Origin of the sequence: Treponema peruense (assembly GCF_016117655.1) — a bacterium.
GTDB classification, from domain to species: domain Bacteria; phylum Spirochaetota; class Spirochaetia; order Treponematales; family Treponemataceae; genus Treponema_D; species Treponema_D peruense.
Map to the genome: position 1 here is coordinate 1,783,308 of NZ_CP064936.1, position 57,390 is coordinate 1,840,697.

The following is a 57,390-nucleotide window of genomic DNA, read 5'->3' on the forward strand; positions in this document are numbered from 1 at the left end:
TTCTGCGGTTCGCCAAGTTCAAACACGTAAAGAATGCCTATTCCATACATTGCCCTGTAATATTTTGGATTGATTTCCAGAGCCTGAATATATGCTTCTTCCGAAAGCTTTAGATAATTCATCTTTTTTGCGGCATAATCCGAAACCTGGCCTTGAGCATCGTAATCCAGTGAAGAATTTGCAAGATAACCCGCACAAATTCCTATGTAATAATAGAGGTTTGCATTATTCGGGTAATAGACTATTGCCTTGCGGAATGCGTCAAAGGCTTTTCCGTACATCTGCTGGTCAAGGTAACGGGTACCCAGTATTTTGTACCAGATACCCACCTGTGCTTCAGAAGAGACCAGATCCATTGCCCTCTGATCATATTTTGCAATTGCTTCCTGCAGTTCTTCTTTTGTAGTCGGACTTGAAACGCCTTCTTCCATCTTCTGCATTCTTTTTACAGAATTATAGGAAGGGCCGCACGAAATAACGGCAGATGCAAATATTACTGCCACAATGCAAAATATTGATTTTTTCATTCAGTTAATCCTCGCTAAGGTTGATTCCGCGTGAAAGACCGTCAAGTTTTCTGCGGTAAATGGCAGGCTGTGAAAGATCTTCGGGATCTACCTTGTATCCCGGCGGAACTTCGTGTGTTGCCTTATGCTTCAGTGATTCGTGATGCGACTGGCCTGAAACAAAACCGTCCCTGTCAAAAACATCGTCGTCACTGACTGTATCTTCATAACCACCGTCTTCAGAAACGCTCACTGTACTGAACCTCTGGTCTTCTTCTGAATCAGCATCAGACTCTGCTGCAGAAGATGATGTTCCGCCTATGATTTTCTGGAATACACCGTAATCTACAAGATTATCATCATCATCTTTTTTTGCTGTATCTTCTGCATCTTCAAAAACTTCTGTCTTGTTAAAGCCGGTTGCAATGACAGTAACAGAAACACGGCCGGCCATGTCAGGATTGTCAACAAGTCCAAGGAAAAGTTCAACATTCTGACTTGCAGAAGCCTTGATGTTATTTGAAATCTCGTCAATTTCGGGCATGGTAAGGGAATCATCGCTGGTAATGTTAATAAGAATCTTTGTAGCACCATCAATATGGCTGTTTTCAAGCATAGGATTGGAAATTGCATTCTGGGCGGCATCGATTGCACGGTTTTCACCTTCACCTGCACCGACTCCAAGAATTGCATCTCCTGCACCCTTCATAACCGAGCGTACATCATTGAAATCAAGGTTGATTTCACCCGGAATAGTGATAATTTCAGAAATTCCCCTTACACCTTCGCACAGAACGTTATCTGCAAGAAGGAATGCCTTTTTGTAAGGAAGACTTGCGGCTTTATCCTTTGATGAAACCTTAAGGCACTGCTGGTTTGGAATTACAATAAGACTGTCTACATATTTGCGCAGTTTCTTAAGACCTTCCTTTGCATTTGCCATTCTGACGGCCGCTTCGAATTCAAACGGTGTCGTTACAACGGCAATTGTAAGAATGCCAAGTTCCTGTGCAAGCTGGGCAACAATAGGTGCAGAACCTGTTCCTGTTCCGCCGCCCATTCCGGCTGTAATAATAACCATATCGGCTCCTTCAAGAAGCCCTTTTATTACTTCTGAATCTTCTTTTGCAGCCTGTTCGCCTACTACGGGGTTTCCGCCTGCACCAAGACCGCCGGTTATTGCCTGTCCTATAGGAATACGTTTTGGAGCCGGAGACATTTTCAACGCCTGCAGATCTGTATTCAAAACTATAAATTCAACATCTTTTACGCCGACTTCTATCATGCGTTTTACAGCACTTGAACCGCCACCACCGCAGCCGATAATTTTTATTACCGTCGGATTCGCCGTGAGCTGTGAATCATCTGCAGCGGCAGGTGTTTTTTCTTCCTCGATATTGTCAAAATCTATCATAAATCCTCCAAACCCAATTCTCTTTTATTAAGGCATATTACGTAAACTGTCCGTAACTGCCCTGAAAAGTTCCAAAAGTTTCTGTTCCTAAAAGAAATGCTTTATAAAATCTTTTATAAAATGATGCCCGCCGTTGTCAGAAGCGGATTTCCCGGCCTTTTTATAATAAGACTTCTTTTTGTCCTGCGAATTGTTATTGAACTGAACAAGCCCCATAACAGTTGCAAAGTCCGGTTCACGGTAACTTTTGTCTACACCGCCCATGTCAGAACAGCAGCCGATTCTTACAGAAGACGTCTTCCATACACTCTGCGCAAGTTCAACGACACCCGGCATCAAAGCACCGCCGCCTGTAAGAACGATACTTCCGCTCAGCTTGGTAAGATTAGAACGGCGCACAACCTCTTTTTTTACAAGAGTAAGTATTTCTTCCATACGAGGCGCAATTATCTGGCACAGTTCGAGCCTGTTAGTCTGCTCTGGCGGTCTTCCACCTACTCCAGGAATAATTACTTCTTCATTTTCTTCACCGCCGAATACCCAGCAGCTTCCACTTTCTACCTTTATCTTTTCTGCAACAGCATTCGGGATTCCCTTTACTATTGCAATGTCATTCGTAACAAGGTTTCCGCCTACAGGAATTGAGGCTGTAAAAACAGGCGCACCGTTGTTTATTACAATCACGTCTGTAGTTCCACCGCCAAGGTCAATCAGAATAGAACCCAGATCCATTTCGTCTGAATGAAGCGTTGACTTTGCAGCCGCAAGCGTTTTGAGCATAACATTATCCAGATTGTATCCTGCTCGGGTTATGCACTGCTGGATATTTGCAAAGGCTGTTTCCGAAGCCATAACCAGGTGAACTGACACTTCCAGTCTTACGCCCATTATTCCAATAGGGTTTTTGTAACCTGCCTGACCGTCAATTATATAATCCTGAGGAATTACGTGGATAAGTTTTTTGTCAAGCGGAATCATTATTGACTTTGCAACATCAATAACCCTTTTTTTTGCACTTTCGCCTATTTCCATGGGTCTTAAGTTTCTGCCCGAAGCGTCCACCCCTGTCTGGCCTGTGGAATTCGTGCTTTCTACCTGGGAACCGCCGATTGCCGTACAGACAGAAGTAACTTCCACACCTGCGGCACGGTCAGCTTCTTCTACAGTTTCCCTTATTGCGTTCATGGCAGCATCAATATTTACTATTACGCCGTTACGGAGTCCCTGAGAAGGCCTTTTTGCCAGACCGATAATTTCTATATTGTTGTCGGCATCAAGCTCACCTATGGCAACTCTTATGAAACATGTTCCAATGTCAAGACCAACAACTTTGTCGCCCAAAATAATCCCCCAAAACATTACTTGACTTAAGGAACAAAATTCTTAAATCAAGTTCCTGTCACACAAATTTCAATTAACGGCTGCGGAAGAACGAGTCCTGTAGGACACTGAACCGTAGCGTAAATCTATCTCGGAAACATCCGGCTCGATTGAATCGACTACATCAAGCACAACCATCATGTACTTCAAGGCCTCTTCGTTAAGAGAACGGTCTGTAAGAACCCTGACATGTTTGTGCACAGGATACAGAACAAGTTCGTAATTGCCGTATTCCTTCTGCACAACCTGAATTTCAGAAATAGCGGCAAAATACTTCTGCGACCGGCTTCTGACAGTTTCTATCTGGTCCAAAAGAACGCGGTAATTTGCAGGTATGCTCATACCTTCCCTGAATTTTTCTACAGGAAGACCCGAAACAAGCGGTATCTCATAATCGGTGTCAGATTTCTGACGGTTGCCAGTGAATAATACACCATTTTTATCAATTTGAACAGATATATAGCGGCCGCCGTTATTAATAACAGTTTTTGCTACAGGAACACGTTCTTTGACAGACACAATCACTCTGTCAGGAAAAACCTTTGAAACATCAACGCTGTCTATATAAGGAACAGAACTCAAAAGAGATGCTGCCCTTTGGGTATCAAAGCGTAGCCAGGACGATGTTTTCATACTGCCCAGAAGTTCCGTAAATTCCTGCTGGTAAGCAGACTTCAGTCCGGAAACAGTTATTGACGGTTTTGAAAAACACGGAACGAGAACCATCGATATAATAAGTTCAGCAAAAAGAAGAACGGCAAGAACAAAAACCAGAATCTTTACGAGAAAAACCTTTTTGTCTTTTTTTTCACTTTTGTCAGATCCTGAAACAGTCACAAAATCCTCAAAATCGGTAAATACTACATCACTCATTTTCTATTATTATTCCCTCCAGACTTTCTGTCATATTCTTTTTGGCAAAACTGTATTCTTCAAGTTCCTCATCCGAAGCGCAGTGCGAAGCGTTCAGTATAAAACCGCTCATCGCAAATGTCGTCAAAAGCGACGTTCCTCCGGCAGTAAAAAACGGAAGCGATATTCCTGTAGTAGGAACAGCACCGCAGACAACAGCGCAATTCAAAAGAGACTGTGCTGCAATCATTATTGTAAACGCAAATGCCGAGTACGCTGCAAATTTATTCTGGCAGGACAAAGAAATAACTGTTCCGCGCCATACAAAAAAAGCAAGAAGAACAAAATATACAGTTACTCCGGCAAGTCCCATTGCATTTGCCCACCCTGCAAAAATATAGTCACTCTGAACTTCAGGAATTGAAGCTACACGCCACATTCCGCCGCCCATTCCTGCTCCCCAGATTCCACCGGCAGTAATAGCCAGCTGTGACTTTATAAGCTGGTAATTGAGTTCACCGTTCAGAAAGTCAATGACACGGTCCAGACGGTAAACTTTTATTGTAGTAAAAAAAACTGCAAACAGAACAAGAATTATTCCCATAGGCAAAAGCCACAAAATTGAATTCCCTGTAATGATGAACATTAAAATTCCAATGCAGAAAATAAAAATGGCAGTAGACAAATCGTTCTGACCAAAAGCAATAAATGCACAGAGAGGAACAACAACAAAAAGAGGATAATTGCGGTGTTTCTTTCCGCTTTCCCTTTCATAGTCAGAAGCATGGTCAACAAAAAGATATGCCAGATAAAACACAAGTGCCGGCTTTATAAATTCAGAAGGCTGAAAAGAAATAAAACCCAGATCAACACATCTGTACGCACCGTTTCTCTCGTCCTTGAATCCCGGAATTACGGCCATAACGCAAAGAATAAAGCATGCATAAAAAACAACAACCGAAATTTTCTTTATAAAATTAACCGGAAGAAATGCCATTGCACAAAAAGCAACAAATGCCACACACGAATACTTAAGCTGATCGTAAAAAAAGCCCAGGCTGTTTGCGTCACTTCTGATTCTGAGCGCGGCTTCCTGCGTACTTACATAAAGCGTAACCATTCCCAGAGACCACAAAAGCAGAACAGCAACAAAGAAAAGAGGATCACTTTTTCTGAATCTTACGGCAGGTTTGTCTGCAAAAAGCGTATAGTTAGTCATGGGAATTTTCTCCCAGAATATGCGCAACTGCACGTTCAAGCCCCATTCCGCGAGAACCCTTTACAAGAACAACAGCACCTTCACCCATAGAAGAGCAGACTTTTTCTGCAGCCTGTTCCATAACAGAATCACTCTTTCCTGCAAAGTATGCAAGTTCGCATTTACAGTGCGATTCAAGTGCAGCATTGTAAGCATTCTGCATCTCATCGCCAGTAAACACTACAAGGGAACATCCGGCCCCGGCGGCAAGAAGACCTGTTTTTCTGTGTTCAGAAGCAGAAGCCTCTCCAAGTTCAAGCATATCTCCCAGAACCAAGCATTTTCCCTGCGGGCATGGAACAGAAGAAATAAATTCAATTGCCCTTTCCATGGAGTCGGGATTTGCATTGTAACAATCCTGGACAACAGTATACCGTCCGTGGAGCACCTGGCTTCTTCCGAACATAGGCTTTAAATTATTTAGGCCGGAACAAATTTCTTCTGCAGAAAGTCCCAGGAATTTTGCAAGTTCAACGGCAGCAAGCGCGTCCAGAAAATTGTACTTTCCAGGAAGCGGAATAAGTGCTTTTTTGCCGCATACAGAAATTTCGGTTCCTTCAAGACCTTTGTCTTTTACAAGCTGCACATCTGCATCTACGCCTTCCCCGTACAGAACAACGTTTCCGTCAACGCGCTCCTTTAAAAATGAAGCAAAATCATCTCCTGCCGGAATAAAAGCTGTTCCGATTCCTTGAAAATAATCAAAAATCTTTGACTTTTCTGCAGCAATATTTTCCCGTGAACCAAGAATTCCTATGTGTGCCGTACCGATATTTGTAATAACAGCAAAACGCGGTTTAAGAACAGAGGCAATTTCACCGATTTCGTTAACGCGGTTCATTCCCATCTCAAAAATACCAACCTGATGTTCCTTTCTGATTGCAAATACAGAAAGAGGAAGGCCTGTTTCGCTGTTAAAGTTACCCCTGTTTGTAACAACACTGTACTTCTGTGACAGAATTGCGGCAGCTATCTCTTTTGTAGTAGTTTTACCGCTAGAACCCGTTACTCCGATCTTGATCAAAGAAGGAAACTTGTCTACATAAGCCGCAGCAGTTTTCTGCAAAGCCGTCAAAGTATTCTGTACAGCAATAAAAATAACCGCCGGATTTTTTGAATGAATGTCTACAAAATAATCACTGTCTTTTTCAAAATTGTCAAAGGCAATAAAAACAACAGAAACACCTGCGGCCACTGCCTGGGGAATAAATTTATGTCCGTCCTGATTTTCACCAATAAGAGGAACAAAAAGAGAATTTTTTGTTACAAGCCTGCTGTCTGTCTGCACAGAATCAAAAAAGAATTCCCCGTCCCCAAGAACATGCACACCGCCTGTTGCAGAAAGAACATTTTCAAGAGAAAGAAGGCTTTGTTTGTTTTCAGTTTTACCGCTTGTACCGCTCATTTTTTATTCCTCATTTCTACCCTGACAATTTCATTTGATTCGGCTTTTCTCATGCCGAGTTCATTTTCTGCAACCTTTTCAATTCTGTCAGAGCTTGAGAGAACTCCAATCTCGGTAATAAGCTTTTTATTCTGCTCCACAAATTCAGACTGCTTTTCTTCGAGTTCAAGAACAGAATCTTCCTGTTCCTTGAATTTTTTGGACTGAACTGCATTCAATATCAAAAGACCCGGAATACTGAGCGCAAGCAAAAAAAGTCCCATGGTCTTGAAAATAGAACTTATGCCCTGTTTCATAATGCTTCAACTCCTCTAAGCCTGTCCTGTCCGGCATCACATATTTTTCTTACAACCCTGAGTTTTGCACTTCTGGAAGGGGAATTTTCCTGAACTTCCGTTTCTGTAGGTGCAAGCGGTTTTTTTTGTCAAAAGTTCCGCACAGGGATGGCCGCCGCAAGTACAGACAGGTCTTTCCGGCGGGCAGACACAAACTTTCGCCAGATTTCTGAAGTAATTCTTTACAATTCTGTCTTCTATCGAATGAAAAGTAATTACGCCAAGTTTTCCGCCCGGAGCAAGAACATTGAATGCATCGTGAACAGCTTCGACAAGCCTTCGAAGTTCGCCGTTAACATAAATTCTTATTGCCTGGAACGTTCTTGTCGCAGGATGAATATTTCCGTGCCTGTAATTCTGCGGAACAGCATTATATATAATATCGGCAAGAGTCTTTGTCGACGTAATACGGAACTGAGTTCTTGCAGCAACAATAGCCGAAGCAATCCTGCGTGAATATTTTTCGTCGGAATAGAGATAAATCATATCTGCAAGTTTTTTTTCATCCATTCCGTTTACAACATCCTCTGCACTTTCCCCTGCAGAAGGATTAAGCCTCATGTCAAGTTCTTCGTCATGCCGGAATGAAAAACCGCGCCCGCTGCGTTCGTAATGAAAAACGCTTATTCCAAGATCAAAAAGAATAAGATTGGGTTTTCTCATGTCAGCAGGATAATTTCTGTAAAAATCATTGAACCATCCGTTAAAGAACTGCATTCTTTCACCGAAAGGTTCAAGGCGTTCGCGGGCCCTGGACTGAATCACAGGATCCGCGTCAACACCAAGAATATGTAATGCCGGAAACTTTGTCAGAAAATTAAAGGAATGTCCCCCTTCGCCAAGCGTTGAATCGATCATGAACGCATCTTTCTCAAACGGCTCGCCCGCAGGAGAAAGCATTTCGAGACATTCATTCAATAAAACAGGCGTATGGACAATCTCCATTTTCTGAAACCCCGCAAAACTTCATTAAAATCACAGTAGAATTCCGCTCATACTTTCTGCGGCCTGCTGGAACGAACTTTCAGTCTTTTCGAGATAATCGCGGTAACTGGCAGAATCCCACAATTCCATGTATTTGTTTATACCAAGAATTGTGCATTCTCCGGAAAGACCTGCGTATTCCCTAAGACTTTGGGGTATAGAAAGGCGACCCGAACGGTCAAATTCCAATTTTTGCGCTGGAGCAATAAACCTGCGCAGAACAAGACGTTTTTGATCATTAAACAAAGAAGCGGAACCAAGTATCTTTTCGTTCAAAGAAGCCCACTCCTCCATCGTAAAAAGCATGAGACAGTGATCAAGACCCTGCGTTACCATGAGAACTTCCTGCTGCAAAACAGAACGCAACTTGGCCGGAAAAAGAATTCTTCCCTTTTCATCAAGCGTATTGCAATATTCACCGATAAGCATTTCCATGCCACTACTCACCACTTTTACCCACTATTTCCCACTTACCAACCATTTTATCAACTTTTTTTATAATGTCAATGCGGAAAAATGCCGATACTTATAATTTTGTTAATCTGATATTGATTTTTTCAAATAAAAACTTTAAAAATGTATAGGAAAGTTCCGGCAGAACAGTCCCGCCTTGATTTTCAAAAAATATTCTGCAGTAAAATAATGATAAACACACTAAACGAAACACACCTTCACAAAACATTAAAAAGAATCTATGCAAACAAAACAGAAGGAAGTGTTATGGAACAGCCGGCAGAAGGATACATTGCAGACATAATAAGACCAGACGGCGAAATAATTGAAATCCAGACCGGAAGCCTTTCATCCCTTTTGCCCAAGATAACAAAATATCTGGCCGCAAAAAGAAATGTAACCGTTGTATATCCTCTTGCCGCAAAAAAATATATAGAAACAAAAAAAGACGGCTGTCTTGTTTCCAGAAGAAAAAGCCCTGTTTCAAAAAATATTTACAGTATATTCAAAGAGCTGACCGGCCTCACCTCAGTTCTGCTCGATCCAAAGTTTACACTCATTGTACATGAGTCAACAATTACAGAAGAAAGGGAACAGACTGAATTATGCGTCCAGTCAAAAAACAACAGGCGCCGATTCAGAAAAAACTGGTTAAAAACCGGAAAACGACTCGAAGACACAGGAACAGAACATATTTTTAACGGCACCCGAAGTTACCTGAATCTCATTCCAAAAGATCTGCCGCAAATGTTTTGTGTCAAAGACCTTCTTTTGTGCGCAAAGAAAAATATTCCGGGAATAAAAGAAAATGAAATAAGACTTTTTGTCTGGGTCTGTATAAAAACCGGCTTAATTGAATTTATAGAAAAAAACGGCCGCCATAAAATATACAGAATAAAAAGCGGCCTTCAGAAATAAAATTACTTCGGAACAGAATAAATTCAAAAACAAAAAACCCGGCTCAAAAAGTGAAACCACCTTAAGAACCGGGTTGTAAGACAAAAAGGTCTTGTTACCAGTTGTCCATCATATCGTCTTCATCACGATTCTGAATATCATACAAGTCAGTAACCGCGCGTATGTCATCCAGGTACATATAGAAAGAACCCTTTGCTTCCATAGGATTGCAGTCTACTCTGAATCCTACAATGCGAAGACCGGGTTTGTCTCCATGGTAAACACTCTGCTGGATAATTCCGTGCTCTCCGTCCGGTGAAGGTGGAATTGCTGTAGTAAGTTTCTTCCATCCGCTGAACTCAAGTGAACCCATCCAGATTTCAAAATTGTTTCCGTTGTAATCCTGAACCAAAAGCCACATCTGGTGACCCATATTGCGTCCGCAAACCCAGACAGAAACAGTCTTTGTTACTCCTTCAATAGGAATAGGACGTGCTGCAGTAATATAGAAAGAATTAACACCACGGCGGAAGAATTCTGTCTTTACACCAAAAACTTTTGTATCTTCCATTTCCTGATTGTCTGCATCTTCAAGAGGTTCCTTTGCAAGCGGACTTCCGTCAAAAAGGCGGCCGGAAATAACACCGTAATCGGGTGAAATATGAACATTCCACGAACCTTCCCTTTCAAAACGGTCAACACTTACTTCTCTAAGAGCCTGCTTGGCACTGTCGTTACCGATATTTGAAGCATCAGGCTCAGAAAGAGAATCTGTCTGTGCAAAAACTGAAGCTCCGGACAAAATCAAAGCGGCCATAACCGCAAAATGCAATTTTTTCATAATTATTTACCGTCCTTATTTTGCAGCGTCAGTGCTGACTGTCTCTGTACTGTCGGAATCACCAAAGTCGGCATCCTTAAGCTCATATCCATCGTAAATGTTTGACAGGGTATTTGTAGTATACTTCAACTGATCAAAGTAAATTACATAATCATCTACAGCTTCATCTGCATCTGTGCGTACTCTGAATCCTACAAAAGTAAGGTTTCTGCGGCCTGAGCGGATTCTTGAATGCTGGCGGATATATCCCGGAACATTTACAACAACATTGCGCCATCCCTGGAATGCAAGGTTTCCTGCCTTGATTGTATGAACGCGACCATCTGCATCGCGAAGAAGAATTTCAAGATTATAGTTATAGTTGGCACCCCATACCCAGAAATCAATCTGCGTAACTGTACCAATAAAAGGAATCTCGGTTATTTCATCATTTGACTTGGGAAATACTTCAAACCAGTTGTCTCCCTTTCTGTCAAACTTTATCTTTAAACCAAGAACCTGCGGTGTAACACCTTCCTTCTGGTACGGACGGAGGGAATTGGGAATTCCATCGAACATCTTTACAAGAGGATATCCTTCCGTTACAAAGCGGCTTGTCTGAACTCCCCATGTCCAGTTATAGGTCTGACCGCCACAAAGATATTCCTGAGCACCTTCGGTGTCAAAATTATCAATTACAATTGTCTCCACAGCCTTGGCACTTGGCTGGGCAACAACCGGCACGCATAACGCAAGCGCAAAAATCAGGCTACCGAAAATAACTACGCCCTTTTTCATTCAAATCTCCTTGAATCATGCCTTCCATATCTTAGTTGCGGAAAACACCTTATTTACATATCGTCAGATAATATTAATCTCTTTAGCGGAAAATTCCGTCAAAAAGTATTATCAGTATTTCCCTTCATTATATTTGCACACGACTTCTTTGTCAAACGATTTGAAGGCCGGCAGGATTTTTTTTTGTCTTGAATTTTAACTTTAAATAGACTATTCTTAACACAACGCATATTAAGGGACGTTCCGTAAATTTCGGAATACCCTATTCTAATTCAACAGGAGAAATATATGTTCAGTTACAAAGACATCGGACTTGTAAACACAAAACATTTGTTCGAAATGGCAATGAAGGGACACTATGCTGTTCCGGCTTACAACTTCAACAACATGGAGCAGATGCAGGCTATCATCCAGGCTTGCGTAGAGACAAAGTCACCTGTAATTCTTCAGGTTTCAAAGGGTGCACGCGCCTATGCAGACAAGTACATCCTTCGCAACATGGCACGCGGAGCTGTAGAGTATGCCCATGAACTCGGTGCAGATATTCCTATTGTACTTCACCTTGACCACGGTCCAAACTTTGAAGTTGCAAAAGACTGTATCGACAACGGATTCTCATCAGTAATGATTGACGGTTCTGCACTTCCATACGATGAAAACGTTGCTGTTACAAAGAAGGTTGTTGACTATGCACACCAGTTCGACGTAACAGTAGAAGGTGAACTCGGAGTTCTCGCAGGTGTTGAGGATGACGTTGCTGCAGCAGAAAGCCACTACACAAAGCCCGAAGAAGTTCAGGACTTCGTATCAAAGACAGGAGTAGATTCACTCGCAATTTCTATCGGAACATCACACGGAAGATGCAAGTTCACACCGGAACAGTGCACACGCAATGCCGATGGAGTTCTTGTTCCACCGCCACTTGCATTTGACGTTCTTGAAGGCGTAGAGAAGAAGCTCCCAGGATTCCCGATTGTTCTTCACGGATCTTCATCTGTTCCGATTGAATACGTAAGAATCATCGAGCAGTTCGGTGGAAAAATTCCTGATTCTGTAGGAATTCCTGAAGAACAGCTCCGCAAGGCTGCACAGTCTGCAGTATGCAAGATCAACATCGACTCTGACGGACGCCTTGCAATGACAGCAGCTATCCGCAAGTTCTTTGCAGAAAACCCAAGTAAATTCGACCCTCGCGAATACCTTGGACCTGCACGTGAGGAACTCAAGAAGATGTACATGCACAAGAATATTGAAGTTCTTGGTTCTGCAGGACATGCTTTTGACAAATAGTCTTCTATAGTAAATAAACAAGACTGACAAAGAAGCTGGATATCCGCCGGAATTACACCGGGTATTCAGCTTCTTTTACTTTATACATATCTGCAAAGTTATATTCCTTCAGTTATTGAATCACGGCGTAGATATATGCTAGACTTACCGTATGTATGCATTTCTTTTTCTTGCCGTGCCTGCTTTTCTGGCATGGTTCTGTTTAACAGACAAAAAATATCAGTTCAAATCCTATATTCCGGCTCTTATCACAGGTTTTCTGCTTGGTGCGGTAATATGCTGCGTAAAGGAATTCCTTATTTTTTCTCCTGATGCGGCAAATTCAGGACCGGCATCAGAATTCCTTTGTATTTTTATTGAAGAAAACCTTATACCGCTTCTGCTACTGAGTGCTGTGGGCCTTCTTTTTTCAAAAGATACTGCAGAATACAAAATTCATGCTGCACTTCCATATTTTGCCAGCGCATATTCAACAATGGTGCCCTATTTTTCTGTATCCTGCAGCGAAACAGAGTCTTTGTTCATGCTCATTATGTCACCGCTGTTAACACTCTTTTCGGTGATTCTGATTTGCGTACTGATAAAAAAAGCTTATCTTTCATTCACAAAAAAACAGACGGTTAAATTCATTCTGTTCTGTGCTGCAGTTCTTGCGGCAATGGCAGTTCCGGGAGCAATAAGAACAATGTGGATGTTCAGGGTAAGCGCATTAATTTACATTCCGCTGGCCTGTATTTTTATTGTTTTGTCATTTATCTTCTATATATTGAACCTGAATGATGAAAAAAAGAGTGAACGGCAGCCTATTTTTATGAGTATGTAGAAGAATTCAATTATCTTCACTTAATCGAACGTATTTTAAGGAAGAATTTTCTGCAGCTAATTGAATTCACTCTAGACAAAGAACAGTAAATTCTGTTATTATTAATTCTATGCTATACAAATATTTTGCATACAAGAGCTATATCAGCTCAGGGAGGATCGTTGGCAGACAATAAAGGTATGCGCGTAAACGAACAGATACGCGTACGTGAGATCAGACTCATTGATGATGAAGGTGAACAGAAGGGAATTGTCCCTACAATAGAAGCCCTCAGAATGGCAAAGGAGCGCGAGCTCGACCTTGTAGAAGTTTCGCCTAACGCAAATCCGCCGGTTTGCAAGATAATGGATTTCGGAAAGTATCGGTTCGAACAGGAGAAAAAACTCCGTGACTCCAAGAAGAATCAAAAAGTACTTAAGATTAAGGAAATTCGTATGCAGCCAAAAATCGGCTCAGGCGACCTTGATACGAAAGCCAAGCATGCCCAGGAATTTCTTGACGAGGGCGCAAAGGTAAAAGTAACAATCCGTTTCCGCGGACGTGAACTTGCCCACACAGAACTCGGCTTTGATGTCCTGAAAGAGGTTGAAAAACGGCTTACCGAAGGCTCGTATGTTATTGAAAAGCCTGCCGCAATGGACGGAAGATTTATGTCAATGACACTAAGCTCAAAAGCCAAAAAGTAGAGGTAATTGTTATGCCTAAGATGAAAACAAAGAAAGCGTCAGCAAAGCGCTTCTCCTTAACTGGTACGGGAAAAGTAAAGTACAAGAAAATGAATCTTCGTCATATTTTGACAAAGAGATCGCCAAAAAGAAAGATGCATCTTCGCCATGCAGGAATTCTCTCTGAGGATTCAGCAGCAAGAATCCGCAAACAGCAGCTTCCATACGGCTGATTTATCTTTGGAATTGACAGGAGTAAAAGATGTCTAGAGCAATAGATGGAACAAAACGCAAGAACCGCCGTGTAAAGCTTCTTAAGCTTGCAAAGGGTTTTAAGGGTGACAGAAAGTCCAACTACAAGGCAGCAAAAGACGCAGTTGTAAAGGCACTTGACCATTCATATTCAGGACGCCGCAACAAGAAGCGTGATTACCGCAGACTTTGGATTGCACGTATTAACGCTGCTGTCCGCGCAGAAGGAATCACTTACAGCCGCTTTATTGACGGTCTTTCAAAAGCCGGTGTAACTCTTAACCGCAAGGCATTGAGCAACATGGCTATTGAAGATACAACTGCTTTCAAGGCTGTTGTCGAAGTAGCCAAAAACGCACTTAAGGCATAATTATGATTTCACTCGATCAGGTTTTATTGCTTCAGGAAAAAGTTGAGACCGCTGTAGAAAAGATTGATGCCCTCAAGGTTCAGGTTTCACAGCTGACGGAAGAAAACGATGCTCTGCGCACAAAGTGTACTGAGCTCACAAAAGCGCTTTCTGACAAATCGGAGTTGGTCACAAGTTTGGAATCTGCACAGAGCCAGATCGAGGAAGGAATTCTTAAAGCACTGAACCGCCTTTCTGCGGTAGAGAATTCTGTTCTCTCACAGGAGGACGGTTCAATGCAAAACAATACAGCAGAAGAAAATACTGCTGTTCCCCCTGCACAGCCTTCTTCTGAAGAAAATCAGGCAGAAGAGCAGAATACAAATATTCAGGAAAATAATCAGGAAGAAAATGTTGCAGACACAACAACAGCAGAAGTTGCTGTAACAGAAGAAGAACCTGCACAGGAAACTTCAGAACAGTCTGAACTGGCTTCCAAAGAACAGAATCAAAAATCCCAGCAGACAGCTGAGGAACTCAACGGACAGTTCGATATTTTTTAACAGCCGGAGGTTTTGATGGGAAAACTCCAGATCAAAATTTTAGGTACGGCTTTTTCGGCTCAGGCAAATGAAGATGATGAATATCTTCAGAAACTTTTGAACTATTACAGGGAAATAACTGACACAATCAAAAAATCAGGCAAACTTTCTGATCCTCTCAAGATAAGCATTCTTGCAGGAATATCACTTGTTGACGAGCTTTACAAAGAAAAGCAGCTTAATGCCAGACTCAATTCAGAAAATCCACAAAAAGAAAAAAACGACAGTGAAGTTATGCGGCTTACAGAAGAAATGATCAATAAAATAACGGAAGCTGTTGAATGAAAGGAAGAATTTTTGTAGATGCAGATTCCTGTCCAAAAAAAATAAAATCTATTATTCAAAAGGCGGCCGTAAAAAACAGCATGGAACTGTTTTTTGTTGCCAACAGAAACATCCCCTTCACCACCCAGAATCCCCTTTTTTTTATGCAGATTTGCGACGGACACAAAGATGCTGCTGACGACTGGATTTTTGAACAGTCAACAAAAGACGACCTGATTATTACAAGGGACATTCTTTTTGCAAAAAGACTTGTTCAGAGCGGCAAACGTGCAATAAATGACAGGGGAACAAGGTTTGATTCAAAAAATATTGAAGAAATGCTTGAACAAAGGGAATTAAGCATGCAGATGCAGTCTTTGGGATTGCACGGCGGCGGTTCTTTTTCTACATTCGGCGAAAAGGAAACAAATGCTTTTTGCAAATGCTTTGAAAGTTCTCTTAAAGAAATTGCAGACCTTTCTGTAAACTGAACTGCTGTTTTCTGAAAGGAAACACCGGAACGATTCCTGTTTTTTTTAATTGATTGAACGGTTTATATCTTCAAGGCGGTCTTTTATCTGCATAAAAGCATCGACCAGTTCGGGATCAAACTGCCGCTCCCTTTGAGACTCAATTTCTTCAAATGTTTCTGTCATTCCCCACGCATCTTTATAGCATCTTTTATTGCGAAGAGCATCGTAAACGTCAGCGAGGGCAACAATTCTTGCAGAAAGAGGTATTTCTTTTCCTTTCAGAGCCTGCTCTATTTCGTGCGGCATTTCTGTTTCAGGAATATATTCACGGTAGTCATAGTTTCCAGGATACCCCCTGTTACCACCGTCCCATCTGTCGTGGTGATGAAGACAAACGTCGCAGGCCATCTGGTCAACATCATTTTCTACCGGAGTAAAAATCTGCGCGCCTACACATGTGTGGCCTTTCATTATATCGCGTTCTCTTTCGTCAAGAAGCCCCTGTTTTTTGAGAATTCCGTCGGGTACTGCAACTTTTCCTATATCATGGCAGCGTGCAGCCAGCTTAAGGTTGTCGCGGAATTTATTGCGCTCTTTTTCAGGAATATTTTTGTTTGCGGCATAACGGTCATAAATTTCAAGCGCAAAACACGAAACCCTTTCTACATGGGCACCAGTTTCTTTTGGATCACGGAATCCTGCCATTTTTACAAGACGGTCAATTCCCTGACGTGTAAGATATGCGTATTCATAAATTGTACCGATTTTTCCGGCAAACTGTGAAAGATAGAATTCAGCATCGGAGTCAAAGGGTATTACTTCGCCTTTTTCATTCTGTGCATTTATTATCTGAAGTACACCAAGAACTGTTCCGTTTGTCATTAAAAGCGGAACAGCAAGCATGGACTTTGTTCTGTAACCGTTTTTAAGATCAAGGGCATTGTTAAAACTGAACGACCGTTTTTCCAGATGATCGCTGTCCATGTATTCGGACATATTGTAGACATCGGCAACATTAACGGTGCGTCGGGATTTCAAACAGTAACCTGCTATTGTAGAAAAGTCGGGTTTAACGGACTTCATTTCATAGGGAAGTTTTTCACCTTTCGGGAGTCTTTTTTGAATGGTATCATTCTGGCTGTAACGTATACGCAGGATTTCTTCGTTTTTATCATACTCATAAATTGAACCCGCATCAGCATTTACAATCTCGCGGGCACCGGAAAGAATATTTTCAAGAAGAACATCTATGTCCTTTATTTCTTTGAGACGGTTTTCTATTTGAGTAATAAGTTGCTGCGTATTAGTATCGTCCATTTTACTTCCCGACAAAATACAAATCCTAAACATTCAATTCAGGCTGAATTAAATTTATTATAATCAAAATAATATAAATTTACAAGCAACAATTATTGCACTTTCAGCACTGGCCGCCGTTTTCTGTTTGCGCGAAAGGTTTGTGTATAAGCGAAAAATACAAGGGCCCATACCCGCCCGAAGTATCGGGAAGAACATGCAGTCCGTTTTCTGTACTTTCTGCACTGTCAAATACAGATTCTACAGAACAGGAAGCTGGAAGTTTAATGCTGAATTTTGCGCGGGAAAGATTTTCTGTCATGATACTCCGGATTGTTTCCCGTGTACAAATCCGGGCTTCGGGATTCTTTTTCAAAAGACGCTGGATTGTTCCGTCATTTTCTTTTGGAGCAAGCGCGCAGGTTGCATAAAGGATAAACCCTCCCGGCGCAAGCATTTTCCATGCAGATGAAAGAAGAGCCCACTGTTCCATGGAAAGAGTTTTTATTCTTGCAGGAGACCATTCGCAAAGGTAGCGCGGGTCTGCAAGAACATGTCTTTCGCTTGAACACGGTGCATCAAGAAGAATGCTGTCATAGCATTCAGTTTCGCGGCGGCATCTTACGGCTGCATCACCGCAAAAAGTACGGACTCTTTGCAGAACAGAATCTTCGAGGGATTCTGCAAGAACCGAATCAAGACGTTTCTTTCTTGGTGCCGAGCGTTCGTTTGAAAAAAGAGAGGCTTCTTCATTCATGCAGCCGGCCAGGACAAGAGATTTTCCGCCGGGAGCTGCACACATGTCAAAATTCCTGGACGAAGACGAACACGGAAGACAAAGAGCGGCGCATAAACTTGCAGGATCAAGAAAATATTCTTTTTTTGAAGGATAACATATTCCTGCGCGAAGGGATTCTGCGGAAAGCGCATTTTTAAGAGTATTCCACCGCGGACCATACACTTCTGTATAATATGCGTCGAATCCGGCGGCACCCCTGTTTTCTGAATTTTTATTTTTTTTCATTCAAATCTCCGTTAAGGAATAACTGTCTGTAAAGTTCATCGCCTTCTTTTTTGGCAGAATAAAAGTCCCGGACTGACTGTTCAGAATCAACTGCCTGTGCAGAAACAATTTTACCATTCTGCCTTTTGAGTATTCCCTTTGACAGTTTGAATTCAATAATTTTGCGCTGTGATTTTTTAAGACTTTCGGAAAAAGACTTGTCTGCGTGCGCATAGGAAAGAAGAATTGAAACTACATCCGCAAACTTTTTTTCACTCAGCATAATTACGTCTACTCCGGCGCGAACGGCCATCAGCACAGCTTTTTCAGGAGGGAAACCATTGTCGGCTAGGGCTTTCATAAAAATATCATCACTTATTATAAGGCCGCCGTAACCAAGCTGTTTCTGAAGGACTTCACGTGTCCAGTATTCACTCAGACAAGCAGGCGTTTTGGAATCTGCAACTTTTGTTACCGCATGTGACATAAGAACAGCAGACGGGCTGCTTTCCAGAGCAAAAGCAAACGGAACAATAAAATTTTCTTTCAGTTCTTTTAAGGACAGTTCAATAAAAGGAAGTCCTGTATGGGGATCTGTATTTGTATTTCCCGGAAAATGTTTCAATACGGAACCGACTCCGTTTTTTTCATAAGCACTTATTGCAACAAAGGAATAAACGCACGCATTTGCAACGGAACCAAAACTTCTTGTACCAAGAAAATCTTTATTGGACTCAACAGAAGGCTCGGCAACAGGAGCAAGATTCATCGTAATACCAAGCGCACGAAGCTGGCGTGCCTGGGCTGAATAAATTTCTGCGGCAGATGACGGACTTACCCTTGCAGCAAGGCGGCTTTCTGACGGTAGCGGACTTGTAATATCACGCAGTCTGTTTACAAGGCCGCCTTCCTGGTCTATGGCAATATAAGGCACGGGCTTGTTGTTTTTTTTGCAGTAAGATGCAACCGATGAAGTATAGGAAATAATTTGTTCTGCAGAAGGAGCGATATTAAATGAAAACAAAATGCATCCGCCCGGAACAAGCGGGCTTTCGTCTATTTCTTCTACCGCAGAGTAGCTGGAATTGCCTTCTATATTGACAAGAAACATCTGGGCTGCGGCATCGGCTTCGGAAAGAGACGCAAGATAATTGTCTATGTCGTCGGCAGCAGCATTTGAAAGAAAAAGAACGGCAACTGCAAAGAAACATTTTAAAATTCCGGATTTATTTACCATTACTGAATTATAAAAAAAATAGCATAATTTTACAACAACTGCACTTGTATGCGTTAACAGGCGTTAATGTACACAAGTGACCGTAAATGTAATTAGCCCTCATTGAAAACAAAGCTCATTTGATATAGAATTCAATTATGAAAAGAATATCAATAGTTACCGGTGCTTCAAGCGGAATGGGAACATGTTTTGCAAAGCAGCTCGCCATGGAAAGTGCATGCTTTACAGAAAAATCACTTTTACTTTTGTCAGGAGCAACAAAAAGCGGAATCAGAGAGGCAGAAAAACTCAGGCAGCAGGCATCTGACGAAATATGGATTATTGCCAGACGCCAAGAAAGGCTTCTTGAAGTTGCAAAGGAAATTGACATACAGGCAGAAAAATTCAATTCGGAAAGCAGAGCCGTACGGTCGGGACTCTGCAATAACCTTTACCCCGAAATCAAAGTATTTGCAGTTGATCTTTGCGGAAGGGACGGCGCCATTAAAGTAAACGAACTTCTGAAAAACGAAGAACTTAACGACAAAGATCTGCGCATAAATGTTCTTGTAAACAACGCAGGATTCGGAACATACGGAGAGTTTGCAAAAACAGACACAGTTCGCGAAATGGACATGGTAGACACAGACTGCACTTCCCTTACCGGCCTTACAGGATTTGCACTCCCGTACATGGAAAGGGGATCAAGAATAATAAATACAGCAAGCCTGGCTTCTTTTCTTCCGCTGGGAAATTTTGCAGTTTACGGAGCATGCAAGGCATTTGTACTAAGCCTTACTGTTGCACTTGCAGCAGAACTTAAGGACAAGGGAATAAAAGTGACGGCACTCTGCCCCGGTCCCGTAAGTACGGAATTTGCTGACATTGCTTCAAAAGGTGCAAGAAAAGAAGTGCGCCACGGTGTTTCCCCCGAAAAAACAGTCGAACACGCAATACGCTGTTCCAGAAAAGGAAAGCTTTATTCAATGTGGACATTCAAGTGGAAATTCAAGGCAGCAGCCAGCCGTTTTGTGGGCAGGTATTTTGGCGCGCGCATGACCTACTTATTCTGCAAAAGGCCTTCAAATTGACTTTTGTAAAGCATAAGTATATACTGTAGAACAAAATAAGGACGCCGGCTGTACGCAGCAGATACTGTCTGTGCACTCTAAAGAAAATCGTCCTGTCAGATTTTTGGAGAACGATAATGAAACCGACACACACAGAAGAAAGAGCACCAAGCAAAAGTGCCCTTTTTACAGATTTTTACGAACTTACAATGGCCCAGGGCTACTGGCTTCAGAATATGAACCAGCAGGTTGTCTTTGACATGTTTTTCAGAAGGCAGCCCTTTAACGGTGGATTCAGTATTTTTGCAGGAATAGAAACACTTATAGATTCGCTTACGGAATTTTCTTTCAGCGACGACGACATAGAGTATCTTTCGCAGCAGGGAATTTTTGAAAAAGGATTTCTGGATTATCTGAGGGACTTTCACTTCAGCGGCGACTTGTATTCCTTTGAAGAAGGTTCGGTTATTTTCCCTCAGGAACCGCTTGTAAGAATACATGCAAATCTTATTGAAGCGCAGATTATTGAAGGACTTGTGCTTAACCACTGCAACTTCCAGAGTCTTATTGCAACAAAAACTGCAAGAGTATGGCTGGCAAGCAAACAAGGAAACATAATGGAATTCGGTCTCAGAAGAGCACAGGGACCTGACGGTGCAATGAGCGCAACAAGGGCTTCTTATATTGGTGGCGCTGCAGGAACAAGCAATACCCTTGCAGGAAAACTTTACGGAATTCCTGTTATGGGAACAATGGCCCATTCGTGGATTATGTCTTTCCCGTCAGAACTTGAAGCTTTTGAAGCATACGCAAAAATTTATCCTGACAAAACAGTCTTTCTGATTGACACTTATGATACCCTTAAAAGCGGAATCAAAAATGCAATAAAAGCCGGGGCAAAACTTGTTGAACAGGGCTACAACTTTGGTGTACGCCTTGACTCAGGAGACATATCTTATCTTACCCAGGAAGTAAGAAAGGAACTGGACAACGCCGGTTTCCCACAGGCATTTATTTCTGTTTCAAATGAACTTACCGAAGAAATCATAGAAACACTTGTCCAGCAGAATGCACCTATAGCAAGCTGGGGTGTCGGAACGCACATGGTAACCGGCGGCGATGAGTCCAGTTTTACAGGCGTATACAAACTTGCGGCAAGACATGACCAGAAAACCGACGAAATGATTCCTGCAATGAAATTCAGTGACAATCCGGCAAAGAACACAAACCCGGGAATAAAAAATGTATGGCGCCTTTACGACGAAAACGGAATGGCACGCGCAGACATTCTTGCACTTGAAGGCGAAACCGTTGAAAGCGGCAAAGAATACCGTTACTATCACCCAATGGTAGACTACAGACAGTTTTCTTTCACGGCTGCTTCTGTAAAACCCATGCTTACAAAAAAGATTGCCGATGGTAAAAGAATCAAAGAAAGGCTTCCCGATGCGGAACAGCTTCAGCTTGCAAGAAAAAGAATGCGCCAGGAAACAGCGACACTCGATCCTTCCTACAAGAGAATTCTTAATCCCCATATATACAAGGTCTCAATGACAGAAAAGCTCAAGGATCTGAAGCTTTCCTTCATTAAGGCAAATATAAAATAATTTTTAGTAAAAAAGGGCTGTCATAAGTGGCAACCCTTTTTTTATGGAAGCGGAAAATTACTTAATGCATTGAATAGTCAGAAAAAAGATCCGGAGGTATTTCATAGCGGTTTGTTTCCCCGAGTGTAACATTAAGTCTGTAATGCTTCATTTTATACCTGTCGATTCTGAAAATGAGATCTGTTTCTTTAAGAAAAATCTGTCTTAAATCATGGATATACGTATACAGATTTTTTCGAACGTTATCATTGTATGTGTTCCAGAGATGCATGCATATGTCTTCTTCAGAAACAACCTGTTCAATGTTCGCATATAAATATTCAAACAGCTTAAAGCGTGAAGGCATGATAAAATGCTTTTTCCTGAATTTTTCCGGGTCAAAGGCAACATAAGTTCCTTCAGCCGTCAGATATTTTTTTGCAGGACAAACAACAGAAACATAAGGCCCGATTTCTTCTGTCATAAGGGCACCCTGTATAATATCAAGGATATTTTTGATGTTGTCCAAAGCATCTTCCTTTAAAAGTGCAGAAAGATAGTGTCTGTTTTTTACAATCCAGTATGCTACGCGGTTTTCTGGCTGAGGATACGGATCGTTATAAATTACAAGCGGAACAGGCCTTGCCCTTTTTGCCATATACATATACGGATTGTATAAGTCCATCTGAAAAAAACGGCAGTCCATAAGCACAAGTTCAACTTCATCGGGAGGAGCAAGATTAAGTGCGATGTCAAGTTCTGTCGGTTCCGTAAACAAAACAACTTTACTTGAAGGCGTTTCTATGCAGGCGGCAATTTTTTTAAAAACACCGATCTGATCATGTTTCGTAAGCAGGTAAACTGACATTTTATTTTTTCCGAAGGCTGCTGTTTATAAACAATTCATCCTGATACCAGTCCACAAGCAGACTGAAATATTCATCTTCGTAACCTTCACTTACCGCAAGTATTTTGTAAACGGTTCCGGTTCGTAAAGAAGAAGTGTCCAGTTTTTCAAGCGGAATCCATTTTGCCCCGGACTGAACCATAAACTTTGTCTTTGAAGTAATATTTTCTGAAGTTTCAGAATCAAAGGCAACAGTATGTATCTTGAGTTTGCGGCTGGCGTTTTTAAGAAAGTCCAGCTTTATGTCACAGTTTTCGCTGGCAACAGTAAGCGCCCCCCACCAGACATAAGGTCCTTCAGCAATTTTTATTCTGTATTCACCGGGTCTAAGGAAAACAGCGCGCGTTTTGTATTCAATATTTTTTTTAGATGCGGAACTGTCTTTTGACGCAGTAAAAATTCTTCTTGTGCCTGAAACTTCAGGAATGTCCTTGTTGTCATTTACAAAAAAGAATGCCCTTGCAGGAAGGTCGGCATCAACACTAGCGGTCGACGGCATTTCCATAGTAAGAGTAATACTTCTGAACCACGGGCTTAAAATTGTTCTGTGGAATATTCCGTTGTTCCACGCAAGAACCGAACCGCTTATAAAAAGAGCTGCTGCCGAAAGAATAAGAAATGCCCTGAGTGCAGGACGCTTTTTCTTCTGATACTGCGGAAGTTCAAACGGATGGGACGCAATTACAGCCTGTGCAAGTGAAATACGGACTGAATGCGTATCGTAATGCTTTAAGTACCGTCTTATGCGCACAATTACCGGATCTATTGTCTGAAATCGTCTCGCGGGATTGGGCTTCATCATTTTTTTAATCAGGAAACGCACTATATGCGGAAGAGTTTTATCGAGTTTTGCAGGCGGAATATAGTCTCCTTTTTTGATTTTTGCAATACTCTGCGCACTCATATCTCCTGAAAAAGGCTTTGTTCCGGTTACCATTTCATAAAGCATAACGCCCATAGAATAAATATCTGCACGCTGGTCTACCGAACTTGAATCATCGAGCTGTTCCGGCGACATATACGCAGGTGTTCCCAAAGTTGTTCCGGCCATAGTAATTGCTGTTCCTGATTCTGCTGCTGTAGTTGCAGAAGAGGCTGATGGTCCGGTTTCGTCAGCAACAGTTACAGATTCTTTTTCACCGCCTGCTATGCCAAAATCTGCAAGTTTGACTTCTGCACGCCTTGAAATAAGAATATTGCCAGGCTTAATGTCACGGTGTACAATTCCTTTTGCATGTGCATGCTTTAGTCCGTAACAGGCATCCAGGAAAATAAGAAGTGCAAGTTGCGGCGGAAGGGACACCTGCTTTGCAATAAGCTTGTCCAGAGACATTCCGTCTACAAATTCAAGGACGATGTAGTCAGAGCGGCCTTCTGTAAAATAATCAAACATGCGCACAACATAAGGGCTTGACAAGTCCAGAAGAATCTGTGCCTCACGCTTGAATCTTTCGCGTATTGTTCCGCCTTTGTTTTTAAGGGTGAGTTTTTTAATGATAACCTGCCGTTTTAATGAAGGATGAACAGCTTTGTAAACAGTTCCCATTCCACCTACGGCAACGACCGACAAAATTTTATACTTTCCGATAGACTCAGGCTGAACAGCCATAACTCCTCCTATAAATGTTCATTCGCAACGAAGTGAGAATGTACAGTTAATAAAAAAGTTTGCAACGCAAACTTTAAGGTAAAAAAGCCGACGACATTCCGGCGGATTTTTTATACTCCTCCTATAAATGTTCATGAGTAAATCTTCAGATTTAGGAATGAACATTTACGTACATTCGCAACGAAGTAAGAATGTACAGTTAATAAAAAAGTTTGCAACGCAAACTTTAAGTTAAAAAAGCCGACGCCATTTTGGCGGATTTTTTATACTCACTCCTATAAATGTCCTTATTTAGACGCTAACTATATCTTCCTGCGGATTGAATTTATTCTGCGGACTGCAAAGTGCCACATTCATTTCATACGGATTGTGAATCTGAACATAGGAACCGTTTTGCCTCAGGGAAAATTTTCCGCGGACGGGACGGTGCCCTCCTATCCAGACTGAACCCGAAGTTTCTGCACCAGGATTAACGGATTCAAAAGTAGAAACTACACTTCCCTCAAGGGCCGAACCGTTTGGTGTCCAGGTAAGCCCTTCTATGACTGAGGAATTTTTTCTGCAGTTGATTATTTCGCTGCGGGTAAACGCACTGACAGGCTCGGCATGGCTTAATGCAAAGTTTTTGAATACAGCACAAAGCGGCAGTGTCTTTTCAAAACAGTCTATCAGATGAAGTACCGCGTCCCCGAACATATACTGCATAAAACTGCGGGTAATCTCGCCTTCCAAAGAGAATTTTCTGAACGGATAGTTCCCGTTGCCAAATTCATTCATGATGTTTTCATGATTGCCCTTAAGAAAATGGAAGTTTTCAGGAAATGCTTTTTTAAGTTCAACTACAATGCCCATAGTAGAAACATTTCTGTGCATTTCGTCGCACATGGCAGAACCGCAGAAGTTTCCGTGTTCCCACTCTTCATAGCATTTTTTCCATCTTTCTGAAGCATCATCTGTTTCTGAATGAATGCCGTCACCAAGACAGACTATTTTCAAAAGCCCTTCCCCCAAGGCTTCAAGCACATTCATTCCTGAAGGAACAAAGCGAATTACCGATGAATCTGATGAAAGAAGATCCAGTAAAAATTTATACCTTCCGTGCAGATCGGGAACTACAATAACAGGAACATCACTGCCCGTAAAGTCCAGAAGCCCGCCCGGGGTACCGTCATCTGCAGCTGGTCTGTAAAGGGAACTTTCGGATTCAAGAACAGAAACTGCTGTATCCATTGACTCAATGAGTTCAGTCTCTGACGGAAAGTTGCCGGTGCACAGTGAGGAAAAAAAATCGTATGTTAAACCTGATGATACGGGCATGTTACCCCATTATTAAATTGGAAGAACCTATTGTAAGCTTGTCACCGGGATTGAGCCTTACGTACTTGTCGGAAGGAATCCTGCGACCGTTAAGGAAGGTACCGTTTGTACTGTTTTCATCTTTAAGGAAATATGCATCCCTTATTTTCTGAATAACGCAGTGATGGCGGCTTGCAAGCTTACTGTCAATCACAATATTGTTGTCGGTTTCACGGCCGATAGTAATTTTTGCCACCAGCTGGATTCTTTTTTTATTGAACACAAGGTAGGAAACCTGCTGTGATTCCGCGATTCTGTCCAAATGCTGTCCCAAAGGACTTGTATTTACTATTGTTGTATCAGACATAATAAAAGTATATCCCAGTATTTTTCAAAAGTCCATTAAAATAGTGAAGGCTCCAAAAACTTAAGTTATCAAAGCCCGCACTATTTTGCAAATGCTGTCAGACAAGGGCAATTCCGCGCATTTCTTCTATATTATGGTAACCGTGGGATTGCATAAACGCTTCAAGTCCCGCAATTATTTCAAGCATGGCGCGCGGGTTGGAGAATGTTGCCGTTCCAACCTGAACAGCTGTTGCCCCTGCCATGATAAATTCCACTGCGTCTTTCCAGTTTGAAATTCCGCCTATACCCACAATCGGTACCTGTTTTTCACGCGGTAGTTTTTTTACTGCAAGAGCCACATCGTATACCATGCGCAGAGCAATGGGCTTTATTGCAGGACCGCACATACCGGCTCTGATGTTGTCAAACACGGGGCGGCCAGTTTCTATATCTATTGCAGTCGCCTGAATTGTATTTATAAGGCTCAGTGCATCGGCTCCGGCTTCTATACACGAAAGGGCAACCCCTGTAAGGTCGGGTGCATTGGGCGACAGTTTTACCATAAGCGGCTTTTTTGTAACCGCACGCACGGCAGACACGCATGAAGCAGCCGCAGTACAGTCCATTCCCCATGCCATTCCGCCGGCCTTTACATTTGGGCAGCTTATGTTGAGTTCAATCATGGGAACATCTGTTGCGTCCAGAAGTGCCGCGCCCTTTACGTAAGAGTCCAAATCCGAGCCCGCCATATTGGCAATTGAAACACAGTCCAGTTTCATCATTTCGGGAAGTTCATGTTCAATAAAATGCGGGATTCCTGGGTTTTCAAGACCTATGGAATTTATGTCTCCGGACGCAACTTCTATTATGCGCTCACCGGAATTTCCTTTACGCGGTTCAAGTGTACAGCCTTTTGAAGAGATTCCGCCAAGAAGATTTACGTCAAAAAAACCGCGGTAATTCTGACCAAAGCCGAATGTTCCAGAAGCGGCAATTACAGGATTCTTGAACTTAACGCCAGCGACACAAACCGAAAGATCGGGCTTTAATCCTTCTGCAAGCGGTTTTCTTCTTTCTGATGAAGGCTTTTTGAAAATAACAATTGAAGAGTCAAAGACAGGGCCGTCCTTGCAAACGCGCCTGTTCCCGTCCTTTGTTTCTATTGTACAGCCAAGACAGGCACCTGCACCGCACAGCATTTTGCGCTCAAGGCTCAGATAACAGCGTACGCCTGCTTCTTCTGCAACTTTCTGTACATAGGCAAGCATAGGGGTCGGGCCACATGCAAAAAGACATTTGTACCCTGCTGCCCTTATTTTATCTGCATCCAGTGCCGAAGGAAGCATTCCTTTTATTCCGGCCGAACCGTCATCGGTTGTAATATAAGTATTTGCAGCCCTTACATTTTCAAGACCGTAGACTCCGCTTTTGAAGCTTGCATAAAAATCATACGAACCTTCAGCAAGAGATGATGCAAAGTTGGCAACAGGAGCAACGCCTATTCCGCCTCCAATAACGGCAATCTGCGGTTTTTGTGAAGGGGCTGCTTCAATTTCTTTTGGAAGTTCAAATTTATTTCCGAGCGGACCAATAAGACCTGCTTTTTCTCCCGGCAGAAGATGGCAAAGTTCACGTGTTCCTTCACCTTTCTGAAGAATAAGGAATTTTACAAGCACTGTGCGGCTGCCGTCACTTTTTGTTTCTTTTACTTCGCTTTTGTAAACGCTTATGGGGCGGTAAAACTGCACCGAACTTACGGCAGAACGCAAAAGATAAAACTGCCCCGGAACCGCCGTAAGCTGCTGCGCGCGTTCAAGAACAATTTCTGTTTCAAGAAGAAATACATTGTCCTGTCCTGCTACAGCACTGCATTCCGTGACTGTTCCGTTTCCAAAAAAAAGGAGCCCCCTGCCCTTTTCATCAATTTCTGCTATATCCATATTATTCTCCTTTCAAAAGCCGGAAGAAACCGGTGTTTTCTTAAGCTGACCGACATTTTTGAATGCGTATTTTACAAGAAGCTTTACGGTTTTCATAACCGCTTCCCTTGTTTCTGAATCTACCTTTGTTGCGGCCTTAAGCAGTTTGAACAGATTTTCACCGAAGTTTTCGGTAAACTCAGAATTTGTCCTGACATCAACATTTTTAAGAAGCCCGAACAGAGTCTGGACGAAAAGTTCGCGCTGTGTCTGCGTAAGTGCATTGAACCAGCCGTTGACTGTCTGCGAAATATAGACGCTTTCTTCGTCAAGGCCGACCAATTCTACAAAATGTGCGCCAAGAATGTGCCATGTAAAGGGATCGTGCTGTCTTATTCCCCGGCCGTCAGAATCTACTGTAATATAGCCGTCTGCATGTGAAAAAAGCATTCCTACAATAGAAAGCTGCGGAACATAGGCATGAAGTCTGTCTTTTATTGCAGCAAATTCAGCGCGTTCAAAAAATTCTTTCTTAAAGCCTGGGCCGTCATTTGCATAGACTGCACTTATGCGCGACTGTATCTTTTTTGGAATATTCACCGCAGAATAAAGAGCCAGATTTGCCCCCTTGCTGTGACCGCCAACCATAATTGTTCCGCGCAGATACTGTGCAGCTTCGCCAAGATAAGCCAGTGCATCAGATTGTGACGGAACCGTGTCCATGAACGCAAGGTTAAAATCTTCCTTCCAGCCCACGATATTGTCGTCAGTTCCCCTGAACGCAACAAAATTGAGATTTTTTCCGCGCGTAAAGGTAACCGCCGAAAACTGTTCTTCGCGTTCAAGTTCGACTTTGTTTATAAAACCGCACAAACCTATTTCCCCAAAGCGCTCCGACTCTCCTGCAAGCTGAAGAAGCTGTACGGTGTCTGGATTAATAAGTGCACCAACGTCGCTTCTTGTTTCGTAATCATCTGCCCTTGCAAAGTCATACGCAGCCTGCCTGAGTGTAATCTTCCGGGAAAAGTCTGATGGAACAATTCCGTCAAAGTTCAGATAGCTAAGCTGGCACAGAATAAGGGCATCAACTTCACCGAACGGAATTTTGTCCATTCCCACATCGCCGCGCCATTTAATATAGTCAGTCATATTTGCCATAACTAAAATATAGCACAAAACCGGCATATTGTGGTAGAATACGCAGGCAAATAAGCATACTAAAAAACTTTTTTGGGGGAAATAATGAAAATTCAACCTTTGGCACAGACACTTTCCATGAACGAGTATCCGGGACGCGGAATCATCGCTGGAAAATCTGCAGACTCAAAAAAAGCCGTTGCAGCTTACTGGATTATGGGACGCAGCGAAAACAGCCGCAACAGGGTTTTTATTGAAGAAAACGACGGAATACGCACACAGGCCTTTGACCCGTCAAAACTTGTTGACCCCAGCCTGATTATTTACGCACCGGTAAGGGTTCTGGGAAACAATACAATTGTAACAAACGGCGACCAGACAGATACAGTATACGACGGAATGAAAAGCGGACTAACCTTCGAGCAGTCACTGCGTTCAAGAAAGTTCGAGCCCGATGCACCAAACTTTACACCAAGAATTTCGGCCTGCCTTAACGTAAGCGGCGGAAACTTTGCACTGGACATGTCTATACTCAAAAGCGACTGCGGAATCGAATCTTCCTGCCAGAGATACACATTCAGCTATGAAAACCCCAGGGCCGGAGTGGGACGCTATATCCACACATACATGGGAAACGCAAACCCGCTGCCAAGTTTTGAAGGCGAGCCCGAACTTGTTGAACTCAATGGTGATATAGAAGAAATTACCTCAACAATCTGGAACTCACTCAACGAAGAAAACAAAGTTTCCCTTTTTGTAAGAACAATCGACATAGAAACCGGTAAAACCGAAACAAGAATTGTAAATAAAAACAAATAAATACTTGACATCTAATTAAAACTGCAATAATATCATTATTGTAATGATTACAAATTAAGGAGTTTAATTATGAAGAAATGGGTTTGCAAAGTTTGCGGTTATGTACATACAGGAGACAACGCTCCGGAAGTATGTCCCCAGTGTCATGCAAAAAATGCTTTTGTAGAGCAGAAAGAATCAAAGGGATTTGCCTGTGAGCACCAGGTCGGATCAGCAAAGGGACTCGATGCAGAAGTAGTACAGGGTCTTGTAGACAATTTTAACGGTGAATGTTCAGAAGTCGGAATGTATCTAGCAATGTCACGCCAGGCAGACCGCGAAGGTTACCCCGAAATTGCAGAAGCATACAAGCGCTATGCCTTTGAAGAAGCAGAACATGCATCAAAGTTTGCAGAACTTCTTGGAGACGTTCTTACAGATTCAACAAAGAAGAACCTTCAGATGAGAGCAGATGCAGAAGCCGGTGCATGTGAAGGAAAACTCATGCTTGCAAAACGCGCAAAGGAACTCGGATACGATGCTATTCACGACACTGTTCATGAAATGGCAAAGGATGAAGCCCGCCACGGAGCAGGATTCAAGGGACTTCTCGCACGTTACTTCAACTAAAAAAAGGCGGTATAAATTGTCGGACGACTTAATCTATGCAAAAAAACTCGAAGAACACGGAATAAGACCGTCCGTACAGAGAACTGCCATATACAGGTATATTTCGGAGAACAAAGTACATCCTACTGCAGATACAGTATACATGGCTTTGTCCCCGGAATATCCTACCCTTTCAAAAACTACGGTCTACAATACGTTGCATCTGTTCAGCCAGAAAAATCTTGTGCGCAATGTCATGATAGAAAGTGACGAAATACGCTATGATGCAGACACTTCGGACCATATTCACTTCAAATGCACAAAATGTCAGAAAGTTTTTGATATATTCAACAAAGATTTTTTTACACAGATTGAAGAAAACAAAATCCAGACTGTTCCCGCAGGATTTACGGTAAAAAAAATTGAATTCAACGTCTGGGGAATATGCACAGAATGCGGTTCGGACTGTAAAAACTGATTTTCAGCCAGCTTCAGTGTGTTTCCTTAAGCTTTTCAAGCATACGCACAAAGGCTGAATCTGCTTTTTTCATTTCCTTTGAGCCGCGGGTTATGTTGCACAGTGACATTCCGTATTTGCGTGCAATTTCACGTTGCGTTGTTCCGGCATCAAGTTCCTTTACAAGATTCCACCTGTTTGAAAAATCCCTGAGTTCAGCCCTGGTAAAAAGACATTCAAAAAAATCAAAAATAAGCTGACTGTCGTCTGTCTTTGCAAGAAGCTGACAAATCTCCATGATTGAATCAGGATAACGGTTTTCTTCGTCCATTGGAACCTCGTTTTTATTTGCAGATACTATATAATAATACAAATATTACAAAATGTACACTATTCTTTCGTGCGGCCTTGTTGTATCGACAAAACGCATTAAAATATGGTAGAATACAAAATAACAATCTTAATAACAGAAAACAGTTTCTAAAAAAACGAAAAAGAGGGCGTAATGAAGCTTAAAAAACTTATTTCATATACATTTGTAATGCTCGCTTCTTTTTGTGCATTTACGGCAGAAGGCTATTTTATAGGAGACGGTGGTGCCGGAAAACGTGTCCTTGTTTACACTTCAGAGCTTGAAAACGGACTTTCTGACTCAAGCGATGCCTGGATTGCGGCAAAAGTTAAGCGCGACATTATAAACGATCTTGTAACATATTCAAATCTTACCGTAATCAATTCCGACGAGCGCAGTACAATCAGAAAAATCCAGAAAGAATACGAAAGTTCTGAATACTCAACGGACAATCCTGTTCAGCTGGGAAAATCTGTTCAGGCAAAATCGTACATTACGCTTACAACTACAAGACTTGAACAAAAGGGACAGGATTACTACGGAATTTCTGCCACAATCTATAATATAGAAACAAGACAGGCAGAAGGCGGCTTTACACTCAAGCCAAGTTTTTCCCAGGCAGATTTTGTTACAAAAGCCCACGGAACAGTGTCAGCAGAACTTCTTGAACAGATGGGCGTAAAACTTACATCTGCAGGAAAGCGCCTTATATGTACAGGAAGTTTTGATGAAGCCGTATCAGGTGACATCTCGGACGCAGAAGAAAATCTTTCTGCAATAAATGCTGAACTCGAAAAACTTTCAAAAAAACAGTCAGAACTGTCGGTACAGTCGCTTACAAGCCTTGAAGAACAGGCACACAAGACAAGAATAGAAACACAGAAAGCCCTTCTTCTGCAGCAGAAAAAGAATGAAGAAGACAAAATCCAGAGAATGAAGGCCGATGAAGCAAAAAAACAGGAAGAAGATGCCATAAACAAGAAGCGAAATGCAGAAAAACGCGACTCAATTCTTTCTCTTTCCTCGCAGATAGAAAAAAAGGCTCAGGCCATACGCGACAAAAAGACAGAAGCCTTGAATGCCGCCCAGAGAATAGTAATTATTGAAGGTGAAAAGCTTGCACTTCTTGAAAACGAAAACACAATTGCAGCAAGCATAGAAGACTACAATTCAAAACTTAAAGCAGAATGTGAAGCACAGATGAAAGCCAGGCGCGAAAGAAAAACGCCGACAGCAGAAAAAAATCCTGACGGAACACTCAACGAAAGAGGCCTCATGTCCCTTGAAAATGACATTCTTGAAATAAAGGCAAAATACGAAGACCTTGAAGCAAAAAACGAAAGTGACATCAGGGAAAAAACAAACGAAGCCCAGAAACAGCTCAGAAAAAAAATAACGGCAGATATAGATGATCTCGAGTCCAAAAAATATACGATTACTTCAATCGCAGAACAGGGACTGTACTTGCGAATAGGAAATTACGACGGAAACATAGGAAAAGAAGGCTGGAAATACGGTCTTGCATTCAGCTTTGACGGGCAGACTGTCTATGAAACAGAAGATTTGCTTTCATATCAGGATCTTACCGGCAAAACTGTTCCCGGATACCCCAAACTTGGTTCCAAAAACCGTGAACAGAATCTAAAACTTTACAACCAGTATCTGGACACCGTAGAAAACTATGACAGTTTCTTCAGAATGAACGTTCCTTTTGTAGAAGCGGTGCTTACCTATTCTGTACGTACACAAAGTTACAAAAACCCCTCTTCCTATGTTCTTGTTATTGAAAAAATTGAATTCCGCAACGTCAGTACAGGAAAAAAAATAAAGACAGTAATGCCTTTAATACACTGCCCTTACCAGTATACACCTTCTGTAGATATAGACTGGCGAACAGAATCAGTGCAGAAGTCTGACTACGAAGAAATGCTCAAACAGAACCGCCTTAAAAAACAGGCCGAACTTGATGCTCAGAAAAAAGAAGAGCAGAAGCAGAAAAAAGAGCAGAAAAAAGAAGAGCAGGAGCAGAAAAAAGAACAGAAAAAAGAAGAGCAGGAGCAGAAAAAAGAACAGAAAAAAAAGGCAAAATCTGCATCTTCCAAAAGCAGTAAACAGGATCCCCGTGACACAATATGTTCTTTGCTATATGAATTTATTCCGGGTGCAGTAAACTTTTACGCAAATGACAAATCTGCCTATATTACAGTCGGTTACACGGCAACACTCGGTCTTTCTGACAATATGTTTATAGGCGGAAACCTTGAAGCCGGATGTGGTGGAACAGCTTTTTTCTCGGTTCCACAAAGCGATGATTATTACTATGACAGTTCGTATTATGAAACAGATGATACCGCAGAACCTGTTTTAACATGCAGCGGAATTCTGGGAGCATCTTATAACATTGCAAAGTATTTAAGGGCAAGCGTCTACGGTGAAGGCGGATACATATTAAACGAACTCGGCGGCGGAGTCGGGGCAAGCCTTGAGCTTTACATTCCAAAGAAATTCGGTATAATGGTTTCTTCGTCTGTTCTGTATAACGATACAAACAAATTTATGCTCAAGTATTCAGCAGGAATAGAACTCTGTTTCTAAAGAGAGTCTTCAAGAAGCCCGTTTACCGGATTTTTAGAGATATTCTAAAGCACAAGTGTTCCTGAACATTCCACTTCTCTTCCGGAACGTATGCTGTCTTCAAGAACCGAGTCTATTCTGACATTTACTTCGGTTCCGGGAGCAGGAATAAAACCTTTTGAAGGCACCAGACACTCTACATGAAGAAAATTTTCTGTAACAGCATTTACGCGCACAAAGTTTGCGGCAGAAGGAGAAGACAGTCTTAAAGAGCGGCTGTTTTCTACAATTGCAGGAAGAATTTTTCCCTTGAATGAAGAAATATATGCGGTTTTGCCTTCCACAGCCTTTTCAAACAGCCATTTTACTCTTTCGCCTTTAATGCGCTCGGGAATCTGCGGTTTCATTGAATAAGCCTTTGTTCCGGGTCTTGCAGAAAAAGGAAATGCATGTATCCACGAAAACTGTGCCGCGCTGCAGAGAGACTGTGTAAGCGCAAAGTCTTCTCCTGTTTCTGAAGGAAAGCCCGCAATAATGTCGCAGGAAATAAACGGATTGTTCTTTGCCTTTCTTAATAGTTCTACCGCTTTCAATACTGAATCTCTGTCGTAGGGACGGCTCATAAGATTGAGTATTCTGTCGCTTCCTGACTGTATGCTAAGATGAAATGAGGGCTGTACCCTGTCAGAAGAAAGAATACTGCAAAGCGCGGGTGTAATATGCTGCGGATAAAAGCTTGAAACACGGAATTTTATGGAAGATGTTTCTTTAAGCAAAAGTTCCAGAAGTGAGCCAAAAGAAAGTTTTGTTCCGTTAAAGTCGCCAGCATACTGGCTTAAGTTTACTCCTGTAAAAACAGCTTCCCTAACACCGGTGTCTTCCATTGTTTTAATGCGTTCAAGAACAGTCTGTGCGTCAAGGGAAACGGATGTTCCGCGTGCAAGATGTATTCTGCAGAATGTGCACGAATTGTTGCAGCCGTCCTGTATTTTTATTGAAGCACGGCTGTGTTTTTCAAAAACCGGTGTGTAAAGTACAAAAGCATCTTTTTTTTCTGAAGAAGATGCTTTTATTATGGAATCAATCTTTGCCAGAGAAAGCCGGCCGTCAGTACCGGACGCAGACCCGGCAGCCATTGCAAGTGCAATATCTTTAAGTACAGACTTTTTTTGTCCGGGAAGAATGCATATTCGTTCAGGGCATATCTGCGTTATGGCGTTTCCTTCAAGTTCTGCATAGCAGCCGGTAACAATAACCACGGCCGCCGGGCATTTGTCAAGAACAAGACGGATTATTCTGCGGGCTTTCTGTTCTGCTTTGCCTGTTACTGTACAGGTATTTATTACGGCAAGCGCAACACTGCTGTCGGGAAGGGAACGGGCTGTACAGGATTCCATGTCGGTAACAAATCCGGCATTGCAGAAAGCACGAGCCGCCCCCTCTGACTCATCCTGATTGAGCCTGCATCCAAGAGTTTCAAAATGTACTTTAAGGGTTGCTTTCATTACTGAATTTTTGACTGGCACCTGGCTTTTCCGCGGGTAGCATCATACTGAGTCGGATTAAGGGACAAAGCCTGGTTGTAGGCAGAAAGTGCACTTTTCCAGTTTCCTGTCATTTCACGGGAATATCCGAGTCTGGCCCACCAGTAATCCCTTAACGGTTCTGTGCGGACTGCAGTCGTAAAGGCAATATCTGCATGTTCGTAACGGGCCTGTCTTATATAGATTTCGCCCATATAAAAGTAAACTCTTCCCACGCGGCTTCCGTTTTCTGGAACATTGGCTATGTAGCGCTGGAACATATTAAGGGCTTCGTTGTTTTTGCCAAGATAATATTTTGCTTCACCCAAAACTTCAATAAGCCTTACATCGTAGGAATTTATCTTGCGTGCTTCAATGGCCCTCTGTTCTGCTTCGTTGTACTGCCTGTTTGCAACAAGAGCCCAGCAGAGTACGCTGTAAGAATCCATATTGCTGGGGTTTGCATTTATTTCATCTTCGCAGACTTTGATTGATTCCTTATAGTTGCCTTCATTATAGAGCTTGAGCGCGTCAGGCTTGGAATTCTGTGAAAATGCAGAAACGGATGCAAATGCAATAAAAACGAGCGGAATACATCTTTTTAAAACAGAATTCATTTTAAAACCCCGCCGTCATGGAGCATTTTCCGGTAAATCTAGAACCCGGTTCAAGTACAACCTGACTTGAAGATATATCGCCAAAAACAGAACCTGTTGAAGAAACATAGACAACTTTTTTGCCTGAAATATTTCCTTTGACCCTGCCTCTGACCAAAACCCTTTCTGCACTAATATCTGCGTTGACTTCTGCAGCGGTGTCTATAAGCAGATCACTTGTAGCTTCGATATTGCCGTTCACTTTTCCTTTAATCATAAAAGGCTTGGCAAAGCGGATTGTTCCGGTAAATGAAATATCGGAAGCCATTACTGTATCAAAATCTTCCTCATCTGTCTCAAAAGGAGTCGAATCTTTTATTTCAAACATGGTTCTATTTTAATTGGAATTATAAATGTAGTCAATAAAGGCAACCTCTAAAGGCTGTCTCAAAAAAAACTGCAATTTTCAGAGACTCCCTTAAATGTTAATAACGTTTGCCTTGTAGGAACAGCGTTCTACTTCTGCGGAATATTCTGAAGGTGTTTTTCCCGTATACTGCTTGAACTCATGTATAAAATGCGCCTGGTCGTAATACCTGTAGTCTGATGCAAGTTTTGAAAAGGACGAAACATTACCTTTGTTCATTTCACTTACCACAAACTGAATTCTGACTATTCCGCAGAACTGCTTGGCACTCATTCCGGAGTGGTTTTCAAAAATGTGGTTTATATAACGCGCAGAATATCCTGTAAGAACTTCAAGTTCGCTTATTTTGAGCATTCCTTTTTTTGCAACAATAAGACGGATTATCTGTCTGTAAAGCTGGTGCTGCGAACTGACTTTTTTGTTTCTGTAGTGCCTGTATGCTTCCATAAAAGTACACATTCTTGTAGTGAATGTAGTCTGTTCAGTCATTTTCTCTATAAGAAGGCGCATATCCGAAAAGTCAGAAAGAAGCAGCTCTTTGCCGGCCATGTCCTTTACATCAAGATCTTCAAAACACGGGTTTTCGCCGGGCTGGAACCTTATGCCAAAATAGTCGGCACCGCTTTTTATTGTAAAGACACCCTGCTCCACGGTCTGTCCAAGAACATACGCATTTATATTCCCGCGGTCGTAGCAGAAAATTATATTGCTGCAGCCGTCTGCCAAAAACGGAACAGAAACTGTTTTGTCACTGCCACTGAAACTGTAGAAATGTGAAATTCCGCAGGAAGCTATAACGCGCTGATAAAATTTTTTTGTTTCAAAAACGAGAAAAGGCTGAATTGTTTTGATGTGAAAAATGTCGTCTTCCATGAGCGTAACCCCTTGATATGAAATTTGGCAAAAAAAAAGACGCGAACGGTTTAAACCATTCACGTCTTCGTATTGAGATTATTCTGCCTTAAAAACGACTTTTTGTCAATCAGTTCCGGTAGAATTATGTCCCGGCAGAATTTGGTTTTGAATTACAGACGCATTAAATGACGCTCTTGAACCTGTCGTATCTGAGCGGTGAAATATCTGCAGGACAACTGCCAGTTGCAATAAGTTCTGCAATATTGTAGGCAGCCGCAGGACCTATTCCAAAGCCGTGACCGCTGAAACCGCACTCGATGTAAAGTCCCGGAACTTCGTCACATTTGCTTACAGTCGCAACAACGTCCGAACTGTGGTCTTCGTAGCCGCTCCAGGTTCTTACGATTTTTGCATTTGACAGAAGCGGGAAGTATCCCATTATTCCGCGGCTGCAGCATGAAGCAAAGTCTCCCGTAGAAAAAGGATAGTCATTGTTGATTACGACAGGATCATCTTCAAAGCCGTCGTGCCCTCCGAACACAAACGAACCGTGTTTGGTCTGGTGTCCGTAAAAGTCTGCAGCGGCTGTTCCGAGCATCTGTTCAAACATCTGTGGTTCTGCTTCGGTAACAAGACACTGCAGAACTCTTTTTCTCATAGGAATATTTATTCCGACGGTTCCAAGTATTTCATTGCTTTCAAATCCAGCGGCGACGACAACTGAAGGTGCATAGAATTTCTGTTCGGGAGTTTCGACACCGCACACTTTGCCCTTTTCTGTAATTATTTTTTTTACAGGACAGCCGGTTACAAAATCTGCACCAAGAGCGCGGGCAGCCTTGTAGTAACCGAGCGTTGTTGTAAGCGGGTTTGCATGGCCGTCTGTTGGACACCAGCTTGCTCCTATTACTGCATCTGAAAGATATGGATTTATTTTTTTGACTTCTTCTGCAGTAAGCATCTGAACGTCTACACCGCATTTTATTGCATTGTCTGCAAGTGTCTTTAATTTTTCCATATGGGCAGGCGTTTTTCCAAGACGAAGATTTCCCTTCTGCTTGTATTCTGTGTCTACTCCCAGTTCTTCGGAAAGATGCGGCCAGATGTTTTTTACACCCCAGACCATAAGCGGAAGTTCCTTTGGATCTCGCCCGCTTTGTCTTACTCCGCCGCCGTTCCGTGACGAGCCGCCGTTTCCAATATATTCAGATGCTTCCAGAACAATTACTGAAAGTCCTTTTTTTGCAAGATAATATGCGGTTGCATTTCCAACAATTCCCGCACCAATAACAATAGCATCAGCAGTTGTAAGCATATATTCTCCTATAAATGTTCATGAGTAAATCTTCAGATTTAGGAATGTACAGTTGATAAGAAAGTTCGCAATGCGAACTTTGAGTTAAAAAAGCCGACGGCATTTCGGCGGATTTTTTATACTCCTCCTATAAAAAAGTTACCTGCACTCGTTGCCAAGAACAGACATTTCTGTGGGTCTTACAGGTCCGCGGCTGGTCGCAGGAACAATAACTGCGGGACTCACTTTCTGTTCGGCTGCAACAATTCCCTTTACAAGACGGGAACATGTCTGTCCCTGACAGAGTCCCATTCCGCATCTGAGATAACGGCGGATTTCGGGCATGGTAAACATTCCGTCATGAACAGCACGCCTTATTTCACCTTTTGTAATTTCTTCGCAGCGGCATATTATCATATCGTCATCAGGGCCCGAAACAAACGGTCCTATATCTCGATTTCTGTCATTCATAGTTTCACCTCAATTTTTTTTACAGCTGTATCTGATTTTCAATTCTTCTTGAAAAAGCGTGCACTCATAGCATAGTCCACAGGAACCTTCATTGTAAGAAGATTTGTGTGGTCAAATGCAGGGCTTGTCCTGACGCTTACAACTTCTGCATCACATACGGGTTTTCCGCTTCTGTCCAAAGCCGTTCCTTTGTCTCCGGCGACAGGAAGAGGCAGGAACTCGTACGGAAGTGTTACACTTGCGAATCCGCTTTCAAAACTTTCGTTTACCAAAAATATTGCCTGACCCGAACATGAAGCTACGCACAAACCGCAGCCTGTACACGGGGAAGGATTTTCTACCTGCGGAAGAGCCGTAATGCACGAACCTATTTTTATGCAGTGTTTGGCACAGGCGTCCTGACACGGATTGCACGGAATATTCTGCGTACATTCTATTACAGGATGAATTCCTTTCTGAACAGTAACTCCGGGGAAGCGCCCGATTTCATCTGCAGCAACAAATCCTTTTGTAAGAAGATTCATTGAAACAGGAATTCCTTCATCAGTTTTTTCTATAAGTTTTCCCTTGTTTCCGGGAGCAAACATTCCCTGTCTCAAAGAATCAAGATCTGCAGCAAAGTCAGATTCTGATTTTTTCATTGAATCTTCATCTGTGTATCCAAGACGGAATGCAGCACGGAGTCCTGCCATGCGTCCCTTGATCATAGCAGAACTTGCTTCTTCAATTCCTGAAACATCACCTGCAGCAAAAATACACGGAACAGAAGTTTCACCGTATTCATCCACAATCGGAACCTGACCGCCGCGGCGCGGATTGTCTTCCATCTTTACTCCTGCCATTTTCAAAAGCTGACTCATCGGAGAAAGACCGACTGCAACACAAATTGTATCTACATCAAAATGCTTTTCTGTTCCGGGAATAATTTTAAAATGTTCGTCGACCTGTCCAATAACAACACCAGTTACACAGTCTGTTCCTTCTGCCTTTTTGATTGTGTGCGAAAGATAAAACGGAACTCCTGTACGCGCAACCTTTGCTGCATGGACTCCATAACCGCCGATTCTTGGAGCCGCATCTACAAGGGCAACAACTTCACATCCGGCCTGAAGAAGCTGGAAGCTTACAACAAGACCTACGTTTCCGCTTCCGAGCATAAGTACTTTTGATCCGGGCTTAACGCCGTGAAGGTTCATCATAGTCTGGGCAGCACCGGCTCCAATTACTCCAGGAAGTGTCCATCCGTCAAACGGAACCATATTCTCTGAAGCTCCGGTTGCGATTATTATGCTGTCACCCCTGTAATGGCAGATTTGTCCGTCGTGGTTTACCGTAACTTCATTATTAAGATACATTCCGGTTACGGTAGAATCGAGCTGAACTTTTACTCCTGCATCAGATGCTTCCTTAAGAAGCTGTTCACCGATTTTGAATCCGCGTATTTTTGCCTTGTGTTCCTTGCTTCCGAAGAATTTATGTATCTGCTTGAAAAGCTGTCCACCGGGTCTGTGGTTTTCATCAAATACAATTACAGACATTCCGCGGCCGGCTGCTTCTATTGCGGCAGAAAGACCTGCTGGTCCTGCACCGACTACAATAAGATTATATCTTTCCATATCAATTCACCTACCAGTTTTTTTTATCAGAAGCTCCGTACTGGGTCTGAACTTTCATTCCGGCCTTAAGCGGAGTCACGCAGGTTCTTGTATTGGGTTTACCGTCTACAATCATAACGCAGTCTGTACATCTTCCAATGGCACAGAAAATTCCGCGCGGAAGATGGAACCTTGATGTATAGCGGTGTACCAAAACACCGTCTGCCCTTAACGCAGCTGCAATAGGTTCGCCTTCATAGCCCTGCATTTCTTTTCCGTCAAGCGTAAAAGTAACGAGAGCGCCCTTCTCTGGTTTTCCTAAAATTGGATGCTCTGTAATTCTTTCCATATGTAACCTCTGTTCAAAACCGGTAACTGCCGGATGTTGAAAATAATTTACAGCAAGCAGATATTTTTATATTGTAAAAAAAAGAACTTTGAAATAATTTTCACAGCATTGTTTTTTTTGTAAAAATCGGAATTGACTTTTTTTTATACCGGAATATGATTTTATAAAAAGGTAAAGGTGCCAAAAGTGTATGCAAAACATGCGCTTAGGGCACCTTTATTTTTTATTTTTTTTGGAGGAATAAAATGGGATTCGAATCAGAATATCCGAAAGTAGATTTTCTTTATTTAAGTGAAAAGGATATGATTGCAGCCGGTGTCGAAAATATGGGTGCATGCATTGACACCATGGAAGAACTTTTTTCTTTAATAGGAAAAGGTGATTACAGAATGGGAGGAGCCAACGGAAACGAGCACGGACTAAAAATGAGTTTTCCAGAAAAAAGCGACATTCCCGGTTTTCCTGTAAACGGACCCGACTACCGCTTTATGGCAATGCCCGCTTATGTAGGCGGATCCTTCAAAATGTGCGGCGTAAAATGTTACGGTTCAAACCAGACAAACCGCGGCAAAGGACTGCCCCGCTCGGTTCTTATGCTTACACTCATGGACTATGAAACAGGAGCACCGCGCGCCTACATGTCTGCAAACCTTTTGAGTTCAATGAGAACAGGTGCTGTTCCTGGACTCGGTGTAAGATATCTTTCTGTAAAGGAACCCGAAGTTGCTTCAATAATAGGCCCCGGTGTTATGGGAAGAACTGCGATCATGGCAATTACCGCAGAAAAGCCTTCTGTAAAAACAGTTAAAATCAAAGGACGCGGAAAAAAGGGAATTGAAGATTTTATTTCTTTCTGCAAGGAAAGATGTCCTTCAATAACATCCTTTGAAGTCTGTGACACAATTGAAGACGCTGCAAAAGATTCTGACATAATTTATTTTGGAACAACCAATGCGGCAAAGTTTGAAGACAATCCTTACCTTAACGCTTCATGGATAAAACCCGGTGCACTTGTAATAAGCACAAGCGCACTTCTTATGGATGAAGAATTTCTTTCTGATACATCAAAATGCAAACTCGTAAGTGATGACTACAAAATGTATGAAGGCTGGGGAAAAGGAAAGGAAGCACCGACACAAAAAACTGTTTCTACACTTATAGGAATGGCCTTTTATGATGCAGTCGCTGCAGGAAAAATAAAGGAAAGTGATGTAACTGATATAGGCGATATTGTAAACAAAGTAAAGGCAGGACGAGACAATGAAAACCAGATTATAGTTTATGCTGTCGGCGGAATGCCAACAGAAGATGTAGCCTGGGGATGCAGAATGCTTGAAAATGCAAAAAAGAACGATATAGGAACAAAGCTCACCCTCTGGGACAAACCTGAATGGGTATGATAATAAAGTAGAGGCTGTCTTAGAAGTTATCCAACACTTCATAAGAACAGCCCCTTTTTAAGGAAATTGTTTTATTCAAATTTAATCATTTTAATTCCAGGCCAATCGTTATTATTCCAAAATTCAGGTTCATAAGTTGTTGTACCATCTTCGTTTGTTACTTCAACTAGATTAGTACCAGAAGTCCATAAATATGCATACGGTGTTTCTGGAAGTTCTGAACAGAAGTAAAGTCTTATAAAACCTTCAGCAGGTTTTTCAGTTGGATTGTCTGTTCTTTCAGAAACAACAGATTGATATTTAAGATTTCCGTATTCATCATATCCATACGAATCCCCGAATTTAAAGCAATAAACTGATTTATCTGTTAATTCAAAATAGGCGTCATTAGATTGTATTCCATTATTATTATTGAATATATATTTTAATCCTGTAGCACCTTCTGGTAAAAGTGATCTATCTACATCAATGTAATACCAAGGGTTAGTATAAGTTACATCAACTTTGCAATCATCTGTTAGAGAAAACTTTGCGACAACAGATTCAGATTTTGGATTTTTGAAATACAGTTTATCTTCTCCATCTTCATTTTGACTTTGAATAAGCAAACTACCATCATTTGGCATTTTAAATTCTATTGGGTAAAGGTTTAAACTGCTCCAAGGATCGTAGACTTTAGGAAGATTTGTATCTGCATACAGTAAAACAAAATATACTTCACCATTACCAGGAATAGTTATTGAATCTAATTTTTCTGTTACAGTCCATTTATCATTTATATGACCTGCAAAATACAAAGAAGTAGAAGGATACTTACTTAAATATTCTTCTTTTGTAGTTTTAGTAGTTTGTATGTTTTCAATTGTAAGATTACATTTTTTATTTGGTAAAAATGAAATATATGGAATTCTAAAAGTTTCTTCCTTGATCTGAAATGAATGAACAAAGAAATCAATTTTTGTTTTTTCTCCAGCTTTAAGAGTTATTTTATCTGAACCAGTACTATCTGTTATATTATTACCAACATGTGTCCATATACCTAATTCACCTTCTGCAAGATCTACATCACTTGTTATTTCAAAGTTTATTTCATAACTTTCTCCGCAGTCTAATTCATTTTTGCTTAAAATAATATCTGAACCACGTTGAAATTTGTCTTTAACGTCTTTGGTAAATTCAAATTTTGCTCCATTTGAAGTACCGGTAGCTGACATATTTTCCAAATCATCTTCATTATTAGCCCAACAGGCTACAGGTAAAGCATCTTCATCTATAGGGTTAATTTTGAAGTTTTTTGCATAAACAACTTCAGCACATCCTATTGCCACTAAAAATTCGCCTTTTATCCAGCCTTTATTTCCAATTGTTCCAGTTTCTACTGTATATGTTTTATATTCTGTTCCGAGTTTAAAATATTTACCACTAGCAGGAGATGTTGACTTAGAATCTTTTGCACTTAAAAAAACAAGACTTTCTTTGTTTGATTTAAGATCCACACTTATCTGATAATTTTTGTTACTTTCTACCGGAAGTTTTTCTTTTGTATATATACATTTATTCCATACATTATTATTAAAAGCTTCTGCGTTTGTATTTTTAATTACAAATTCATTATCACTTTTTTCAACAGTAACTTTTTCTTTATCTGAAGATTCAAAATCTAATTTTGAATAGAAAATATTTTTTTCAAGTTCTTCTTTTTCTGCGTCTGTAAGTGTTGCATCTTTTATTTCACTTGTATCGGCTGCGCTGCCGTCTTCGTTTTTAAGGTTTGCTTTAATTATGCTGTCTGCTGAATTGATTTTAACAGTTGCAGTAATTGAAATTGTTGCGCTTGAAGATTCTTGTGCAGCAATTTTTTCTATTACGACATTTCCGGCAAGTTCAAGTTTTGTTACACCTGGATTAATAATCACATTTTCAAATGAACTGCCTGTTTCTGCGTCAAGTTTACAATCGGCAAAAATCAAAGTGTTTTTTACAGAAGTTGTGTCATTGTTTTTAAGAACAATTCTTACATCTTTTTTTTGAACTATAAGTTTTAAAACTGTAGTATTTTCTATATGGATTGAATTTGCTCCACCGCCATTTACATTGATTATATCAATTTCATTACAATTAACTACTGAAAAATCTCCGTCGCCAACTTCTGCTGCAACATTAATGTTTGAAATATTCTTCATTTTTTCAAACTTAACACCTGTTGCTTTTACAGTAAAAGTTGCGTTCTTTAAATCTCCATTTTTAATCGTAAGAGCTTTGTCAATTGTGTAAGAACCATTGTCCGTTACAGAAAGTTTTTCGCTTTCCAAATCGATTGTAGTTCCTGGTTCTGCAGATTGAAGTCTGCTTTGTAAGGTTACGGTTTGATTCTGAGGGGGTGTGTTTTGATTGTTATCAGAATCGGAAGGGTTGTTTTGGCAGGAAGCTAAAAGAGCTGCTGTCAACGCAATAAATAAAAATTTTTTCATTTTTTTATATCTCCGTTAATAAAGTTAATTAATCTTACCCCCCCCCACTTCACTTTGTCAATATTTTTATTTACATTTACAAAAGTTATTTTTTCAGAAATATTTTTTTCAATAAAAAAGGGGCTGTCTCAAAAGTACGAGAATGTAATGGGGATTATTGATGCTTGGTTATGATTTTAAGCAAATTGCAAGACTGAGCTAAGAAACCAACGAACAGGGAAAAGTCGATTTCTGAAAAAAAGGATTTTGAAATGAAAAAAAAGGCTGTCCTTTTGAAGTGTTGGATAACTTCTAAGACAGCCCCACTTTATTTGCAAGTTTCAGTTTGCTAAAACTTGTACAAATTAAGAACTTGTGCAGGTAAATTAAAAAATAATTCATCTTCGATAACATCGATTCCGGCTCCCTTGATCCATTTTTCATCAAGGGCACGAACCAGTGCTTTTTCGTCAACGACAGAACCTCGTGCAGTATTAATCAGAAACACATTTAAGGCTGCCTGAAGATTGCATTACTTCTTCGGTAACCTGATCATATTCAACCACGAGTCCGTCATAATTTTTTACACATTCATACAGGGGTTTGTCGCGGCCTTTTATTTCTTTAAGTTCAAGTCCGCTTACACCCCATTTCAAAAATAGCGAATTCTCATAGTCAAGATTGTATCAATATTGTAGTAGAGAACTTTCTCCATACTTAGTCCACATTGGCTTCGATGCTTTCACCGGTAACAGTACGCTCCGGAATATCTATATCGGGGAACTTTTCGTGGAGAGCCTGCTCAATGATTTTTACGCAACCGTCTATTCCAAGGCGTGCACTGTTGAGTGTAAGATCGTAGTTTACAGGATTTGTCCAGTAGTTTCCGCCGGTATAATAGCTGTAGTATTCTGCGCGGTATTTGTCTGTTTCTGTAATTGAAATATCTGCTGTTTCGGCAGTAACGCCCATCTTTGCCATAATTCTGGGACGGCAGAAACTTCTTGGTGCTTCAATATAAATGCTGAATGTGCGTTCTGAATCTTTAAGAATCCAGTCGGCGGCTTTTCCTACAATTACGCAGCTTTCTGTTTTTGAAAGTTCCATGATAATCTGTTTTTCATATTCAAAAAGCTGGTCATCAGAAACAAACTTTCTGTGTTCGGGTTCGGGGTTTTTACGGCGCGGAAGACCTGAAAGAAGTGCAGAAAGTCCTTTTTTCTTGCTGTGAAGCCTTTCGTTGACTTCTTCAAAAAGCTGTCTGTCTATTCCGCTCATCTGTGAAGCAAGTGTGAGAATTCTGTTTTCGTAACAATGAATACCCAAATCTTTGGCAACACGGCTTGCAATTTCTTTTCCGCCGGAACCGAATCCGCGGGCAACTGTAATTGTATAATTTTCCATTTTATTCCTCCATTAGTAAATTAATTTTTGCGGTCCAAATCATTAATGTATCTTCCCAAAAATTCACGCATTCTGGCGGTTTTTGGATTTTTGAATATAACATCAGGAGTGTCGTTTTCTACAATGAATCCGTTGTCCATAAAAATTGTACGCGTAGAAACGTCACGGGCAAAAGCCATTTCGTGGGTAACAATCATCATTGTAAGACCTTCCTTTGCAAGTTCCTTCATTACGTTAAGAACTTCGCCGACCATCTCGGGGTCAAGTGCAGATGTAGGTTCATCGAACAAAAGCATTTCGGGCTGCATCGTAAGTGCACGCGCAATTGCAACACGCTGTTTTTGTCCGCCGGAAAGCTGTGCCGGATGTGCATTGATATAAGGTGCCATTCCTACATGACGCAGATATTTTATTGCAAGAAATTCTGCTTCATCTTTTTTCATCTTAAGAACTTTTGTTGTTCCTGCCATGCAGTTCTGCAGAACAGTCATGTTGTTGAACAGGTTGAATGACTGGAAAACCATTCCAACCTTCGTGCGGAATTTATTGAGTTCCTTTGAATTGGAACCGACTTCTTTACCGTCAAAAATTATTTTTCCTGCAGTCTTTGTTTCAAGACCGTTTATGCATCTGAGCATTGTAGACTTTCCCGAACCGGACGAGCCTATTACGCAGACAACTTCGCCTCTGTTGACGCAAAAATCAAGATCCTTAAGTACCTCATGAGAACCAAAGTTCTTTACAAGATGCTCTACCTTTAACAGCGGCTCCTTTTCCATATATTCCTCCAAAATACAATCGTAAAACTTGTGCCGCCTATTCAGCGCTGTCGCCCATGTACTGGACTGCAAGCTCATAGTCTTTCTGCTCAAACGCTTTCTTTTCTACAGACTTTAGTATCTTTGTGAACACCGAGCAGATAATGAAATAGAAAATTGCACAGATTATATAAGACTCAAAGTATCTGTAATAAATTCCCGCGGCACTCTTTGTTGCAAAGTACAGTTCGTAAACACCAATGACGTTCAATACTGATGTCATCTTTAAGTTGGTCAAAAACTGGTTTACCATTTCGGGAACTATATTTCTGAAAGCCTGGGGTAGAATTACGCAGAACATTGTCTTTGTGTGACTCATGCCCAGTGCAAAACCGCCTTCAAGCTGGCCCTTGTCTATTGAAATGATTCCGCCGCGGACAGTTTCTGCCATGTATGCGCCGGTATTCATCATGAGTACGATAAGCGATGCCAGAAACGGAGAAATATCTATTCCGGAATTTTTAAGGCCGTAATAAAAAACCATAGCCTGAACCATCATAGGAGTTCCGCGGAATACAGCAACAAAAGCCGAGCACAGGGGCTTAAGAACCCTGAACACAATTTTTCTTCCTATTCCGTCTCCTTTGGCAATAGGGGTTGCCTGAACAAGACCAATGGCAAATCCTAAAATGTATCCCAATATAGTTCCTAAAATGGCAATCTCAAGGGTAAGAACTGTTCCTTTCAAAAAATAGTTCCAGTAGTTCTTGAATATGTACCATAGCCAGTAAAGCAAACCTTGATTGTTCATAGTAAAATCCTAAGCTGTTAAATAATTTGCACTCCAGGGTCTTAGGGCGGTAAGCCCTAGGAGATGGGGGTGTGGAGGCAACGAAGTGCCGACCAGGGGGAAGGCTTTCCCCATCCCCCTTATTCTGAACATCAGTTACTGAGAGGCTGTGTCTCAATAGCGATTTTCATGTATTTGTCCATTGATTCCTGGTTCCAGCCGATTGCCTTCATTGCTGCCTTGAGTGCATCTACGGCTACTTTGTTTCCGTCAAGTACAGAAGGTGTACAGGTGTCTGAAGCATCGGGCGGTGTTACAAAGTCGTGGCCTTCTTCGAGGTTTACAATCACAACGTTGGGGTTTGAAAGGCATCCTGAATAAGCTGTAGGCCAGTCCATAACACCGCAGTCAACATCACCCATTGCAACTTTCATTATTACTTCGGTACATGTGTCGGGGTAAGGAAGAATTACAGGTTCCGGTACCTGGTTGATGTAAGCCGGCCAGTTTGTGTTAATCTGAGTTGTAAACTTGAGTCCCTTGAACTGCTCGAGTTTTGTGTATGAAGCATAGGGGCTGTCCTTTTTTACGACGATTACGTTAAAGCGGTTGTAGTAAGGATCAATGTAATCAAGGAACTTGTCGCGCTCTTCTGAATAAATGCTTCCTGATTCTACAAGATCATAGTCACCGGCCTTGAGTCCCATCCAGATTGATGCCCAGTCGTTTTTGTGTACTTCGAGTTCGAGTCCCATTTCATCTGCAAGCAGCTGTGAGAAGATTATGTCAAATCCGAATGTATAGTCAGGTGAACCGTAAATTTGTGCAGCGGTATATTCAGGATGACCCGGAACAGTTTTTGAAGGCTGTGTCCAGTTGAACGGAGCATAGGCACATTCGATTCCTACACGAAGCTTTCCTTTTACTGCCTTTGCAAATTCTGCATATTCGGGTTTTCCGGTATAGACGAATTCAGGTTCGGCTTTTTTCTTGCTGCATCCGGTAAACATTCCGCCCAATGCTGCAACTGCTGCAAAAACTGCGGCTGCCCTTAAAATAGATTTTTTCATAGGTTCCTCCAGGTTGAATTAAAAAAAAAAGACGCAGAACCTTTCCTGAACCGAAAAGATTCTGCGTCTTCGCAATGAGAAACTTATACCCTTTTTATGCCTTAATGTCAATAAAATAGAACATATATCTTTTTCTGACTTCCGTTTTTTACAAATCGGCGGAACAGCGGCAGATGCGGAACTGAAGACGAGAAACAGCGCGCACGGAACAGACACAAAAAGCAGGGTTCTGTTCTATTGTAAAAAATGCAATATATATGTAGAATATAATGCAGTGAACGTATTTTACCAATTTTTAACATTCAGAAAAAATGCAACATTTGCCACCTTTGCCGCTGTCTGTGCCCTTCTGTTTTCATGCGCCTCTTCCCCAGACAAACAGAAAACGGCAGATTCTGTTCCCGAAGGACTTACGGTTCTGCAGGCGGCAGGTGAACAGGAAGTGCAAACTCTTACACTTGCCTTTGCCGGTGACATAATGGCACACAAGCATAATGTTCGCGGAAACTTCAGTGAAATTTACAAAGACATTGAGCCTCTGCTAAAAAAAAGCGATCTTGCATTTGTAAATCTTGAAACTACTGTTGACGATTCAAAGGAATATTCGAGCTACCCGAATTTTAATGTAAAGCACGCCTACCCCGACGCGGCAATTTCTGCGGGGTTCAATGTATTCAGCCTTGCAAACAACCACACGAATGATTACGGGCTTGACGGAATGCGTGCCACAAAAAAATACTTTGAAAAACAAAGCGCCCTGTACGCAGACTCTGAACGCAAAGTTTATTCGGCCGGAATAAAAGATTCAAAGAACGCACCTCTTACATTCGCGCTCATTGACGCGGCAGGCTGGAAAGTCCTTTACTGTGCTGTGACGGAAGTTCTAAACAGAAACGATTTTTCTTCTTACATAGATTATGTAAGGCCTTCTGAAAAACAGCGCAGATTGTTTCTTGAAGAACTCAAAATGCTGCGGCAGAAAAATGAATGCGACCTTTTTGTTTTAAGCCTTCACACTGCCGAAGAAGAATATGTTCCTGGAGTTTCGGACATGCAGAAAAAATTCTATACAGACATACTTAACGCCGGTGTAGATATAATAAATGCAAACCATCCGCATATTGCAAAAGAATGGAATGTATATGCAGATGAAAACGGAACGGCAAGAAAAATTGTTTTCTTTTCGCAGGGAAACACAATCAGCGGCCAGAGACGGGAGCCTGACTTCAGCAACCCTTCCTGCAGCAGGGATTATACAGGCGATGCATTTATAACAAATGTTGTGGTTTCAAAAGATTCGCGCGGAATTGTAATTGAACAGGTGGATCCGGTTCTTATTACGACATACATTACACCTTCATGGCACTTTGTAATAAAAGTTCTTGACGATGAATTTATTGAAGAGCTTAAACTTAAAAAACAAAAAACATGGGCGAACTATCTTGGAGAAAGAAAAAAACTAATGGAAAAAATTAAAGGAAATATTATATGGCAATAAACTACAAAAATCTGCCGGTGTACGCGCAGAAACAGAAAATTCTTGACACACTCAAAACAAATCAGGTTATAGTTGTTCAAAGCCCTACAGGAAGCGGAAAAACCACACAGCTTCCGGTTATTCTTCATGAAGCGGGTTACTCACAAAACGGAATGATTGCCGTAACCCAGCCAAGAAGAATTGCGGCCCTGAGCGTAAGCGAATTCATTGCAAAGCAGCTCAAGACAAAATTCCCGGGCCTTGTCGGATACAAAATGCGTTTCGAAGACAAGACAGATGCAACGACAAAAATCAAAATCATGACAGACGGAATTCTTCTTCAGGAAATGAAACTGGACCCGTGGATGAGTAAGTATTCTGTCATTATGGTTGACGAAGCACACGAACGCAGCCTTAACATTGATTTTGTTTTGGGACTTCTAAAAAGAATTCTTGCAGTCAGAAAAGATTTCAAGGTAATTGTCAGTTCGGCAACGATGAACGCAGAATCTTTCAGCGAATATTTTGGCGGCTGTCCGATTGTTACAATAGAGACGCAGGTCTTTCCGGTCACGATGGTTTATGACCCGCCGGCTGTACACGCGTCTACTGCAAGTGATGTTGCATGTGAAGCCCTTCTTGCAAAAATTGAGCAGACGATTGACCGCGTTCTTGACAACAAGGACAACGGTGACATACTCGTATTCCTTCCGGGAGAAAAAATTATCAAGGACTGTATGCAGCGGCTTTCAAACGCACAGTTCAGAAACAGAATTCATATTGTTCCGCTTTACGGAAGGCTTCCCAAAGAAGAACAGGAAAAAGTTTTTGACAGCGCACCTTTTGGAAAAAAGAAAGTTGTTCTGAGCACAAACATTGCAGAAACTTCGGTCACAATAAACGGCATCACGACAGTAATTGACTCGGGTCTTGCAAAACTCAATTTCTACAGTCCCAAAACATTTACGTCAAGCCTTATAGAAACACCGGTAAGCAAAGCCAGCTGCAACCAGCGTCGCGGAAGAGCCGGAAGGACGTGCGAAGGAACATGTTACAGGCTTTACCCCAGAAAAGATTTTGACACAAGACAAAACTACACGACAGAAGAAATATACCGCACAGACTTAAGCGAAGTTGTTTTGAGAATGTCAGAACTCGGAATAACTGACTTTGAAAAATTTGACTTTATTTCACCTCCGGCACACGAAGGACTTGTAGGAGCAGTAAACACGCTTACAATGCTTAAAGCAATAGAAAGCGACGGTTCACTAAGCAAAATAGGAAAGCTCATGGTAGAGTTCCCGCTCGAACCAAGAGTCAGCAGAATTATTGTAGAAAGCATTATGCGCTACCCCGACATTCTGGAAGAGTCACTTATCGCTGCTTCATTTTTAAGCGCGCAGTCACCGTTTGCACTTCCTGTAGGAGAAGAAATGGATGCACGCAGGGCACACCACGAGTTCAGGGACATACAGGGCGACTTTGTAACATACGTGAAACTGTTCCGCACATACATGTCAATGAACAACAAAGAACGATTCTGCAAAAACAATTACCTTGACGAACGCGTAATGGCCGAGATTCTAAACATAAAAACCCAGCTTGAACAGATTGTTTCAGAACGCCTGCAGCTGCCGATAACAGGAGGCGGCAGCATGGACAATTACCTGTGCTGCATTGCGTCAGGAATGATTCAGTTTGTGTGCGTAAGGGAAGGACGCGAAAATTACAGAAGTCTTACAGCAGACCATATTTCAATCCACCCCGGTTCTTCTATGTTCAGAACGAATCCTCTTTACATTGTAGCAGGTGAAATTGTCAAAACAAGCAGAATGTTTGCAATGAGTGTTTCACCGCTTACAAAAAATCTTCTTGCTCAGATTGATCCGAATCTTGAACAGAGCCTCCTTAAAGTGCGCGGAAAGTCAGGAAGAAGCCTTACCGGAAACCTTGAATATTCAGGAAAGAATTTCAGGGATGCAAAAGAAAAGGTCGGCCGCAGTGACTCGCGTCTTGCAAAGAAAGAAAAATCAAAGTCAAAATCAGAAGATGAAGTTTCATTCGGCGGAATGGATTTCAGAATCCAGAAACAGAAGGGCAAAAAAACTGTACAGCTTCCGTTCACCCAGCTTAAAGCTGCAGTTGCGGCAGAACACAATGAAAGTATTCTTGCGAACATCGGCGCAATGAAAGGTTCAATTGTCATGGAAAAAGGCTACAGGCTTTTGTCCGGCGAAAAACTGGAACTCATTATAAAAGCCGTCAAAACGCTCAACCTTATGCCTCTTGCAGAAGACAAGTGGCAGCGCAAAATGAATATAAACATAAACGAGCCTGACGGACTTGAAACTCTGGTCGGAATGTCGTCATGTATAATGCGCGTAACGGTTGCAAAAAATTCCACAAAAGAATACGGCTTTATCTGTCTATTTACAGACGGCAACGGAACATACTGGTTCAAGGTTTCACGCGGTTTTACAACTGCGCTTAACGAAAATCTTTCATCACTTGAAAAACTCATTGATGACTGCAAAGACTCAAATCTCAGTTCAGCGCAGAAAGAAAAGATAAATATAATTTACCGCGTGCTTAACGGCATGTACGAATAGACATTTACTTTGCTGCTTCAGAAACAGAAGCAGAAACTGTTTCTGTTTCTGAAGCCTGTTCAACTACACTCCCAGATTCAACTGCAGCAGAAGTTTCAGATTCAGAGGCAACATTGTCTACAGAAACAGAATTGTCTGCGGACACATCATTATCTGCGGGCGCTGTTTCTTTTTCTGTAGCGGGAGCGGCATTCACATCAGATGATGTTTTGCTTCTGGCAGAAATATTTTCATCAGCATGGGACACTGCGTCTACAGGTTTGGAAGCAGACTGTTCCAGAATGCGTTTTGCTTTTTTTGCATTTGCATTTTTCTTTTTTACACCAAACTGGTAAGTCTTTTTATTTTCTGCAGAAGGCTCTTCCTTTTCTTCTGCATCGGCTGCAATAAGTTCTACAGAAGCACGGTTGCCTTCATACCTTCCCTTTGCCCAGATATCAAGCCCAGTTCCCTGTGTTGCAACATCTTCGCTTGCAATGTATTCGGAACAAATTTCTTCGAATTCAGGACGACCGTATTTTGCAAATTCTTTTCCCAAAGCATAGCGCAGTTTTTTTGTAACATCGCTTTTGAGGCTTTCGCGCGCAAGTTCAATTACAGCATCTGTTCCAGCATGATTGAATTCCAATAGATTTGCAGCAACGGTTACCTTTGTTGTGTCACCGATTTTTTTATCCTTAAGAACTTCAACAAGATATTCATTTCCCTCTTTTGTGTTCAACCGTGCAATTTCTTTGTAGCATTTGTCCTTGACTGCCTTCTGTTCATTTTTGTCGCGGCAGCGGTAAATAAGATAAGGAACAGCTTCTTTCATATCTCTTTTTCCGGCAGACTCAACGGCTTCGAGGCGTACTTTGTACTGTGAGTCGCGCAGAGCCTGCATGACAAGTGCGTCGGCTTTTGAATCATGAAAATAAGACATTCCCTTAAGAACATAAACCCTGAAGTTGGGGTCATCAGATTCGAATAGATCAAGAAGAATATCTTCGGACTCACTCTTTTCCATTGCACCGATTGCTTCGGCCGCATACATTCTCACAAAAGAGTTTTCATCTTCGTCCTGCGCAATTTCTGAAAGTTTATCCCAGGTTTCTACAGCCTTGATTTTTCCAAGAACACGCATGAGGGACTGCCTTTGTGCTACAGTCAGATCATCGCGGTCAATGTATGAAGAAAGAAACAAAGCCTCTTCCCTTCCGCCAAGATCTCCGAGTGCAGAAAGTGCTCCGTTAAAATACCTTTCCTCTTCTTTGTCCACAAGGTCAACCAAACCCGGAACAGCTTCTATACAACCGGCAGCGGCAACATATTTAAAGCATGCATCCACAGTATCTTTTTTTTCATCATAGGGGTCGTTGATTACTGCAACAGCATAGTCAGCAAGACACGGATCCTTTAGCTTTGTAAAATAAGCAAGAATCTTGTTTCTTATTGAAGGACTTTTTGTAGACTGAAACAAATCATAAATCGGATCAACAAACCTTAAGTCATCATTTTTTGTAAGTTCGTCCAAAAGTGTTGCAATATCTTCTTCAAGACCGTACCTGAATGTATCGCTGCATTCCTTTACATAAGAGTCACTCTCATCTGCCTGGGCCAAAAATGATTCTGACTTTACAGAAGGACGCTTTGGTTCAGGGTATATTTTTTCTATCTTGTACTTGAATTCCGCATCTTCTTTCTTCGGCTGAACAGTCTGTTCTGTCACATCAGAAGCTGTTCTTTCAATCTGTTCAAAAGAAGAATCTACTGTCTGTTCTGAAGGTGTCGCAGGAAGTTCCTGCGCATACACGTGCACTGCGGAAACAACAAAAATCAAAATAAAAAAAATATTTTTCATAGGCGTTAAATATTTCCTGAATGGAATTTTTCAAGGAAAGACTTTCTGTATTCCTCAAACCTGTCATTGTTTATTGCATCCCTTATTTCAAGCATCATATTGCGAAGGAAATAAAGGTTGTGATAGCTTGCCAGCATAGAAGAAAGAATTTCCTGCTCGCGGAAAATATGTCTCAGGTAAGCGCGCGAATATGTTCTGCAGACCTTGCAGTTGCATTCAGGATCGAGCGGACCAAAATCCCTTTCAAAGCGTTTCTGTTTTATAGAAACCATTCCGTGCCTTGAAAAATAAAGTCCGTGCCGCGCAATTCTTGTAGGCTGAACACAGTCAAACATATCAATTCCGTCGGCAACAGCTTCAAGAATATATTCAGGCGTTCCTATTCCCATGACATATCTTGGCTTTGAACGCGTTACAAACTGAACAGTGTGACGCAGTTTTTCTGCAAAAACATCTGCCGGTTCCCCTACACTCAGGCCTCCGATAGCAAGACCGGGAGTATCCAGTGCGCTCACAAATTCTGCACTTTCTTTGCGAAGGTCATCAAAAAAATTTCCCTGAACAATAGGAAAAAGAATTCCTTTATATCCTTTTTCACGCTGAATCTTCCATTCATTTATTGCACGCAGGGCCCAGTCAGATGTAATTTTAAGCGCACGTTCTGCTTCTGCACGGTCCACGCCGAATCCTGTACAGACATCGAGCTGCATCTGGATATCGCTGTTCAAAAGCGCCTGTGTCTGAACAACATTTTCGGGAGTAAAAAAATGCTTGCTGCCGTCAATGTCGCTTCTGAATTCAATTCCGCCAGAACGTATTTTTCTTAGATTGGAAAGAGAAAAAACCTGGAAGCCGCCCGAGTCTGTCAAAAAATTTTTATTCCATTTTGTAAACCCGTGAAGTCCGCCTGCCTCATTTACAATATCTGCACCGGGTCTCAGGTACATATGGTAAGTGTTTGCAAGAATAATTTCAAAACCAATTTCGTCAAGGTCATCCTTTGAAACTGCCTTGACAGTTCCCTTTGTTCCGACAGGCATAAAGACAGGAGTCTGAACATCACCGTGAGCAAGATGAATAACACCTGTTCTTGCAAGTGAACCGGAACATTCGTGATGAACTTCAAAAAAATTTTCTATCATAAAAACATCCACAAAAAAAATTATAAATCAAATCAACAAAAAAAACAAATTAAGTTTTTGCATACTTAAGAAGAACGCAGCTTATAAAAATAAACATAATGACAGGAAACCATGAACCAAAAATTGGCGGAACAGCCTGAAACTTTGCCATAAGCATGGTAACCATTTGCGTTACATAAAAAAGAACAACAGCAGTAATACTAAGGGCAAGACTAATCAGAAGAACATTTTTTCTGGTTTTTCCGCTGAGCCCGACTGCAAGGAAAACAACAATAAAAACAACAAACGGAAAAGAATATTTTTTGTAATATTCTGACTTTGCCTCTGCACTCGGAAGGCCTGCACGTTCCAAGTGTTCAATATAGGCACGTGCCTCGCGGGTATTTACTTCTTCTACAGAAACCGTATTGTTTCTGAAAGTTTCGGGCGGTTCCGTGAGCAAAAGAAGATGTTCGGCCCTGAGCGGAACAACAGACACTTCTTCGCCCGAAAGTGCATATTCAACAGCACCGTTCAGCTTCCATTTATTATTCAACCATTCTGCATTGTCTGCATAAATTACAGACTCAAAAGTTTTGTCTTCTGTCCTGAACAAAATGTAAACCGAATACAGTTTCTGCAGTTTGTTGTCAAAATAATCAGCCTTATAAACAACACGCCCTTCACAGGCCATTATTACAATCTTGTCATTGTTCAAAGATTTTTCCTTGTGAAGAACCTGCTGCTGAATCTGCTGTTTTTTTGCATAAGTCGGAACAACAATATTGTCTTCAAAGAAAAAAAGTCCGAAGCTCATAAAAACTGCAACCAGAAGAAGAGGTGCAGTAAATTTAAACAAAGAAATTCCTGAAGCAAAAATTGCAAGTAGTTCATTCTTTGCATAAAAATCACTCAGCATATAAGCCGTGGCAAAAAGCATTGCAATAGGAACAGAAAACCATATTGTTTTTGGAATATACAAAAGCATTATTTCTGCAACCTGCTGCGACGTAACATTTTTGGAAATATAATTCCAAAGATTCATAAACAAATCTGTAAGAGAAAGAATAAGAATAAAAAATAAAAGAGCACCAAGAAAAATTCCGAAAAATCTCTTGAGCATGTATCCGACAATTTTCATTTTTTCCGGAGCCTCAGGTAAAGAAGAATTCCAATCAATCCGATAAAAAAGTTTGGTCCCCACATCATCCAGAATCCGTTCCATCCGCTTCTAAGCCCGAACATCTGTCCAAGAATAGTTGCAGCCCAGTACAAAACAGAAATTATAATTCCAAAAATAAGTCCGAGTGTCTGCCCGTCTTTTCTTCCAAAAACAAGGGCCAGTGGAAAAGCCAGCAGTGCAA

Annotated in this window: 57 protein-coding genes and 1 pseudogene (2 of these 58 running past the window's edge); 18 read left to right on the top strand and 40 right to left on the bottom strand. The window is 41.6% G+C overall.

Annotation, left to right across the window (positions count from 1 at the left end; all coding sequences use genetic code 11):
• The 9 genes and pseudogenes from IWA51_RS08220 to mraZ form a co-directional block, all read right to left on the bottom strand.
• Positions 1-527 carry the 5' portion of a tetratricopeptide repeat protein gene (locus tag IWA51_RS08220; protein WP_198442069.1) on the bottom strand. 211 nt of this gene lie to the left of the window's left edge, so the window shows 527 of its 738 coding nt (coding positions 1-527); its start codon is at positions 525-527; its stop codon lies beyond the left edge, outside the window.
• A gap of 4 nt (positions 528-531) precedes the next feature.
• Positions 532-1,920, bottom strand: coding sequence for a cell division protein FtsZ (ftsZ, locus tag IWA51_RS08225; RefSeq protein WP_177528972.1), 1,389 nt, complete (start codon positions 1,918-1,920; stop codon positions 532-534).
• Positions 1,921-2,007: 87 nt separating this feature from the next.
• Entirely contained in the window at positions 2,008-3,261 is a 1,254-nt protein-coding gene (gene ftsA, locus IWA51_RS08230; protein ID WP_177528973.1) for a cell division protein FtsA, read from the bottom strand.
• Positions 3,262-3,330: 69 nt separating this feature from the next.
• Positions 3,331-4,173, bottom strand: a complete 843-nt coding sequence (locus IWA51_RS08235; protein WP_198442070.1) for a cell division protein FtsQ/DivIB — start codon at positions 4,171-4,173, stop codon at positions 3,331-3,333.
• On the bottom strand, positions 4,166-5,371 hold the full coding sequence (locus IWA51_RS08240) for an FtsW/RodA/SpoVE family cell cycle protein (protein ID WP_177528975.1): 1,206 nt from the start codon (positions 5,369-5,371) through the stop codon (positions 4,166-4,168). The genes IWA51_RS08235 and IWA51_RS08240 overlap by 8 nt, the downstream gene beginning before the upstream one ends.
• The gene (locus tag IWA51_RS08245) at positions 5,364-6,815 is read right to left on the bottom strand and encodes a UDP-N-acetylmuramoyl-tripeptide--D-alanyl-D-alanine ligase (RefSeq protein ID WP_198442071.1); all 1,452 of its coding nucleotides are present in this window, start codon (positions 6,813-6,815) and stop codon (positions 5,364-5,366) included. Before IWA51_RS08245 ends, IWA51_RS08240 begins: the two co-directional genes overlap by 8 nt.
• Complete coding sequence (locus IWA51_RS08250) at positions 6,812-7,111, bottom strand: cell division protein FtsL (protein WP_177528977.1); 300 nt, start codon at positions 7,109-7,111, stop codon at positions 6,812-6,814. The genes IWA51_RS08245 and IWA51_RS08250 overlap by 4 nt, the downstream gene beginning before the upstream one ends.
• Positions 7,108-8,095: pseudogene (gene rsmH, locus IWA51_RS08255) on the bottom strand (16S rRNA (cytosine(1402)-N(4))-methyltransferase RsmH). The gene IWA51_RS08250 and the pseudogene rsmH overlap by 4 nt, the downstream one beginning before the upstream one ends.
• 30 nt (positions 8,096-8,125) lie before the next feature.
• A complete protein-coding gene (gene mraZ / locus IWA51_RS08260) occupies positions 8,126-8,569 on the bottom strand; it encodes a division/cell wall cluster transcriptional repressor MraZ (protein WP_177528979.1) in 444 nt (147 codons plus the stop codon).
• Between the two features lie 207 nt (positions 8,570-8,776).
• Between mraZ and IWA51_RS08265 the strand changes: the two genes are divergently transcribed.
• Positions 8,777-9,505 carry a DUF8091 domain-containing protein gene (locus IWA51_RS08265; protein WP_198442072.1) on the top strand — a complete coding sequence of 243 codons (729 nt, stop codon included), beginning with the start codon at positions 8,777-8,779 and terminating at the stop codon, positions 9,503-9,505.
• A 94-nt stretch (positions 9,506-9,599) separates the two neighbouring features.
• Here IWA51_RS08265 and IWA51_RS08270 read toward each other — a convergent pair whose 3' ends face one another.
• Positions 9,600-10,325 (bottom strand): flagellar filament outer layer protein FlaA, encoded by a 726-nt coding sequence (locus tag IWA51_RS08270; RefSeq protein WP_198442073.1) that lies wholly within the window; start codon positions 10,323-10,325, stop codon positions 9,600-9,602.
• 15 nt (positions 10,326-10,340) lie between these two features.
• Positions 10,341-11,102 (bottom strand): flagellar filament outer layer protein FlaA, encoded by a 762-nt coding sequence (locus tag IWA51_RS08275; protein WP_198442074.1) that lies wholly within the window; start codon positions 11,100-11,102, stop codon positions 10,341-10,343.
• A gap of 288 nt (positions 11,103-11,390) precedes the next feature.
• Between IWA51_RS08275 and IWA51_RS08280 the strand changes: the two genes are divergently transcribed.
• The 8 genes from IWA51_RS08280 (at position 11,391) to IWA51_RS08315 (ending at position 15,838) form a co-directional block, all read left to right on the top strand.
• Positions 11,391-12,392: a class II fructose-bisphosphate aldolase gene (locus IWA51_RS08280; protein WP_177528983.1), complete on the top strand. Its 1,002-nt coding sequence runs from the start codon at positions 11,391-11,393 to the stop codon at positions 12,390-12,392.
• A 151-nt stretch (positions 12,393-12,543) separates the two neighbouring features.
• Positions 12,544-13,215, top strand: coding sequence for a hypothetical protein (locus IWA51_RS08285; protein ID WP_177528984.1), 672 nt, complete (start codon positions 12,544-12,546; stop codon positions 13,213-13,215).
• A gap of 161 nt (positions 13,216-13,376) precedes the next feature.
• The gene (gene infC, locus IWA51_RS08290) at positions 13,377-13,901 is read left to right on the top strand and encodes a translation initiation factor IF-3 (protein ID WP_177528985.1); all 525 of its coding nucleotides are present in this window, start codon (positions 13,377-13,379) and stop codon (positions 13,899-13,901) included.
• Positions 13,902-13,912: 11 nt separating this feature from the next.
• Positions 13,913-14,113 carry a 50S ribosomal protein L35 gene (gene rpmI / locus IWA51_RS08295; protein ID WP_177528986.1) on the top strand — a complete coding sequence of 67 codons (201 nt, stop codon included), beginning with the start codon at positions 13,913-13,915 and terminating at the stop codon, positions 14,111-14,113.
• Positions 14,114-14,142: 29 nt separating this feature from the next.
• The gene (rplT, locus tag IWA51_RS08300; protein ID WP_177528987.1) at positions 14,143-14,502 is read left to right on the top strand and encodes a 50S ribosomal protein L20; all 360 of its coding nucleotides are present in this window, start codon (positions 14,143-14,145) and stop codon (positions 14,500-14,502) included.
• A gap of 2 nt (positions 14,503-14,504) precedes the next feature.
• Positions 14,505-15,044, top strand: coding sequence for a cell division protein ZapB (zapB, locus tag IWA51_RS08305; RefSeq protein ID WP_198442075.1), 540 nt, complete (start codon positions 14,505-14,507; stop codon positions 15,042-15,044).
• Between the two features lie 15 nt (positions 15,045-15,059).
• Entirely contained in the window at positions 15,060-15,368 is a 309-nt protein-coding gene (zapA, locus tag IWA51_RS08310; protein ID WP_177528989.1) for a cell division protein ZapA, read from the top strand.
• Positions 15,365-15,838, top strand: coding sequence for a DUF188 domain-containing protein (locus IWA51_RS08315; RefSeq protein WP_198442076.1), 474 nt, complete (start codon positions 15,365-15,367; stop codon positions 15,836-15,838). The genes zapA and IWA51_RS08315 overlap by 4 nt, the downstream gene beginning before the upstream one ends.
• A 45-nt stretch (positions 15,839-15,883) precedes the next feature.
• On the opposite strand, the gene IWA51_RS08320 is transcribed toward IWA51_RS08315, so the two are convergent.
• From IWA51_RS08320 to IWA51_RS08330, 3 genes are all read right to left on the bottom strand, one after another.
• Entirely contained in the window at positions 15,884-17,137 is a 1,254-nt protein-coding gene (locus IWA51_RS08320; RefSeq protein ID WP_198442077.1) for an HD domain-containing phosphohydrolase, read from the bottom strand.
• Between the two features lie 103 nt (positions 17,138-17,240).
• Positions 17,241-18,140 carry an RsmB/NOP family class I SAM-dependent RNA methyltransferase gene (locus IWA51_RS08325; protein ID WP_198442078.1) on the bottom strand — a complete coding sequence of 300 codons (900 nt, stop codon included), beginning with the start codon at positions 18,138-18,140 and terminating at the stop codon, positions 17,241-17,243.
• Positions 18,127-19,356, bottom strand: a complete 1,230-nt coding sequence (locus tag IWA51_RS08330) for a glycoside hydrolase family 3 N-terminal domain-containing protein (protein ID WP_198442079.1) — start codon at positions 19,354-19,356, stop codon at positions 18,127-18,129. The genes IWA51_RS08325 and IWA51_RS08330 overlap by 14 nt, the downstream gene beginning before the upstream one ends.
• Positions 19,357-19,493: 137 nt before the next feature.
• Between IWA51_RS08330 and IWA51_RS08335 the strand changes: the two genes are divergently transcribed.
• Together IWA51_RS08335 and IWA51_RS08340 are read left to right on the top strand one after the other, a co-directional pair.
• On the top strand, positions 19,494-20,426 hold the full coding sequence (locus IWA51_RS08335) for an SDR family NAD(P)-dependent oxidoreductase (RefSeq protein WP_198442080.1): 933 nt from the start codon (positions 19,494-19,496) through the stop codon (positions 20,424-20,426).
• Positions 20,427-20,542: 116 nt separating this feature from the next.
• Positions 20,543-22,012, top strand: a complete 1,470-nt coding sequence (locus IWA51_RS08340) for a nicotinate phosphoribosyltransferase (RefSeq protein ID WP_177528995.1) — start codon at positions 20,543-20,545, stop codon at positions 22,010-22,012.
• Positions 22,013-22,073: 61 nt separating this feature from the next.
• Here the strand turns inward: IWA51_RS08340 and IWA51_RS08345 are convergent, their stop codons facing one another.
• From IWA51_RS08345 to IWA51_RS08370, 6 genes are all read right to left on the bottom strand, one after another.
• Complete coding sequence (locus IWA51_RS08345; RefSeq protein ID WP_177528996.1) at positions 22,074-22,859, bottom strand: helix-turn-helix domain-containing protein; 786 nt, start codon at positions 22,857-22,859, stop codon at positions 22,074-22,076.
• 1 nt (position 22,860) lies between these two features.
• A complete protein-coding gene (locus tag IWA51_RS08350; protein WP_177528997.1) occupies positions 22,861-24,507 on the bottom strand; it encodes a serine/threonine protein kinase in 1,647 nt (548 codons plus the stop codon).
• Positions 24,508-24,798: 291 nt separating this feature from the next.
• Positions 24,799-25,824: a metallophosphoesterase family protein gene (locus IWA51_RS08355; protein ID WP_198442081.1), complete on the bottom strand. Its 1,026-nt coding sequence runs from the start codon at positions 25,822-25,824 to the stop codon at positions 24,799-24,801.
• 1 nt (position 25,825) lies between these two features.
• A complete protein-coding gene (locus tag IWA51_RS08360) occupies positions 25,826-26,170 on the bottom strand; it encodes an FHA domain-containing protein (protein ID WP_177528100.1) in 345 nt (114 codons plus the stop codon).
• Positions 26,171-26,267: 97 nt separating this feature from the next.
• Positions 26,268-28,091 carry a dihydroorotate dehydrogenase gene (locus IWA51_RS08365; RefSeq protein ID WP_198442082.1) on the bottom strand — a complete coding sequence of 608 codons (1,824 nt, stop codon included), beginning with the start codon at positions 28,089-28,091 and terminating at the stop codon, positions 26,268-26,270.
• A gap of 12 nt (positions 28,092-28,103) precedes the next feature.
• Positions 28,104-29,228: a DUF2974 domain-containing protein gene (locus IWA51_RS08370; RefSeq protein WP_177528102.1), complete on the bottom strand. Its 1,125-nt coding sequence runs from the start codon at positions 29,226-29,228 to the stop codon at positions 28,104-28,106.
• An 84-nt stretch (positions 29,229-29,312) separates the two neighbouring features.
• Here IWA51_RS08370 and IWA51_RS08375 point away from each other — a divergent pair, with 84 nt between their 5' ends.
• The 3 genes from IWA51_RS08375 to IWA51_RS08385 all read left to right on the top strand — a co-directional run bounded on the left by IWA51_RS08375 (position 29,313) and on the right by IWA51_RS08385 (position 31,092).
• The gene (locus tag IWA51_RS08375) at positions 29,313-30,026 is read left to right on the top strand and encodes an IMP cyclohydrolase (RefSeq protein WP_198442083.1); all 714 of its coding nucleotides are present in this window, start codon (positions 29,313-29,315) and stop codon (positions 30,024-30,026) included.
• Between the two features lie 69 nt (positions 30,027-30,095).
• Entirely contained in the window at positions 30,096-30,635 is a 540-nt protein-coding gene (locus IWA51_RS08380) for a ferritin family protein (protein ID WP_177528104.1), read from the top strand.
• Positions 30,636-30,651: 16 nt separating this feature from the next.
• Positions 30,652-31,092 carry a Fur family transcriptional regulator gene (locus IWA51_RS08385; RefSeq protein ID WP_230402632.1) on the top strand — a complete coding sequence of 147 codons (441 nt, stop codon included), beginning with the start codon at positions 30,652-30,654 and terminating at the stop codon, positions 31,090-31,092.
• A 13-nt stretch (positions 31,093-31,105) separates the two neighbouring features.
• Here IWA51_RS08385 and IWA51_RS08390 read toward each other — a convergent pair whose 3' ends face one another.
• Positions 31,106-31,402, bottom strand: a complete 297-nt coding sequence (locus tag IWA51_RS08390; RefSeq protein WP_177528106.1) for a Trp family transcriptional regulator — start codon at positions 31,400-31,402, stop codon at positions 31,106-31,108.
• Positions 31,403-31,576: 174 nt separating this feature from the next.
• Between IWA51_RS08390 and IWA51_RS08395 the strand changes: the two genes are divergently transcribed.
• A complete protein-coding gene (locus tag IWA51_RS08395) occupies positions 31,577-34,018 on the top strand; it encodes a coiled-coil domain-containing protein (RefSeq protein ID WP_198442085.1) in 2,442 nt (813 codons plus the stop codon).
• A 44-nt stretch (positions 34,019-34,062) separates the two neighbouring features.
• Here IWA51_RS08395 and mtaB read toward each other — a convergent pair whose 3' ends face one another.
• From mtaB to IWA51_RS08435, 8 genes are all read right to left on the bottom strand, one after another.
• Complete coding sequence (gene mtaB, locus IWA51_RS08400; RefSeq protein WP_198442086.1) at positions 34,063-35,502, bottom strand: tRNA (N(6)-L-threonylcarbamoyladenosine(37)-C(2))-methylthiotransferase MtaB; 1,440 nt, start codon at positions 35,500-35,502, stop codon at positions 34,063-34,065.
• On the bottom strand, positions 35,502-36,137 hold the full coding sequence (locus IWA51_RS08405) for a tetratricopeptide repeat protein (RefSeq protein WP_198442087.1): 636 nt from the start codon (positions 36,135-36,137) through the stop codon (positions 35,502-35,504). The genes mtaB and IWA51_RS08405 overlap by 1 nt, the downstream gene beginning before the upstream one ends.
• A gap of 1 nt (position 36,138) precedes the next feature.
• Positions 36,139-36,504 (bottom strand): bactofilin family protein, encoded by a 366-nt coding sequence (locus tag IWA51_RS08410; protein ID WP_198442088.1) that lies wholly within the window; start codon positions 36,502-36,504, stop codon positions 36,139-36,141.
• A gap of 90 nt (positions 36,505-36,594) precedes the next feature.
• Positions 36,595-37,416, bottom strand: coding sequence for a helix-turn-helix domain-containing protein (locus tag IWA51_RS08415; protein ID WP_198442089.1), 822 nt, complete (start codon positions 37,414-37,416; stop codon positions 36,595-36,597).
• Between the two features lie 163 nt (positions 37,417-37,579).
• Positions 37,580-38,713, bottom strand: a complete 1,134-nt coding sequence (locus IWA51_RS08420) for an NAD(P)/FAD-dependent oxidoreductase (protein ID WP_177528112.1) — start codon at positions 38,711-38,713, stop codon at positions 37,580-37,582.
• 138 nt (positions 38,714-38,851) lie between these two features.
• On the bottom strand, positions 38,852-39,163 hold the full coding sequence (locus IWA51_RS08425; protein ID WP_198442090.1) for a (2Fe-2S)-binding protein: 312 nt from the start codon (positions 39,161-39,163) through the stop codon (positions 38,852-38,854).
• A gap of 38 nt (positions 39,164-39,201) precedes the next feature.
• Entirely contained in the window at positions 39,202-40,779 is a 1,578-nt protein-coding gene (locus tag IWA51_RS08430; RefSeq protein ID WP_198442091.1) for an FAD-dependent oxidoreductase, read from the bottom strand.
• A gap of 10 nt (positions 40,780-40,789) precedes the next feature.
• Positions 40,790-41,107, bottom strand: a complete 318-nt coding sequence (locus IWA51_RS08435) for a (2Fe-2S)-binding protein (protein WP_198442092.1) — start codon at positions 41,105-41,107, stop codon at positions 40,790-40,792.
• Between the two features lie 245 nt (positions 41,108-41,352).
• On the opposite strand from IWA51_RS08435, the gene IWA51_RS08440 reads away from it, so the two are divergent.
• Positions 41,353-42,507: a tyramine oxidase subunit B gene (locus IWA51_RS08440; protein ID WP_198442093.1), complete on the top strand. Its 1,155-nt coding sequence runs from the start codon at positions 41,353-41,355 to the stop codon at positions 42,505-42,507.
• Between the two features lie 71 nt (positions 42,508-42,578).
• Here IWA51_RS08440 and IWA51_RS08445 read toward each other — a convergent pair whose 3' ends face one another.
• The 7 genes from IWA51_RS08445 to IWA51_RS08475 all read right to left on the bottom strand — a co-directional run bounded on the left by IWA51_RS08445 (position 42,579) and on the right by IWA51_RS08475 (position 48,979).
• Entirely contained in the window at positions 42,579-44,978 is a 2,400-nt protein-coding gene (locus IWA51_RS08445; protein ID WP_198442094.1) for a hypothetical protein, read from the bottom strand.
• 328 nt (positions 44,979-45,306) lie between these two features.
• The gene (locus IWA51_RS08450; RefSeq protein ID WP_177529008.1) at positions 45,307-45,465 is read right to left on the bottom strand and encodes an NAD(P)-dependent oxidoreductase; all 159 of its coding nucleotides are present in this window, start codon (positions 45,463-45,465) and stop codon (positions 45,307-45,309) included.
• Positions 45,452-45,613, bottom strand: coding sequence for a hypothetical protein (locus IWA51_RS08455; RefSeq protein WP_177529009.1), 162 nt, complete (start codon positions 45,611-45,613; stop codon positions 45,452-45,454). The genes IWA51_RS08450 and IWA51_RS08455 overlap by 14 nt, the downstream gene beginning before the upstream one ends.
• Before the next feature lie 61 nt (positions 45,614-45,674).
• Positions 45,675-46,361 carry a cytidylate kinase-like family protein gene (locus tag IWA51_RS08460; RefSeq protein ID WP_198442095.1) on the bottom strand — a complete coding sequence of 229 codons (687 nt, stop codon included), beginning with the start codon at positions 46,359-46,361 and terminating at the stop codon, positions 45,675-45,677.
• 20 nt (positions 46,362-46,381) lie between these two features.
• Complete coding sequence (locus tag IWA51_RS08465; RefSeq protein ID WP_230402633.1) at positions 46,382-47,140, bottom strand: amino acid ABC transporter ATP-binding protein; 759 nt, start codon at positions 47,138-47,140, stop codon at positions 46,382-46,384.
• Between the two features lie 37 nt (positions 47,141-47,177).
• Entirely contained in the window at positions 47,178-47,930 is a 753-nt protein-coding gene (locus IWA51_RS08470) for an amino acid ABC transporter permease (RefSeq protein ID WP_198442096.1), read from the bottom strand.
• A 131-nt stretch (positions 47,931-48,061) separates the two neighbouring features.
• On the bottom strand, positions 48,062-48,979 hold the full coding sequence (locus tag IWA51_RS08475; protein WP_177529012.1) for a transporter substrate-binding domain-containing protein: 918 nt from the start codon (positions 48,977-48,979) through the stop codon (positions 48,062-48,064).
• Positions 48,980-49,253: 274 nt separating this feature from the next.
• On the opposite strand from IWA51_RS08475, the gene IWA51_RS08480 reads away from it, so the two are divergent.
• Entirely contained in the window at positions 49,254-50,477 is a 1,224-nt protein-coding gene (locus IWA51_RS08480; RefSeq protein WP_198442097.1) for a CapA family protein, read from the top strand.
• On the top strand, positions 50,468-53,065 hold the full coding sequence (locus IWA51_RS08485) for a helicase-related protein (RefSeq protein ID WP_198442098.1): 2,598 nt from the start codon (positions 50,468-50,470) through the stop codon (positions 53,063-53,065). The genes IWA51_RS08480 and IWA51_RS08485 overlap by 10 nt, the downstream gene beginning before the upstream one ends.
• A 4-nt stretch (positions 53,066-53,069) precedes the next feature.
• Here IWA51_RS08485 and IWA51_RS08490 read toward each other — a convergent pair whose 3' ends face one another.
• The 4 genes in view from IWA51_RS08490 to IWA51_RS08505 are tightly spaced (at most 49 nt apart) and all read right to left on the bottom strand, a layout consistent with a single transcriptional unit that may run on beyond the window.
• Positions 53,070-54,905, bottom strand: a complete 1,836-nt coding sequence (locus tag IWA51_RS08490) for a HEAT repeat domain-containing protein (protein WP_198442099.1) — start codon at positions 54,903-54,905, stop codon at positions 53,070-53,072.
• Between the two features lie 5 nt (positions 54,906-54,910).
• Entirely contained in the window at positions 54,911-56,047 is a 1,137-nt protein-coding gene (gene tgt / locus IWA51_RS08495; RefSeq protein WP_198442100.1) for a tRNA guanosine(34) transglycosylase Tgt, read from the bottom strand.
• 49 nt (positions 56,048-56,096) lie between these two features.
• Positions 56,097-57,167: an LptF/LptG family permease gene (locus IWA51_RS08500; RefSeq protein WP_198442101.1), complete on the bottom strand. Its 1,071-nt coding sequence runs from the start codon at positions 57,165-57,167 to the stop codon at positions 56,097-56,099.
• A protein-coding gene (locus IWA51_RS08505) for an LptF/LptG family permease (RefSeq protein ID WP_198442102.1) crosses the window boundary here: on the bottom strand, positions 57,164-57,390 show its 3' end. It continues 1,063 nt past the right edge of the window; only the last 227 of its 1,290 coding nucleotides appear in the window; its start codon lies off the right edge, out of view; the stop codon is at positions 57,164-57,166. Before IWA51_RS08505 ends, IWA51_RS08500 begins: the two co-directional genes overlap by 4 nt.

Excerpts from the sequence above, each read along its gene's own strand:
- IWA51_RS08270 (WP_198442073.1), bottom strand. The coding sequence starts at position 10,325 with ATGAAAAAATTGCATTTTGCGGTTATGGCCGCTTTGATTTTGTCCGGA.
- IWA51_RS08500 (WP_198442101.1), bottom strand. The coding sequence starts at position 57,167 with ATGAAAATTGTCGGATACATGCTCAAGAGATTTTTCGGAATTTTTCTT.
- IWA51_RS08280 (WP_177528983.1), top strand. The coding sequence starts at position 11,391 with ATGTTCAGTTACAAAGACATCGGACTTGTAAACACAAAACATTTGTTC.
- IWA51_RS08465 (WP_230402633.1), bottom strand. The coding sequence starts at position 47,140 with ATGGAAAAGGAGCCGCTGTTAAAGGTAGAGCATCTTGTAAAGAACTTT.
- IWA51_RS08380 (WP_177528104.1), top strand. The coding sequence starts at position 30,096 with ATGAAGAAATGGGTTTGCAAAGTTTGCGGTTATGTACATACAGGAGAC.
- IWA51_RS08235 (WP_198442070.1), bottom strand. The coding sequence starts at position 4,173 with ATGAGTGATGTAGTATTTACCGATTTTGAGGATTTTGTGACTGTTTCA.
- IWA51_RS08330 (WP_198442079.1), bottom strand. The coding sequence starts at position 19,356 with ATGGTAAATAAATCCGGAATTTTAAAATGTTTCTTTGCAGTTGCCGTT.
- IWA51_RS08245 (WP_198442071.1), bottom strand. The coding sequence starts at position 6,815 with ATGAGCGGTACAAGCGGTAAAACTGAAAACAAACAAAGCCTTCTTTCT.
- IWA51_RS08470 (WP_198442096.1), bottom strand. The coding sequence starts at position 47,930 with ATGAACAATCAAGGTTTGCTTTACTGGCTATGGTACATATTCAAGAAC.
- IWA51_RS08440 (WP_198442093.1), top strand. The coding sequence starts at position 41,353 with ATGGGATTCGAATCAGAATATCCGAAAGTAGATTTTCTTTATTTAAGT.
- IWA51_RS08395 (WP_198442085.1), top strand. The coding sequence starts at position 31,577 with ATGAAGCTTAAAAAACTTATTTCATATACATTTGTAATGCTCGCTTCT.
- IWA51_RS08250 (WP_177528977.1), bottom strand. The coding sequence starts at position 7,111 with ATGAAACAGGGCATAAGTTCTATTTTCAAGACCATGGGACTTTTTTTG.
- mtaB (WP_198442086.1), bottom strand. The coding sequence starts at position 35,502 with ATGAAAGCAACCCTTAAAGTACATTTTGAAACTCTTGGATGCAGGCTC.
- zapA (WP_177528989.1), top strand. The coding sequence starts at position 15,060 with ATGGGAAAACTCCAGATCAAAATTTTAGGTACGGCTTTTTCGGCTCAG.
- IWA51_RS08405 (WP_198442087.1), bottom strand. The coding sequence starts at position 36,137 with ATGAATTCTGTTTTAAAAAGATGTATTCCGCTCGTTTTTATTGCATTT.
- IWA51_RS08240 (WP_177528975.1), bottom strand. The coding sequence starts at position 5,371 with ATGACTAACTATACGCTTTTTGCAGACAAACCTGCCGTAAGATTCAGA.
- rplT (WP_177528987.1), top strand. The coding sequence starts at position 14,143 with ATGTCTAGAGCAATAGATGGAACAAAACGCAAGAACCGCCGTGTAAAG.
- tgt (WP_198442100.1), bottom strand. The coding sequence starts at position 56,047 with ATGATAGAAAATTTTTTTGAAGTTCATCACGAATGTTCCGGTTCACTT.
- IWA51_RS08390 (WP_177528106.1), bottom strand. The coding sequence starts at position 31,402 with ATGGACGAAGAAAACCGTTATCCTGATTCAATCATGGAGATTTGTCAG.
- IWA51_RS08435 (WP_198442092.1), bottom strand. The coding sequence starts at position 41,107 with ATGGAAAGAATTACAGAGCATCCAATTTTAGGAAAACCAGAGAAGGGC.
- IWA51_RS08430 (WP_198442091.1), bottom strand. The coding sequence starts at position 40,779 with ATGGAAAGATATAATCTTATTGTAGTCGGTGCAGGACCAGCAGGTCTT.
- IWA51_RS08340 (WP_177528995.1), top strand. The coding sequence starts at position 20,543 with ATGAAACCGACACACACAGAAGAAAGAGCACCAAGCAAAAGTGCCCTT.
- IWA51_RS08325 (WP_198442078.1), bottom strand. The coding sequence starts at position 18,140 with ATGAAAAAAAATAAAAATTCAGAAAACAGGGGTGCCGCCGGATTCGAC.
- IWA51_RS08320 (WP_198442077.1), bottom strand. The coding sequence starts at position 17,137 with ATGGACGATACTAATACGCAGCAACTTATTACTCAAATAGAAAACCGT.
- IWA51_RS08350 (WP_177528997.1), bottom strand. The coding sequence starts at position 24,507 with ATGGCTGTTCAGCCTGAGTCTATCGGAAAGTATAAAATTTTGTCGGTC.
- IWA51_RS08355 (WP_198442081.1), bottom strand. The coding sequence starts at position 25,824 with ATGCCCGTATCATCAGGTTTAACATACGATTTTTTTTCCTCACTGTGC.
- IWA51_RS08315 (WP_198442076.1), top strand. The coding sequence starts at position 15,365 with ATGAAAGGAAGAATTTTTGTAGATGCAGATTCCTGTCCAAAAAAAATA.
- IWA51_RS08360 (WP_177528100.1), bottom strand. The coding sequence starts at position 26,170 with ATGTCTGATACAACAATAGTAAATACAAGTCCTTTGGGACAGCATTTG.
- rpmI (WP_177528986.1), top strand. The coding sequence starts at position 13,913 with ATGCCTAAGATGAAAACAAAGAAAGCGTCAGCAAAGCGCTTCTCCTTA.
- IWA51_RS08485 (WP_198442098.1), top strand. The coding sequence starts at position 50,468 with ATGGCAATAAACTACAAAAATCTGCCGGTGTACGCGCAGAAACAGAAA.
- IWA51_RS08420 (WP_177528112.1), bottom strand. The coding sequence starts at position 38,713 with ATGCTTACAACTGCTGATGCTATTGTTATTGGTGCGGGAATTGTTGGA.
- IWA51_RS08335 (WP_198442080.1), top strand. The coding sequence starts at position 19,494 with ATGAAAAGAATATCAATAGTTACCGGTGCTTCAAGCGGAATGGGAACA.
- IWA51_RS08425 (WP_198442090.1), bottom strand. The coding sequence starts at position 39,163 with ATGAATGACAGAAATCGAGATATAGGACCGTTTGTTTCGGGCCCTGAT.
- IWA51_RS08285 (WP_177528984.1), top strand. The coding sequence starts at position 12,544 with ATGTATGCATTTCTTTTTCTTGCCGTGCCTGCTTTTCTGGCATGGTTC.
- IWA51_RS08445 (WP_198442094.1), bottom strand. The coding sequence starts at position 44,978 with ATGAAAAAATTTTTATTTATTGCGTTGACAGCAGCTCTTTTAGCTTCC.
- mraZ (WP_177528979.1), bottom strand. The coding sequence starts at position 8,569 with ATGGAAATGCTTATCGGTGAATATTGCAATACGCTTGATGAAAAGGGA.
- zapB (WP_198442075.1), top strand. The coding sequence starts at position 14,505 with ATGATTTCACTCGATCAGGTTTTATTGCTTCAGGAAAAAGTTGAGACC.
- IWA51_RS08370 (WP_177528102.1), bottom strand. The coding sequence starts at position 29,228 with ATGGCAAATATGACTGACTATATTAAATGGCGCGGCGATGTGGGAATG.
- IWA51_RS08275 (WP_198442074.1), bottom strand. The coding sequence starts at position 11,102 with ATGAAAAAGGGCGTAGTTATTTTCGGTAGCCTGATTTTTGCGCTTGCG.
- IWA51_RS08475 (WP_177529012.1), bottom strand. The coding sequence starts at position 48,979 with ATGAAAAAATCTATTTTAAGGGCAGCCGCAGTTTTTGCAGCAGTTGCA.
- IWA51_RS08460 (WP_198442095.1), bottom strand. The coding sequence starts at position 46,361 with ATGGAAAATTATACAATTACAGTTGCCCGCGGATTCGGTTCCGGCGGA.
- IWA51_RS08415 (WP_198442089.1), bottom strand. The coding sequence starts at position 37,416 with ATGGAAGACGACATTTTTCACATCAAAACAATTCAGCCTTTTCTCGTT.
- IWA51_RS08365 (WP_198442082.1), bottom strand. The coding sequence starts at position 28,091 with ATGGATATAGCAGAAATTGATGAAAAGGGCAGGGGGCTCCTTTTTTTT.
- IWA51_RS08375 (WP_198442083.1), top strand. The coding sequence starts at position 29,313 with ATGAAAATTCAACCTTTGGCACAGACACTTTCCATGAACGAGTATCCG.
- IWA51_RS08490 (WP_198442099.1), bottom strand. The coding sequence starts at position 54,905 with ATGAAAAATATTTTTTTTATTTTGATTTTTGTTGTTTCCGCAGTGCAC.
- ftsZ (WP_177528972.1), bottom strand. The coding sequence starts at position 1,920 with ATGATAGATTTTGACAATATCGAGGAAGAAAAAACACCTGCCGCTGCA.
- IWA51_RS08345 (WP_177528996.1), bottom strand. The coding sequence starts at position 22,859 with ATGTCAGTTTACCTGCTTACGAAACATGATCAGATCGGTGTTTTTAAA.
- IWA51_RS08410 (WP_198442088.1), bottom strand. The coding sequence starts at position 36,504 with ATGTTTGAAATAAAAGATTCGACTCCTTTTGAGACAGATGAGGAAGAT.
- IWA51_RS08265 (WP_198442072.1), top strand. The coding sequence starts at position 8,777 with ATGATAAACACACTAAACGAAACACACCTTCACAAAACATTAAAAAGA.